At 72.1% G+C, this 56142-nt stretch carries 52 protein-coding genes and 4 pseudogenes (2 of these 56 only partly in view); 31 read left to right on the top strand and 25 right to left on the bottom strand.

Annotation, left to right across the window (positions count from 1 at the left end):
• A protein-coding gene (locus tag Q3Y56_RS13730; RefSeq protein WP_304465602.1) for an amidase crosses the window boundary here: on the top strand, window positions 1–48 show its final stretch. 1362 nt of this gene lie to the left of the window's left edge; only the last 48 of its 1410 coding nucleotides appear in the window; the start codon falls outside the window, past its left edge; its stop codon occupies window positions 46–48.
• A gap of 117 nt (window positions 49–165) precedes the next feature.
• A complete protein-coding gene (locus Q3Y56_RS13725; protein WP_304465601.1) occupies window positions 166–711 on the top strand; it encodes a gluconokinase in 546 nt (181 codons plus the stop codon).
• Between the two features lie 21 nt (window positions 712–732).
• Here the strand turns inward: Q3Y56_RS13725 and Q3Y56_RS13720 are convergent, their stop codons facing one another.
• Both Q3Y56_RS13720 and Q3Y56_RS13715 read right to left on the bottom strand, forming a co-directional pair.
• The gene (locus Q3Y56_RS13720; RefSeq protein WP_304462208.1) at window positions 733–2130 is read right to left on the bottom strand and encodes an FG-GAP repeat protein; all 1398 of its coding nucleotides are present in this window, start codon (window positions 2128–2130) and stop codon (window positions 733–735) included.
• 42 nt (window positions 2131–2172) lie between these two features.
• Complete coding sequence (locus Q3Y56_RS13715) at window positions 2173–3783, bottom strand: FAD-dependent monooxygenase (RefSeq protein WP_304462207.1); 1611 nt, start codon at window positions 3781–3783, stop codon at window positions 2173–2175.
• Between the two features lie 98 nt (window positions 3784–3881).
• Between Q3Y56_RS13715 and Q3Y56_RS13710 the strand changes: the two genes are divergently transcribed.
• Window positions 3882–4538: a TetR/AcrR family transcriptional regulator C-terminal domain-containing protein gene (locus Q3Y56_RS13710; protein ID WP_304462206.1), complete on the top strand. Its 657-nt coding sequence runs from the start codon at window positions 3882–3884 to the stop codon at window positions 4536–4538.
• Window positions 4539–4540: 2 nt separating this feature from the next.
• Here the strand turns inward: Q3Y56_RS13710 and Q3Y56_RS13705 are convergent.
• The 3 genes and pseudogenes from Q3Y56_RS13705 to Q3Y56_RS13695 form a co-directional block, all read right to left on the bottom strand.
• Window positions 4541–5590, bottom strand: a pseudogene (locus Q3Y56_RS13705) (acyltransferase family protein); the annotation flags it as partial.
• A 115-nt stretch (window positions 5591–5705) separates the two neighbouring features.
• Window positions 5706–7109, bottom strand: coding sequence for a polysialyltransferase family glycosyltransferase (locus Q3Y56_RS13700; protein WP_304462205.1), 1404 nt, complete (start codon window positions 7107–7109; stop codon window positions 5706–5708).
• The gene (locus Q3Y56_RS13695; RefSeq protein ID WP_304462204.1) at window positions 7109–8086 is read right to left on the bottom strand and encodes a glycosyltransferase family 2 protein; all 978 of its coding nucleotides are present in this window, start codon (window positions 8084–8086) and stop codon (window positions 7109–7111) included. The genes Q3Y56_RS13700 and Q3Y56_RS13695 overlap by 1 nt, the downstream gene beginning before the upstream one ends.
• Before the next feature lie 223 nt (window positions 8087–8309).
• Here Q3Y56_RS13695 and Q3Y56_RS13690 point away from each other — a divergent pair, with 223 nt between their 5' ends.
• The 12 genes and pseudogenes from Q3Y56_RS13690 (at window position 8310) to Q3Y56_RS13635 (ending at window position 22887) form a co-directional block, all read left to right on the top strand.
• Window positions 8310–9644, top strand: coding sequence for a DUF6716 putative glycosyltransferase (locus Q3Y56_RS13690; RefSeq protein ID WP_304465600.1), 1335 nt, complete (start codon window positions 8310–8312; stop codon window positions 9642–9644).
• The gene (locus tag Q3Y56_RS13685) at window positions 9641–10066 is read left to right on the top strand and encodes a hypothetical protein (protein ID WP_304462203.1); all 426 of its coding nucleotides are present in this window, start codon (window positions 9641–9643) and stop codon (window positions 10064–10066) included. Before Q3Y56_RS13690 ends, Q3Y56_RS13685 begins: the two co-directional genes overlap by 4 nt.
• A 29-nt stretch (window positions 10067–10095) precedes the next feature.
• On the top strand, window positions 10096–11514 hold the full coding sequence (locus Q3Y56_RS13680; RefSeq protein ID WP_304462202.1) for an acylneuraminate cytidylyltransferase: 1419 nt from the start codon (window positions 10096–10098) through the stop codon (window positions 11512–11514).
• A gap of 239 nt (window positions 11515–11753) precedes the next feature.
• On the top strand, window positions 11754–12680 hold the full coding sequence (locus Q3Y56_RS13675; RefSeq protein WP_304462201.1) for an N-acetylneuraminate synthase family protein: 927 nt from the start codon (window positions 11754–11756) through the stop codon (window positions 12678–12680).
• 141 nt (window positions 12681–12821) lie between these two features.
• Window positions 12822–14096 carry a hypothetical protein gene (locus Q3Y56_RS13670; RefSeq protein ID WP_304465599.1) on the top strand — a complete coding sequence of 425 codons (1275 nt, stop codon included), beginning with the start codon at window positions 12822–12824 and terminating at the stop codon, window positions 14094–14096.
• Window positions 14097–14437: 341 nt separating this feature from the next.
• Window positions 14438–15645 (top strand): annotated as a pseudogene (locus Q3Y56_RS13665) (amidohydrolase).
• Between the two features lie 205 nt (window positions 15646–15850).
• Window positions 15851–16891 (top strand): BMP family protein, encoded by a 1041-nt coding sequence (locus Q3Y56_RS13660; RefSeq protein WP_304462200.1) that lies wholly within the window; start codon window positions 15851–15853, stop codon window positions 16889–16891.
• A gap of 154 nt (window positions 16892–17045) precedes the next feature.
• Window positions 17046–18668, top strand: coding sequence for an ABC transporter ATP-binding protein (locus Q3Y56_RS13655; protein ID WP_304465598.1), 1623 nt, complete (start codon window positions 17046–17048; stop codon window positions 18666–18668).
• A 47-nt stretch (window positions 18669–18715) separates the two neighbouring features.
• Window positions 18716–19825 carry an ABC transporter permease gene (locus tag Q3Y56_RS13650; protein WP_304465597.1) on the top strand — a complete coding sequence of 370 codons (1110 nt, stop codon included), beginning with the start codon at window positions 18716–18718 and terminating at the stop codon, window positions 19823–19825.
• The gene (locus Q3Y56_RS13645) at window positions 19822–21111 is read left to right on the top strand and encodes an ABC transporter permease (protein WP_304462199.1); all 1290 of its coding nucleotides are present in this window, start codon (window positions 19822–19824) and stop codon (window positions 21109–21111) included. The genes Q3Y56_RS13650 and Q3Y56_RS13645 overlap by 4 nt, the downstream gene beginning before the upstream one ends.
• A gap of 5 nt (window positions 21112–21116) precedes the next feature.
• Window positions 21117–21512 carry a cytidine deaminase gene (locus Q3Y56_RS13640; RefSeq protein WP_304465596.1) on the top strand — a complete coding sequence of 132 codons (396 nt, stop codon included), beginning with the start codon at window positions 21117–21119 and terminating at the stop codon, window positions 21510–21512.
• 97 nt (window positions 21513–21609) lie between these two features.
• Window positions 21610–22887: a thymidine phosphorylase gene (locus Q3Y56_RS13635; protein WP_304462198.1), complete on the top strand. Its 1278-nt coding sequence runs from the start codon at window positions 21610–21612 to the stop codon at window positions 22885–22887.
• Window positions 22888–22903: 16 nt separating this feature from the next.
• On the opposite strand, the gene Q3Y56_RS13630 is transcribed toward Q3Y56_RS13635, so the two are convergent.
• Window positions 22904–24397, bottom strand: coding sequence for an alpha/beta hydrolase (locus Q3Y56_RS13630; protein ID WP_304462197.1), 1494 nt, complete (start codon window positions 24395–24397; stop codon window positions 22904–22906).
• Between the two features lie 133 nt (window positions 24398–24530).
• On the opposite strand from Q3Y56_RS13630, the gene Q3Y56_RS13625 reads away from it, so the two are divergent.
• A complete protein-coding gene (locus Q3Y56_RS13625) occupies window positions 24531–25259 on the top strand; it encodes a transporter substrate-binding domain-containing protein (RefSeq protein ID WP_304462196.1) in 729 nt (242 codons plus the stop codon).
• 138 nt (window positions 25260–25397) lie between these two features.
• Here Q3Y56_RS13625 and Q3Y56_RS13620 read toward each other — a convergent pair whose 3' ends face one another.
• A complete protein-coding gene (locus Q3Y56_RS13620; RefSeq protein WP_304462195.1) occupies window positions 25398–26039 on the bottom strand; it encodes a helix-turn-helix domain-containing protein in 642 nt (213 codons plus the stop codon).
• A gap of 105 nt (window positions 26040–26144) precedes the next feature.
• Here Q3Y56_RS13620 and Q3Y56_RS13615 point away from each other — a divergent pair, with 105 nt between their 5' ends.
• Both Q3Y56_RS13615 and Q3Y56_RS13610 read left to right on the top strand, forming a co-directional pair.
• Complete coding sequence (locus tag Q3Y56_RS13615) at window positions 26145–27359, top strand: pyridoxal phosphate-dependent aminotransferase (protein WP_304462194.1); 1215 nt, start codon at window positions 26145–26147, stop codon at window positions 27357–27359.
• A complete protein-coding gene (locus Q3Y56_RS13610; RefSeq protein WP_304462193.1) occupies window positions 27356–27802 on the top strand; it encodes a GNAT family N-acetyltransferase in 447 nt (148 codons plus the stop codon). The genes Q3Y56_RS13615 and Q3Y56_RS13610 overlap by 4 nt, the downstream gene beginning before the upstream one ends.
• Before the next feature lie 94 nt (window positions 27803–27896).
• On the opposite strand, the gene Q3Y56_RS13605 is transcribed toward Q3Y56_RS13610, so the two are convergent.
• Window positions 27897–29198, bottom strand: a complete 1302-nt coding sequence (locus Q3Y56_RS13605) for an MFS transporter (protein WP_304462192.1) — start codon at window positions 29196–29198, stop codon at window positions 27897–27899.
• A 36-nt stretch (window positions 29199–29234) separates the two neighbouring features.
• Here Q3Y56_RS13605 and Q3Y56_RS13600 point away from each other — a divergent pair, with 36 nt between their 5' ends.
• Window positions 29235–30245, top strand: coding sequence for a LysR family transcriptional regulator (locus Q3Y56_RS13600; protein ID WP_304462191.1), 1011 nt, complete (start codon window positions 29235–29237; stop codon window positions 30243–30245).
• A gap of 27 nt (window positions 30246–30272) precedes the next feature.
• Here Q3Y56_RS13600 and Q3Y56_RS13595 read toward each other — a convergent pair whose 3' ends face one another.
• Window positions 30273–31034, bottom strand: a complete 762-nt coding sequence (locus Q3Y56_RS13595) for a S9 family peptidase (RefSeq protein ID WP_304462190.1) — start codon at window positions 31032–31034, stop codon at window positions 30273–30275.
• A gap of 103 nt (window positions 31035–31137) precedes the next feature.
• Between Q3Y56_RS13595 and Q3Y56_RS13590 the strand changes: the two genes are divergently transcribed.
• The 3 genes from Q3Y56_RS13590 (at window position 31138) to Q3Y56_RS13580 (ending at window position 33775) form a co-directional block, all read left to right on the top strand.
• Window positions 31138–32316 (top strand): adenosine deaminase, encoded by a 1179-nt coding sequence (locus Q3Y56_RS13590; protein WP_304462189.1) that lies wholly within the window; start codon window positions 31138–31140, stop codon window positions 32314–32316.
• A gap of 123 nt (window positions 32317–32439) precedes the next feature.
• Window positions 32440–32775 carry a hypothetical protein gene (locus Q3Y56_RS13585; protein ID WP_304462188.1) on the top strand — a complete coding sequence of 112 codons (336 nt, stop codon included), beginning with the start codon at window positions 32440–32442 and terminating at the stop codon, window positions 32773–32775.
• Window positions 32776–32926: 151 nt separating this feature from the next.
• Window positions 32927–33775: a hypothetical protein gene (locus Q3Y56_RS13580; protein ID WP_304462187.1), complete on the top strand. Its 849-nt coding sequence runs from the start codon at window positions 32927–32929 to the stop codon at window positions 33773–33775.
• Between the two features lie 79 nt (window positions 33776–33854).
• Here the strand turns inward: Q3Y56_RS13580 and Q3Y56_RS13575 are convergent.
• The 4 genes and pseudogenes from Q3Y56_RS13575 to afsQ1 form a co-directional block, all read right to left on the bottom strand.
• Window positions 33855–34319, bottom strand: a pseudogene (locus Q3Y56_RS13575) (VanZ family protein); the annotation flags it as partial.
• Between the two features lie 88 nt (window positions 34320–34407).
• Window positions 34408–35022, bottom strand: coding sequence for a hypothetical protein (locus Q3Y56_RS13570; RefSeq protein WP_304462186.1), 615 nt, complete (start codon window positions 35020–35022; stop codon window positions 34408–34410).
• Window positions 35019–36494, bottom strand: a complete 1476-nt coding sequence (locus tag Q3Y56_RS13565; protein ID WP_304465595.1) for a HAMP domain-containing sensor histidine kinase — start codon at window positions 36492–36494, stop codon at window positions 35019–35021. The genes Q3Y56_RS13570 and Q3Y56_RS13565 overlap by 4 nt, the downstream gene beginning before the upstream one ends.
• 136 nt (window positions 36495–36630) lie before the next feature.
• Window positions 36631–37308: a two-component system response regulator AfsQ1 gene (gene afsQ1, locus Q3Y56_RS13560; RefSeq protein WP_304462185.1), complete on the bottom strand. Its 678-nt coding sequence runs from the start codon at window positions 37306–37308 to the stop codon at window positions 36631–36633.
• Window positions 37309–37525: 217 nt separating this feature from the next.
• Between afsQ1 and Q3Y56_RS13555 the strand changes: the two genes are divergently transcribed.
• Window positions 37526–38290 (top strand): SigE family RNA polymerase sigma factor, encoded by a 765-nt coding sequence (locus Q3Y56_RS13555; protein WP_304462184.1) that lies wholly within the window; start codon window positions 37526–37528, stop codon window positions 38288–38290.
• Window positions 38291–38436: 146 nt separating this feature from the next.
• Here the strand turns inward: Q3Y56_RS13555 and Q3Y56_RS13550 are convergent, their stop codons facing one another.
• Window positions 38437–39066: an ATP-binding protein gene (locus Q3Y56_RS13550; protein ID WP_304462183.1), complete on the bottom strand. Its 630-nt coding sequence runs from the start codon at window positions 39064–39066 to the stop codon at window positions 38437–38439.
• 126 nt (window positions 39067–39192) lie between these two features.
• Here Q3Y56_RS13550 and Q3Y56_RS13545 point away from each other — a divergent pair, with 126 nt between their 5' ends.
• The gene (locus tag Q3Y56_RS13545) at window positions 39193–39627 is read left to right on the top strand and encodes a hypothetical protein (protein WP_304462182.1); all 435 of its coding nucleotides are present in this window, start codon (window positions 39193–39195) and stop codon (window positions 39625–39627) included.
• 264 nt (window positions 39628–39891) lie between these two features.
• On the opposite strand, the gene Q3Y56_RS13540 is transcribed toward Q3Y56_RS13545, so the two are convergent.
• The 6 genes from Q3Y56_RS13540 to Q3Y56_RS13515 form a co-directional block, all read right to left on the bottom strand.
• Window positions 39892–40764: an aldehyde dehydrogenase family protein gene (locus Q3Y56_RS13540; protein WP_304462181.1), complete on the bottom strand. Its 873-nt coding sequence runs from the start codon at window positions 40762–40764 to the stop codon at window positions 39892–39894.
• Complete coding sequence (locus tag Q3Y56_RS13535) at window positions 40757–42190, bottom strand: aldehyde dehydrogenase family protein (RefSeq protein WP_304462180.1); 1434 nt, start codon at window positions 42188–42190, stop codon at window positions 40757–40759. Before Q3Y56_RS13535 ends, Q3Y56_RS13540 begins: the two co-directional genes overlap by 8 nt.
• 7 nt (window positions 42191–42197) lie before the next feature.
• Entirely contained in the window at window positions 42198–43193 is a 996-nt protein-coding gene (gene deoC, locus Q3Y56_RS13530; protein ID WP_304465594.1) for a deoxyribose-phosphate aldolase, read from the bottom strand.
• A 484-nt stretch (window positions 43194–43677) separates the two neighbouring features.
• On the bottom strand, window positions 43678–44094 hold the full coding sequence (locus Q3Y56_RS13525) for a DNA-binding protein (RefSeq protein ID WP_304462179.1): 417 nt from the start codon (window positions 44092–44094) through the stop codon (window positions 43678–43680).
• Window positions 44070–44432 carry an acyl-CoA carboxylase epsilon subunit gene (locus Q3Y56_RS13520; protein ID WP_304462178.1) on the bottom strand — a complete coding sequence of 121 codons (363 nt, stop codon included), beginning with the start codon at window positions 44430–44432 and terminating at the stop codon, window positions 44070–44072. The genes Q3Y56_RS13525 and Q3Y56_RS13520 overlap by 25 nt, the downstream gene beginning before the upstream one ends.
• A 108-nt stretch (window positions 44433–44540) precedes the next feature.
• Window positions 44541–44894, bottom strand: coding sequence for a hypothetical protein (locus Q3Y56_RS13515; protein ID WP_304462177.1), 354 nt, complete (start codon window positions 44892–44894; stop codon window positions 44541–44543).
• Window positions 44895–45016: 122 nt separating this feature from the next.
• On the opposite strand from Q3Y56_RS13515, the gene Q3Y56_RS13510 reads away from it, so the two are divergent.
• From Q3Y56_RS13510 to Q3Y56_RS13495, 4 genes and pseudogenes are all read left to right on the top strand, one after another.
• Window positions 45017–45829 (top strand): helix-turn-helix transcriptional regulator, encoded by an 813-nt coding sequence (locus Q3Y56_RS13510; RefSeq protein WP_304462176.1) that lies wholly within the window; start codon window positions 45017–45019, stop codon window positions 45827–45829.
• On the top strand, window positions 45826–46071 hold the full coding sequence (locus tag Q3Y56_RS13505) for a DUF397 domain-containing protein (RefSeq protein ID WP_304462175.1): 246 nt from the start codon (window positions 45826–45828) through the stop codon (window positions 46069–46071). The genes Q3Y56_RS13510 and Q3Y56_RS13505 overlap by 4 nt, the downstream gene beginning before the upstream one ends.
• A 254-nt stretch (window positions 46072–46325) precedes the next feature.
• The gene (locus Q3Y56_RS13500) at window positions 46326–47177 is read left to right on the top strand and encodes a GntR family transcriptional regulator (RefSeq protein ID WP_304462174.1); all 852 of its coding nucleotides are present in this window, start codon (window positions 46326–46328) and stop codon (window positions 47175–47177) included.
• A gap of 17 nt (window positions 47178–47194) precedes the next feature.
• A pseudogene (locus Q3Y56_RS13495) lies at window positions 47195–47509 on the top strand (helix-turn-helix domain-containing protein); the annotation flags it as partial.
• 76 nt (window positions 47510–47585) lie between these two features.
• Here Q3Y56_RS13495 and Q3Y56_RS13490 read toward each other — a convergent pair.
• A complete protein-coding gene (locus Q3Y56_RS13490) occupies window positions 47586–48278 on the bottom strand; it encodes a triacylglycerol lipase (protein ID WP_304462173.1) in 693 nt (230 codons plus the stop codon).
• A 273-nt stretch (window positions 48279–48551) separates the two neighbouring features.
• Between Q3Y56_RS13490 and Q3Y56_RS13485 the strand changes: the two genes are divergently transcribed.
• Together Q3Y56_RS13485 and Q3Y56_RS13480 are read left to right on the top strand one after the other, a co-directional pair.
• The gene (locus Q3Y56_RS13485) at window positions 48552–48779 is read left to right on the top strand and encodes a hypothetical protein (RefSeq protein WP_304462172.1); all 228 of its coding nucleotides are present in this window, start codon (window positions 48552–48554) and stop codon (window positions 48777–48779) included.
• 90 nt (window positions 48780–48869) lie between these two features.
• A complete protein-coding gene (locus Q3Y56_RS13480) occupies window positions 48870–49535 on the top strand; it encodes a PH domain-containing protein (protein WP_304462171.1) in 666 nt (221 codons plus the stop codon).
• Window positions 49536–49631: 96 nt separating this feature from the next.
• On the opposite strand, the gene Q3Y56_RS13475 is transcribed toward Q3Y56_RS13480, so the two are convergent.
• The 4 genes from Q3Y56_RS13475 to Q3Y56_RS13460 all read right to left on the bottom strand — a co-directional run bounded on the left by Q3Y56_RS13475 (window position 49632) and on the right by Q3Y56_RS13460 (window position 54589).
• On the bottom strand, window positions 49632–50834 hold the full coding sequence (locus tag Q3Y56_RS13475; RefSeq protein ID WP_304465593.1) for a hypothetical protein: 1203 nt from the start codon (window positions 50832–50834) through the stop codon (window positions 49632–49634).
• Window positions 50835–51208: 374 nt separating this feature from the next.
• Window positions 51209–52903: a phospho-sugar mutase gene (locus Q3Y56_RS13470; RefSeq protein WP_304462170.1), complete on the bottom strand. Its 1695-nt coding sequence runs from the start codon at window positions 52901–52903 to the stop codon at window positions 51209–51211.
• A gap of 217 nt (window positions 52904–53120) precedes the next feature.
• Window positions 53121–53942 carry a purine-nucleoside phosphorylase gene (locus tag Q3Y56_RS13465; protein ID WP_304462169.1) on the bottom strand — a complete coding sequence of 274 codons (822 nt, stop codon included), beginning with the start codon at window positions 53940–53942 and terminating at the stop codon, window positions 53121–53123.
• A gap of 209 nt (window positions 53943–54151) precedes the next feature.
• Complete coding sequence (locus tag Q3Y56_RS13460) at window positions 54152–54589, bottom strand: gamma-glutamylcyclotransferase (protein ID WP_304462168.1); 438 nt, start codon at window positions 54587–54589, stop codon at window positions 54152–54154.
• 153 nt (window positions 54590–54742) lie between these two features.
• On the opposite strand from Q3Y56_RS13460, the gene Q3Y56_RS13455 reads away from it, so the two are divergent.
• Window positions 54743–56142, top strand: partial view of an NAD(P)H-quinone dehydrogenase gene (locus Q3Y56_RS13455; protein ID WP_304462167.1) — the 5' portion only. Its footprint extends 49 nt past the window's final position; only the first 1400 of its 1449 coding nucleotides appear in the window; it begins with the start codon at window positions 54743–54745; its stop codon lies beyond the right edge, outside the window.

Genomic DNA, 56142 nt, shown 5'->3' with positions numbered 1-56142 from the left:
CACGAGCGGTGGCCGCCGACGGTGACGGCGGGGACGGCCGCGGGGTGATGGGGCCATGCGCCCCGCGGCGCGCGTACTGTGCGTGCCATGGACGCAGCCGACATCGCGGAAGCCCGGGCCCGTGAGGCCGCCCCGACCGGACCGGCGATGGCCCATGAGGACGTCATGGCGCAGCTGGAGGCCGAGGACCGCAGGGCTGCGGGCATCCCAGGGCATCCCCCGAAGCTCGTCGTGGTCATGGGCGTGTCCGGCACGGGCAAGTCCACGGTCGGCGCGCTGCTGGCGGCCGCGCTCGGTGTCCCGTACGCCGAGGCCGACGACTTCCACTCCCCGGCCGGCATCGCCAAGATGACCGCCGGCGTTCCGCTCGACGACGCCGACCGCGCGCCCTGGCTCGACGCCATCGGCGACTGGGCCCGTCGGCACCTGGCCGGCGGCGGAGTGGTCAGCTGCTCCGCGCTCAAGCGCGTCTACCGGGACCGACTGCGCGCGGCGGCCCCCGGCCTGTTCTTCCTCCACCTCACCGGCGACCCCGCGCTGATCGCCGAGCGGATGGCGGCCCGTCAGGGCCACTTCATGACCGGCAGGCTGCTGGACTCGCAGCTCGCCACCCTCGAACCGCTCCAGCCCGACGAGAGCGGCACCGCGCTGGACGTCACCGCCCGGCCCGCCGCCCTCATCGAGCAGGCGCTCGCCGTGCTCTCCGGGTGAGCGCGGCCGCCACCGGCGGCCTCAGTCGGGCAGGTAGCCGCCGAACTGCACGGAGATGTGCCGGTCGCCGAGGGAGCCGGGAGCGTAGATCACCGTGGAGTTCTGCCCGTCCGGACCGGTGGAACGGCCGGGAATCGACCAGGCGATCCCCTCCCAGCCGTAGACGCTGGGGTCGCCGATGGCGATGTCGGCCTTGCCGTCCCGGTTGGTGTCCATCACCCGCACGGATTCGCCGAACGTGTCGCCGGAGCGGTTCGGTACGCCCCCGGCGCCCTGGGCGATCCAGCGGGCCCCCTGGCCCGTCAGCCCCCGGGGCGAGCCCTTGAGGAAGGCGGCGCCGCCGGTGTTGTCCTCTTCCGCCGCGCCGACGACCAGGTCGGCGTGGCCGTCACCGTTCACATCGCCCGCCGATACGTCGGAGCCGAAGCGGTCGTCCGCCTCCGCCCCGCCGGGAACGCCGCTGGTGTTCTGGGTGAAGGTGACGGCCCGCCGGGTGGGGCTGATGCCCTGCGGGCTGCCGTAGGCGACCGTCACCCGGCCTGCGGCACGGATCCGGCCGAGGTCGGCCCACCCGTCGGATACGGCGATGTCGCCGTATCCGTCCTTGTCGAAGTCGCCGATGGCCGCCTCCCGCCCGCCTGCCATGGTCGTGCGCGAGGTGGCGAAGCCCCTGTCCGTGCCGAGGAGGACCTCGGTCCTGCCCTCGCCCACCAGGACCAGGTCCGCCGCGGCGGTCCTGTTGACCTTCCCGGCCACCAGCTTCCGGGCTTCGTGGGCGAGCCGCTTGGCGAGCACGGCCTTCGGCTTTCCGTCGCGGGTGAACGGCCCCTTGTACAGGCGCACGGTCCGGTCCTGGAGTACGGCCAGGTCGCACGTCCCGTCGCCGGTGAAGTCGGCGGCGGCCATCTGCTGTCCGAAGTAGCCGTCCAGCGCCGGTGCCTTGTCCGGGATGTTCGCGCCGCCGCGCAGACCGAGGTTGCCTCCCCACAGGATGGTGACCGTCCCCCGGTCCCGGGTCCCTCCCACGTCCTCGTATGGGGCGCTCACGGCCAGGTCGGCATAGCCGTCGGAGTCGAGGTCGCCGCTGGTGAACGTCTGGCCGAACTGGTCCTCTTCCTCGGCGGTTCCGGGCACGCCGGGACTCTCCTGGCCGATGGGCAGGGGGTTGTTGCCCGGGCCCTGGGCCGATCCGTAGGCGACGCCGACATGGCCGGCGGTCGACCGGCCGCCATGGATGCCGAACGGCGTACCGAACGCCAGATCGCGGTAGCCGTCGCCGTTGAAGTCATCGGCGTACCGGGCGGCGGCGGTGTGCGCAGTGGCCTGGGCGGCCTGGGCGGCCTGGGCGTGGAGAGGCGCGAGCAGCGTCGCCGCGAGGGCGGTGGCCGCGGCGGCACCCAGCGTGTGTCTGTGTCTCATGCGATGCGGTCGCTCCTTGCTGATCGTGAAGCTGACCTCCGGTCAGACCTCCGCCGAGCGCCGAGGGTTGTACGCGTCGGTCGCCCCTGCTCCTGCCCGGTCCAGGACCCCGTAGCGCCTGAGGTGGTCGGCCAGGGCGCGCGTCCCGTCCGGGGTGGCCGGTGCGGCCAGTGCCACGTACCCGTCGGGGCGGATCAGGAACAGGCCGCGCTCGGCGTAGCCGCCGCGTATGTGGCCCGCCGTGTCCAGCAGGTCGGGGGCCGGGCCGCCGACCGCGTACGTCCGCAGCAGATCCCCCTCGTACGGCGGCGGTTCGCAGCCGCCCAGCGCCAGCAGCGTGAAATGAGGGCCGCGGAAGGCGTCGAACAGGCGGTGCGGGGTGAGGTCCGGCAGGGCGCACGGGGCGTCGGGGGCGCGGTCGCCCGCGCGCAGCGCGCCCTGCGGGAGCGCGTGCCGCAGCTCCGCCGCGAGCGGTCCGCCCCGGTAGGACAGCCCCAACTGGTGGACCTCGGCGGTGCGCTGCTGCCCCTCCGCGTCGCCCGCCATGGCCGCCCGGTGGATGCGGGTGCTGATCCCCAGCACCCCGGCGGCGACCGGCAGCCGCTCCTCCTCGTAGGAGTCCAGCAGTGCGGGGTCGGCCCCGTGGCGCAGCACGTGGGCGAGCTTCCAGCCCAGGTTGTACGCGTCCTGCACGCTGGTGTTCAGGCCCTGGCCGCCCGCCGGGGAGTGCACATGCGCCGCGTCCCCGACGAGGAAGACCCGGCCCTCGCGGAACCGGTCCGCCATCGCCGCACGCGTCCGGAAGGTGGAGGCCCACAGGACCTCGCGGACGTCGGCTGCGGTCAGCGGGGTGCGGTCCGCGACCAGTCGGCGTACGGCCTCGGGTGAGGTGTCGGGTACGGCGTCGGTGTCTTCGTAGCCCGCGACCACCTGGAAGTGGTCGGTTCCGGCGAGCGGGCACAGCGCGATGCCGCCGCCCGGGGCCTGCTGCCACACGTGCCAGTGGTCGGCGTCGATCCCGTCGATCCGGACGTCGGCGACCAGCATGGGGCGCGGGTCGACGGTCTCCCCGGTCATGCCGATGCCCAGGGCGGCGCGGACGGTGCTCCGGCCGCCGTCGGCCGCCACGAGGTAGCGGGCGCCTACGGTCGTGGTCGACCCGTCCGCGTGCCGCAGTCGGGCCTCGACCCCGTCCGCGTGCCGCAGTCGGGCCTCGACCCCGTCCGCGTCCTGCGCGAAGCCGGTCAGCTCGGTGCCGAACCGGACGCCGCCGCCCAGCTCCAGCAGCCGCTCGTAGAGGATGCGCGAGGTGCGCCACTGCGGGAGCATCCACACCTCGTGGTACGGGGCGCCCGGCGTCGGCTCGACGCTGTCGATCATCTGGAACGCGCCCAGCCGCCGGTCGCCGTCCCAGTCCATCATCGGCGGGTACGGGCCCCCCGCCGCCCGCACCGCCCCGATGACGCCGAGGTCGTCGAAGACCTCCTGGGTGCGCGGCTGGAGCCCCTTGCCCCGCGAGCCGGGGAACAGCTCGGCGCCGCGCTCGACCACCAGGGCCCGTATGCCGCGCCGGGCCAGATCGACGGCGAGGGTGAGTCCCGCGGGCCCGGCGCCGACGACCAGTACCTCGATCGATGCTTCTTCGGCCGGCATCCCCGCCTCCTTAACGCTGTTAAGTTCCATGCCGACGAGGGTGCGCTTAACGCCGTTAAGTTGTCAAGCGTGCTGCGTGGAGCAGGGACAATGACCCCATGGCGACGACGCGACTGGACCGCGCCCTGGTGGTGGACACCGCGCTGCGGCTGCTCAACGAGGTGGGGCTGGACGGGCTCACCCTGCGCCGCATCGCCAAGGAGCTGAACGTCCAGGCGCCCGCGCTCTACTGGCACTTCAAGAACAAGGGCGAACTGCTGGACGAGATGGCCACCGCCGTCTACCGCGAGATGACCCGCACCCCCATGGCCCCCGCCGCCACCTGGCAGGAACAGCTCGCCCGGACCCAGCGCGGCCTGCGCGACGCCCTGCTGCGGTATCGCGACGGCGCCAAGGTCTTCGGCGGCACCCGGTTCACCGACACCGGCCACGCCGCCGCGATGGAGACCCACCTGCGCGTCCTGGTCGACGCGGGCTTCACCCCGAGCGCCGCCGCGCGCGCGTCCTTCATCGCGTACACCTTCACCCTCGGCTTCGTGACCGAGGAGCAGGCGGTCCGGTCCGCGCCCGGCGAACGCGTCACCCCCGGGTACGACGTCGACCAGCGGGCGGAACGCATCGGCGCGGACTACCCGCTGGCCGCGGCGGCGGGCGCGGACCTGTTCCTGGACTACGAGGAGCGCTTCGAGGAGGGGCTGCGCGCGATCATCGCGGGCATCGAGGCGACCCTGCTGCCGTCGGCCCGGCGGGCCTGAGCTCAGCGTGCCGGCGCGAGCGCCCGTTTCAGCAGGGGGGTGAGCCGCTGCTCGACGAACCGGTACAGCAGCCACGCCAGCAGCAGCATCAGCGCGATGGTCAGCGCGAACGTCGCGTACGACGGGATGCCCAGATGGCGGTGGAGGGCCTCGACCGCCACCCAGCCCAGGTGCTCGTGGACCAGGTAGAACGGGTACGTCAGCGCGCCCGCGACCGACAGCCAGCGCCAGTTCGCCCACTGGAGCCTGCCGCACGCGACCAGGGCCACCGCCAGGTAGCCGAACGCCACCACGGCGATGATGCCGAGCTGGCTGCGGTGGGAGAAGGAGCCCGCGCCGGAGGGGTGCCAGAGCCCGGCGACCGCGTAGTGCTGGCCGACCAGGAAGCTCAGGCCCACGATGCCCCAGGCCAGCGCGTCGTGGCCGAAGCGGTGGATCAGGTACAGGCCGATGCCGCCGATGAAGTACGGGGCGTACTCGGGCATCAGGACGGTCTGAAGAAACGATTCGTCGGTGGCGTCCGCCAGGGCCGCGGCCAGGGTCCACACGGCGCAGAACAGCACCACCCGGTGGCGGCTGGCGCCCGGCAGCACCACGAAGAGCGCGAAGAGCGCGTAGAAGCGGAGTTCCGCCCAGAGGGTCCAGCAGACCCCGAGCACCCGGTCCGCGCCCAGCGGCTGCTGAATCATCGTGAGGTTCAGGAGCGTGTCGCTCGCGGAGACCGTCTTGTACGTGACCCAGGGGAGCGCGAAGACGGCGGTGACCAGGAGGATCGCCGCCCAGTAGGCGGGGAGGAGGCGGGAGACGCGGGAGGCGAAGAAGCCGCGCAGCGGCCGCCCCCACCCGCTCATGCAGATCACGAAGCCGCTGATGACGAAGAAGATCTGGACGCCCAGGCAGCCGTACGCGAAGTAGCCGGAGGCGGTGGGGAACTGGTCGCGCGGCGAGCTGCCCCACGCGTGGGAGATCTCGCCGCCGCGGCCGCCGTAGTGGTAGGCGGCGACCATGAGGGCGGCGAGCAGGCGCAGCCCGTCCAGGGCGCGGAGCCGGGCGGCGGGCCGGGCAGGGGCGCGCTCTTGGAGCCGCGCGCCCCCTGCCGTATCTCCGTCTGTTCCGGCGTTTCGGTCACTCCCGGGCGGGGTGTCGGGAGTGTGTTGCTGGGAGCTGTCACTGGGTGGTCTTCTTCTTGATCTTGCGCTGGACGGCGCGGGCGCGGCGGGCGACGCGGCGGACCGTCTCGTTGCGGGAGACGAACGACAGCTGGGAGGGGACCGCGCCCGGCAGGGCCAGCGCGGTCAGCCGGCGCCGCTTGAAGTAGCGCCAGGTGTTCGCGTCGAGGCGCCTGCTGAGATAGCGCTCGGCGGCGGGCCGCAGGGTCGGGTAGATCTGCGCCTGCATCGCGAAGCCGACCGCCGTGACCAGGCCGGTCAGGTCCGCCTCGCGCGCCGTGCGCTCGCCGTCCGTGGGCGTCCAGCCGGTGACCGCCGCGCGGTCCTCCAGGTCCGGCAGCAGCGCGTCGACGATCGTGACGGGCACCCGGTTGCTGTTCTGATACGGGGTCAGCCGCTCCAGCAGCACCTCGGTGCCGATCCGGGCGGCGGGCAGGCCGTAGAACGCGGTCGCGGTGAGCAGCGCGGTGGAGAAGCAGCCGACCACCAGCGTCGGGCGCAGCCGCTGGTAGAGCACCTCGGCCAGGACCGGCGCGTCCAGCACGGTCAGCTCGGCGCCCAGCTCCCCGGCCTCCTTCTCCAGCATCCGCGACCAGCGGGCGGGGGCGGTGGGGTGCGGCTTGAAGACGATGTTGCGGTGGCCGAGCGCGTACGCGCCGCGCAGCATGCGGACGTGCAGCCGCTCCTCTTCCTCGGGGGTGAGGATGTCCAGCGCGGACAGGTACTGGCCCAGCAGCAGGACCGGCCGCTCGGCCGCCGCGCCCAGCGCGTCCAGCTCCGGCGTCTGCGGGGCCGCGTGGGACAGTTCGGCGAGCGTCTTGGCGAAGGCGTCGGTGGGGATGATCTCCGCCTCGACGCCGAACTCGGTGAGCAGCAGCGGCTTGAGCCCCGGCACCAGGTCCAGATGGAGCAGCCGCCGGATACGGGTGCCGACCAGCGGGTCGAGCTTGTTGCGGGTCGGGCCGTAGCTCATCAGCCCGTCGGCGTAGACGTCGAGCGGGGAGTCGGGGAAGAGCTTGGCGAGGGAGAGCGCCGGGGCCACCTGGATGGACTCCACGGCCAGTTCGACCGTGTCGTCGCCCAGCCCCCACAGCAGCCGCAGGTGCCGCTCCCACAGCGGGACGTCGTTGGCGCGCGGCGACCAGCCGCCCGGGTGGAACGGGCGGATCGTTTCGTTCCACGACAGCAGCCCGTCGAACCGGTCCCGCAGCCGATCGAAGCCCGGCATCTCGTCCAGCGCCGGAGTGGTCTCCGGCGTCGCGGCGTTGTTGCTGATCAGCAGCAGTCTGCGGTCGGCCGGCTCGAAGAGGTCCGCGTCCAGCGCGGCGGCCAGGGTGGCGGCGCCGTAGAGGGTGGAGGCGAAGAAGATCTGGGTGCGCTTGCGTGCGCCGCGCGCGGGCATCAGGCCGCCACCTCTCCGGCCACGGGCCTGCGGCGGAGCCGCCTGAGCCGTGCGGCACGCTCGTAGTCCATGGAGTTCAGCGCGTCTTTCAGTATGTCCTGCGGCATGCGCTTCATCGCCGCCGCGCTCATGGTGCGCAGCTTGCGGGCGACCGCGGGTTCGAATCTTTCGATATTGCCCAGATGGTGCGAGATGATGGCGCAATATGTTCGGACGGCTTTCGGAAGGAGTTTATCCGCCTCCTGATCCCGGGCGGTTTCCTCGATAACCTGATCGAATGCGCGGATGAAGTCGAGTTGCCGTACGTCGCCGATCTGGGTGAGCGAAGAGGCGACGCCGCGCCGGTAGAACACGCCCAGCAGCCCGACCACCGCGAAGCTGCGCGCCTCGCGGTGCAGCCGCCAGATCCACGGCCGGTCCTCGGCGGTGCGCAGGCCGTGCGTGAAATGCAGCAGGCCGTCGTCCGCCAGCCGGCGGTGGTACATGCCCGCCCAGGCGTAGGCGTAGTCGACGGACGTCGAGCGGTCGGCGGGGAGGATGGCGTCGCGCGGGTTCATCACCACGCCGCGGCGGCCCACCGGCACCCGGTGGATCGTGCGCGCGCGGGCGGTGCACTGGACGTGGTCCGTACGGACGAAGTCCACGCCCAAGTCCTCGATCACCTCGAGGAGTTGCTCGTAGTAGCCCGGCGCGAGCCAGTCGTCGCCGTCGAGGAACGTGAGGTACTCGCCGCTCGCCGCGTCCAGTCCGGTGTTGCGCGCGGTGGCGAGCCCGCCGTTCCTCTCGTGCCGCACCAGGACCGCCCCCGGCAGCTCGCGCTCGGCGCGCTCCAGGATCTCCGGCGTTTCGTCGGCCGAGCAGTCGTCCACGAGAATGAATTCGAAGTCGTCGCGTGCGTTCGCACGCAGACTTCGCAGGGTGTCAGGGGCATAGGTCTGCACGTTGTAGAACGGCACGATGACGGAGAGCTTAACCACTCGGGTGACGGTAGGTCGCCGTCTGGCATTCGTCTTGACCTGTGGTGTACCTGAAGGTGAACGAAGAACGTCAGAATGGTTAACCCGACGCTCCGGCCTGCCGCTTCGCCAAGCGTCGACGTGCTGTTAACCGTTTGTTGCACCTGCGTTGGGCGGAGAATCGGAATCGCTTCCTACCGTCGGCGACGTGCCCACTCGTACGAATTCCCCCTTGCGCGCAGCAGTGCTCGCCGACTCCGACACCCGGTGGAAGTGGGGCGCGCTCACCGCGCACCGCCTGGTTTCGTCGGATGATCAGGACGACACCCGGCTGGACGGCTTCCTGCTGCGCGGCCGGGCGACGCCGACGGTGCGTCAGCTCGCCGAGGTGGGAGTGCGGGCGCAGTCGCTGCGCGAGGTCACGGGCGCGGAGTTCGTACAGGCCGTCAGCCGTTCGTCGTACGACGTGATCGTACTGTCGTGCGTCGGCGGGGCCGTGCAGGCGATGCTGCACGGACTGGCGCGGGCCTGGCAGGCACCCGCCGCGGATGCCGCGGCGGCCCGCCGCCCCGTCGTCGTCACCGGCTACGTCGGCGTCGTCTACGAGAAGCTCGCCGACGGCCTGCTGCTGCGGCACGGCGCCGATGTCGTGCTGGCGAACTCCGCCTACGACGCCGACCGGTTCCGCGCGGTCTACCGCGGCGTCGGCGCCGACCCCGGCAGCGTCGTGGAGTGCGCCCTGCCCTTCCTCGGCGGCGCACCGTACGCCCCGGAGGCGCGCAAGAGCCGTACGTATCCGGGCGGCACCGTCGTCTTCGCCGTCCAGCCGTCCGTCCCCGACAACCGCGCCGACCGTACGTACCTGCTGCGCCGCGCCGTGGAACACGCCCGCAAGCACCCCGACCGCGAGGTGCTGATGAAGCTGCGCAGCAGGCCCGGCGAGCACACCACGCACATCGAGGAACTGCCGTACCAGAAGCTGGCGGCCAGGATCGAGGGCGGCGCCCCGCCCAACTTCCGCCTCTCCTACGGCAACATGGGCGAGGTCCTGGACACCGCCGACCTGCTGGTGACGGTCAGTTCGACCGCGGCCCTGGAGTCGCTGCACCGCGGCATCCCGACCGCCGTCCTCACCGACCTGGGCATCCGCGAGGTGCTCGGCAACCACCACTTCCTGGGCTCCGGCTGCCTGGCCTCCTGGGACGAGCTCGACGCGGGCCACCTGCCGAAGCCCGACCCGGAGTGGGTCGCCCGGCAGGGCGTGTGCGCCGGTGGGAGCTACGGGACCGCCTTCGACGCGGCGCGCGAGCGGGTCGCCGAGCTGGCCGCCGCCGCCGAGCTGCCGCCGCCGGCCCCGTACTACACGCCGACCACCGCGCCCGGCTATCTGCCGCGCATCCTCGGCCGGTACGGCTTCCAGCCCGACGGCACCCCGCGGCCCGGCGCGCCCACCGGGGACGCCGCGCCCAGCGGACTGCGGCGCGTCGTCCGCAACACGATGCGGGAGGCGGCGCGCGGCGCGTACCGCCACGGCGTGCAGCGCGTGGCGCCCGTCATCCGCCGGATGGGGGAGCTGTGACCGGCCGCGGCGCCGGGTGGCGCGGACATCCCGGGCAGCCGGGCGGGTACGGGCCGTACGAGTGGCTGGGGCAGCTCGGCCAGTTCGCCCAGCCCGCTCAGCCCGGCCAGCGCGCTGAGCCCCGGCCCGCCCGGCCCGACCAGTCCGCCCAGCGCGTTGAGCTCGCCCAGCCCCGACGCGCCTGGCGGCTCCGCCAGCCGCGACAGCCCTCGCACTCCCCGCAGCCCTGGCGGCAGGGCGCGCGCGGCGCGTACCGCCACGGCGTGCGGCGCGTGGCACTCATCATCCGCCGCCTGGGCGGCGCCGCGAGCAGCCGTCACACCCAGCAGGAAGGCGCGCGCGGCGGACACCGCCCAGGCGAACACCGCCCCGGCGTTCCGCGTGTCGCCCCCGTCACCGGCCGTACCGGGGAGGCGCTGTGAGCCGCCCCGACGGCCTCGAAGGAGCCGCAATGCCGACCGTCCCCGAGCGGCGCGTCGTCGCCGTGATCCCCGCCCGCGGCGGATCCAAGGGCGTGCCCGCCAAGAACCTCGCCTCCGTGGGGGGTGTGCCGCTGGTCGCCCGCGCCGTCCGCGAGTGCCGCGCGAGCCGCCTGGTGACGGACGTGATCGTCTCGACCGACGACGCGGGGATCGCCGCCGCCGCGCGGGGCGCGGGCGCCGAGGTCATCCAGCGCCCCACCGACATCGCGGGCGACACGGCCACCAGCGAGGCCGCCGTCCTGCACGCGCTGGACGCGTTCGAGAGCAGGCACCGGACCACCGCCGAGGTCGTGCTGCTGGTGCAGTGCACCAGCCCGTTCATCGTCCGGGAGGACGTGGACGGCGTCGCGGCGGCGGTGCTGGAGGACGGGGCCGACAGCGCGCTGACCGTGGCCCCCTTCCACGGCTTCGTCTGGCGCGACGCGGCGGACGACGGCGGCTTCGCCGCGTACGGCACGACGGCGTACCCGGTGACGCCCGCGCCGGGCACGGCTTCCGGCGGTGTCCCGAGCGCGCGGTCGACGGCTCCGGCGGGAGCCGTACCGGCGGCGGCGCGGCGCGCCGGGGCCGGCTCGACGGGCGTCGCGGACGGATCCGCCGGGGCGGCACAGAACACCGGCACCGGTGCCACCGGCGCGGCCACCGGCCCCGTCGGCACCGGCGAGGACGCCATCGGCGCCTCCCCGGCCTCCGCCGTCGCCGGGCCCCCCGTCGTGCCCCCTGCCGCCGAAGGCGGCTACGGCGTCAACCACGACAAGTCCTTCCGCCCCCGCCGCCAGGACCGCCCCCAGGACCTGCTGGAGACCGGCGCCGCGTACGCCATGCGCGTCGACGGCTTCCGTACCGAGAAGCACCGCTTCTTCGGCCGTACCGCCCTGGTGCGCACCGACGCCGCCCGCGTGCTGGAGATCGACGATCCGCACGACCTGGCGCGCGCCCGCGCCCTCGCACCGCTGCTGGACGCCCCGCGCCCCGGCAGCCTCCCCACCCGCGACGACATCGACGCGGTGGTCATCGACTTCGACGGCACCCAGACCGACGACAGGGTGCTGATCGACTCCGACGGACGGGAACTGGTCGCCGTGCACCGCGGCGACGGACTCGGCATCGCCGCGCTGCGCCGCGCGGGGCTGGCGCTGCTGATCCTGTCCACGGAGCAGAACCCGGTCGTCGCCGCGCGTGCGCGCAAGCTCGGCATCCCCGTGCTGCACGGCATCGACCGCAAGGATCTCGCACTGAAGCAGTGGTGCGAGGAGCAGGGCATCGCCCCGAGCGCGTGCTCTATGTCGGAAACGACGTCAACGACTTGTCGTGCTTCGACGTGGTCGGTTGGCCGGTGGCGGTGGCCACGGCGCACGACGTGGTGCGCGGTGCCGCCCGAGCGGTGACCTCCACACCAGGAGGGCACGGGGCGATCCGCGAGATCGCCGCGTGGCTCCTCGGAAAGGACCTGTCCTGACCCGACGTCAGGGGCCCTGACCCGACGTCCGGGGCGCCTTCACCGTCACCCCCTCAAGTAACGGCGCGCACCTCAGAACCGCGCACACACCAGGCGCCGCAGCGCAGCCCAATCGACTCTGTTCCGCCCCGGCCGCACCAACGGCCGGGACCTCCCGAAAGGTTTCACGTGAGCTCCAACATCCGCCTCCGCACCCTCGGCCAGAAGATCGCCGGCCCCGGCCGGCCCGTCTACGTCACCGGTGAGATCGGCATCAACCACAACGGCGACCTGGAGAACGCGTTCAAGCTGATCGACGTGGCCGCCGACGCCGGCTGCGACGCGGTCAAGTTCCAGAAGCGCACCCCGGAGATCTGCACCCCGCGCGACCAGTGGGACATCGAGCGCGACACGCCGTGGGGCCGGATGACGTACATCGACTACCGCCACCGGGTGGAGTTCGGCGAGGACGAGTACCGCGCCATCGACGAGCACTGCAAGAAGCGCGGCATCGACTGGTTCGCCTCCCCGTGGGACACCGAGGCCGTCGCCTTCCTGGAGAAGTTCGACCTCCCGGCCCACAAGGTCGCCTCCGCCTCGCTGACCGACGACGAGCTGCTGCGCGCGCTGCGCGCCACCGGCCGCACGATCATCCTGTCGACCGGCATGTCCACCCCGAAGCAGATCCGCCACGCGGTGGAGGTGCTCGGCAGCGAGAACATCCTGCTGTGCCACGCCACCTCGACGTACCCGGCCAAGGCCGAGGAACTGAACCTGCGCGTGATCAACACCCTGCAGGCCGAGTACCCGAACGTGCCGATCGGCTACTCCGGCCACGAGACCGGTCTGCAGACCACGCTGGCCGCCGTCGCCCTCGGCGCCGTCTTCGTCGAGCGCCACATCACCCTGGACCGCGCGATGTGGGGCTCGGACCAGGCCGCGTCCGTCGAGCCGCAGGGCCTGCAGCGCCTGGTCCGCGACATCCGCGTCGTGGAGGAGTCGTTGGGGGATGGTGTGAAGAAGGTCTACGAGAGCGAGCTCGGCCCGATGAAGAAGCTGCGCCGCGTCGCGGGCGTCGTCGCCCAGGCGGGCGACCGCGAGCCGGCCGCGGTCTGACGGGACGACACGGCACTGGACACAACGGGACCGGAACTGGACAGGACTGACAGGTCACTGGTGGAGACGACACCGGCCGGGCCGCCGAGCGGCCCAGCGTCCCCGGACGCGGCGCGTACCCCTGCGCGCCGCGTTCGGCCCCTGCCGCGCGACGCGGCACGTCGGCCCGAGACCCTCGCCTTCGTGGAGAGTCCGGTCCAGTTGCTGAACGTCCTGGAGTGGGCCTACACGGACGCCCTGCGGGCGGCGGACCCGGACCCGCCGCCCGCGCCGGGGCCGGCCCCCGCCGGGCCCGGGGCCGCCCCGGCCCCGGGGGCCACCCCGGACCCCGGGGCGGTCCCGGGCCAGGGGCCCGAACAGCCTCCCGCGGACGGCGCGGACGACACGGGCGGCGGGGATGGCGGGGACGCCACCGCCACCGGCACCAGCGGTGCCCCCGTGCTCGGCGCGGCCGTCTCGAGCCTCACCATCGTCGTGCTCTCCCCGCACGACCCCATGACCCGCGGCCAGCTCCGCCGGATGGCGGAACTCGCCCGCGACGAGGGCGTCACCGTGCGCTGGGAGGAGGCGCGCGGCGGGGCGGGCGCGCCGTTCCGTACCGTCGGCGGGCTCTCCGGCCCGTTGCGGCGCGCCGACCGGATCGTCATCGGCGATCCGTTCTCCCGCTACGTGCAGCTCCTGCTGACCCTCACCCGCGCCCGCGACCTGGTCGTCGTCGACGACGGCACGGCCACGATGGAGTTCATCTCCCAGCTGGCGCGCGGCGAGCGCCTCGTGCGCTGGCACCGGCGCGGCAGCGGCCGAGGGGCGCGTGACGTCGTCTTCGCGCCCGTATCCGCTACAGCGCGCCGTCGGCTCACCCCCGGCGGGGACCGCCGGGTCGAGGTGTTCAGTTCGATGCCCGTCGAGCCGCCGCCGGGCGTCACCGTCACCCCGAACTCCTTCGCCTGGACCCGCGCCCGGTTCGGCCCGCCGCGCCTCACCCAGGGCACCGACCTGGTCGGTACGTCCCTGGTCGAGACCGGTGTGGTGGACCTGGACCGCTATCTGGAGGCGGTCGCCGAGCTCGCCAGGACGCACGGCGCCACCCGCTATTTCGCGCACCGCCGTGAGAGCGCGGACAAGCTGCACCGGGTGAGCGCGGAGATCGGGCTGGAGGTCGTACGGCCCGATCTGCCCCTGGAGCTGATCGCCCGCCGCGGCCCCATAGGGCGCACGATCCTCAGCTTCCCGTCGACGGTGGTCCACACGCTGCCGCTCGCGCTCGCGGGCACCGGCGTGCGGGTGGCGGTCTGCGACGTGGATCCGGCCTGGCTGACGCGCGACGCCTCACCGCGCGCCCAGGGCTTCCTCTCCGGTGTCACCGGTACGGCCCGCGACGTGCACCGCCTGAAGTCGGCACCGTCCACGCCCTGACCGTCCGGATCCTGAGGTCCGTCCACGCCCTGAGTCGTCCACGCGTCCACACTCTGAGAAGTCGCCCAGCTCACCTCAGCCCCCGAAAAAGACGCGGTATACCCCTGACAAGGCAGATCATGCGCGAACAGGCCGGGTTTCCGTCCCCTATGGGGCTGAAATTTCATTGATCGCACCCCAGGCGCCGCGTGGATCGGCATACGCTTCATCGGGTGAACCACGTGATGTCCCCTGCGACGAGTCCCGAGGCCGTCACCGCCGTCGAAGCCGCCGCCGCTGTCGCCACGGTCGACGCCGCGGCCGCCGCTGACGCCGTGACCGCCGTCGCCTCCGCCGACGCCGTGACCCCCGTCGACGCGGAGCCTGCCGGCACGCTTTCCGAGGCGCTGCGGGAGGAACTCATCGCGTTCCGCCGTGAGTTGCACCGGTACCCGGAGCTGGGCAACTGCGAGTTCCGTACCACCGCGGCGATCAAGGCCCGGCTGGAGCAGGCCGGGCTCAGCCCCCGGGTGCTGCCCACCGGCACCGGACTGGTTTGCGACGTCGGCCCCACGGAAGGCCCCGCCGCCGCGCGGCCCATGCTGGCGCTGCGCGCGGACATCGACGGGCTGCCCATCCCGGACACCAAGGACGTGCCGTACCGCTCGACCGTCCCGGACCGGGCGCACGCCTGCGGCCACGACGTGCACACCACCGTCGTCCTCGGCGCCGGTCTGGTCCTGGCCGAAATGCATCGCGCGGGACGGCTCCCGCATCCCGTACGGCTGCTGTTCCAGCCCGCCGAGGAGGTGCTGCCCGGCGGCGCGGCCGAGGTGGTCGAGGCGGGCGTGCTGGACGGCGTCGGCCGGATCCTGGCGGTGCACTGCGACCCCAAGGTGGACGTGGGCCGGATCGGGCTGCGGACGGGGGCGATCACCTCGGCCTGCGACCGGCTGGAGGTCGCGCTGAACGGGGCGGGCGGACACACCGCGCGCCCGCACCTGACCACCGACCTGGTGACCGCCGCCGCCAAGGTGGCCACCGAGGTGCCCGCGCTGCTCGCCCGGCGCGTCGACGCCCGCTCGGGGCTCGCGGTGACCTGGGGGCGGCTGGCGACCGGCCACATCTGCAACGTCATCCCCGAGCGCGCCGAGCTCTCCGGGACGGTCCGCTGCCTGGACCTGCCGGCCTGGCGGGAGGCCCCGGACCTGGTGCACGCCGCGATCGACGAGATCGCCTCCCTGCACGGCGCCAAGTCCGAGATCACCTACGTCCGCGGCGTGCCGCCGGTGGTGAACGAGCCGTCCTCCACCGAGCTGCTGCGCCGGGCGATGGTGCTGCGCCATGGGGGGATTCCGTGGAGGACACGGAGCAGAGCCTTGGTGGCGAGGACTTCTCCTGGTATCTGGAACATGTGCCCGGCGCGATGGCCCGCCTCGGGGTCCGGCGGCCGGGTGACACCACGCGGCGCGACCTGCACCGCGGGGACTTCGATGTGGACGAGGGGGCCATCCAGGTCGGTGTGGAGCTCTTCACGGCCGCGGCGATGCTCGACCGTCACGTTCCGTAGCAGGAATGGTCGCTTCCGGTGGCCGAAAATCGGTCCGGACACCCACTTTTACATGATCGACACTTTCTGTAGACGTGGCGGCCAAGCCAGGTTCGCGACGATCCGATAACGGCTTCGAAGCACCCCTTTATCTGACATCTACGCGCGTTACGATGCGGCGAAACCAGCGCCAAAGGAGGCGCTTTCGAGCCGAAGGGGACCCCTCGTGCGCCGGGTATCCACGATCACCGTCGCGGGCATCGCCACCGCGACTCTCGCTTTCTCGCTCACCGCCTGTGGCAGCAGCTCCGAAGAGGGCGGCAAGGACAAGGGCATCGGCCTCGCCTATGACGTCGGCGGCCGCGGCGACCACTCGTTCAACGACTCCGCCGCCAAGGGCTTCGACAAGGCCAAGAAGGAATTCAAGGTCGCGGGCAAGGACCTCACGGCCAAGGAGACCGACACCGACGCCGACCGCTACCAGAAGCTCAAGGACCTGGCGGCGGCCGGTTACAACCCGGTGATCGCCGTCGGGTTCAAGTACAACGCCGCGGTGACCAAGATCTCCAAGGAAGACGCGTTCAAGGACACCGACTTCGCGATCATCGACTCCGTCGTCGATGCCCCGAACGTCACCAGCCTGGTCTTCACCGAGAACGAGAGCTCGTACCTGGCGGGTGTCGCCGCCGCGCTGAAGTCCAAGACCGACAAGGTCGGCTTCATCGGCGGTGACTCCAGCGCGCCGCTGCTGAAGAAGTTCGCCGGCGGCTTCGCGCAGGGCGTCAAGGACACCAAGCCCAAGGCGACCGTGGACGTCCAGTGGGTCGCACCGAACGCGTCCGGCTTCGGCCAGCCCGACCGCGGCAAGGACATCGCCGACGGCATGCTCTCCAACAACATCGACGTGATCTACTCGGCGGCCGGCGGCTCCGGCGCCGGCGCCATCGAGGCGACCGGCAAGAAGAAGGGCACCTGGTCCATCGGCGTCGACAGCGACCAGTACCTGGACCCGAGCCTGTCCGCCTACAAGCACTCGATCCTCACCTCGGCCGTGAAGAACGTCGACGTCGCCGTCTACGACTTCATCAAGAGCGTCCTCAAGGACAAGAAGCCGCTCGAGGGCGCCCAGCGGTTCTCGCTGAAGACCGACGGCGTGGGCCTGTCCTACTCCGGCGGCTTCCTCGACGACATCAAGCCGAAGCTGGAAGACGCCAAGAAGAAGATCATCGACGGCAAGATCAAGGTGGTCGACACCTACAAGGGCTGATCCCGGCCCGCCGAGCACGGCCCGATCACCGGCCGCAGCTCACCACAGCGTGTTCGATGGACCTGGGGGATGACGCACCGTCCGCCAGGTCCATCGCGCGCCGCGCCCCCTAACGCGATCTTTCCGCCGCTGTCCCACCCCACAGGAGTGCGCCATCAAAGCCGCCAAGCCCGTCCCGGGCGAGCCACCTGCCGACGTCTCGGGAGACGTCGCCGTAGAGCTCCACGGAATCACCAAGCGGTTCCCCGGAGTCGTCGCCAACCACGACATCAACCTCACCGTGCGCCGCGGGACCGTCCACGCCCTCTGCGGCGAGAACGGCGCGGGCAAGTCGACCCTGATGAAGATCCTCTACGGGATGCAGCGTCCCGACGAGGGCACCATCGCGATCGACGGCACCCAGGTGGAGCTGCACTCCCCGGCGGACGCCATCGCCCGCGGCGTCGGCATGGTGCACCAGCACTTCATGCTGGCCGACAACCTCACCGTGCTGGAGAACGTCGTCCTCGGCGCGGAGAAGCTGTACGGCATCGGGTCCGGCGCCCGCGCCAAGATCAAGGAGCTCTCCGACGCGTACGGCCTCGGGGTGCGCCCCGACGCCCTCGTGGAGGACCTCGGCGTCGCCGACCGGCAGCGCGTGGAGATCCTCAAGGTCCTCTACCGCGGCGCCCGCACCCTGATCCTCGACGAGCCGACCGCCGTGCTCGTCCCGCAGGAGGTCGACGCGCTCTTCGACAACCTGCGCGAGCTGAAGTCCGAGGGCCTGACCGTCATCTTCATCTCCCACAAGCTGGGCGAGGTGCTGTCGGTCGCCGACGACATCACCGTCATCCGGCGCGGCACCACCGTGGCGTCGGTCGTCCCCGCCGAGACCACCCCCAAGCAGCTCGCCGAGCTGATGGTCGGCAGCGAGCTGCCCTCGCCGGAGGCCCGCGAGTCCACCGTCACCGACGTCCCCATGCTCACCGTCGACGGGCTGCACCTGATGGCGCAGGACGTGGACGGGGTGGAGCGCGCGGTCCTGGACCGGATCAGCTTCACCATCCACAAGGGCGAGGTGCTGGGCATCGCCGGCGTCGAGGGCAACGGCCAGGCCGAGCTCGTCGAGGCCATCATGGGCATGCGCGACGCCGACCACGGCACCGTCACCCTCGACGGCGCCGACATCAGCCACGCGCCCACCCGCAAGCGGCGGGAGGACGGCATCGGGTACATCCCCGAGGACCGCCACCGGCACGGCCTGCTGCTGGAGGCCCCGCTGTGGGAGAACCGCATCCTGGGGCACGTCACCGAGAAGCCCAACAGCAAGGGCGGCCTGCTGGACCCGGCCGCCGCCCGGCGCGACACCGAGCGGATCGTGCGCGACTACGACGTCCGTACGCCCGGCATCGAGGTCACCGCGGCCTCGCTGTCCGGTGGCAACCAGCAGAAGCTGATCTTCGGCCGGGAGATGAGCCACCAGCCCAAGCTGCTGATCGCCGCCCACCCGACCCGCGGCGTGGACGTCGGCGCGCAGGCCCAGATCTGGGACCAGATCCGCGAGGCCCGCCACGAGGGACTCGCCGTCCTGCTCATCTCCGCGGACCTGGACGAGCTGATCGGCCTGTCCGACACCCTGCGCGTGATGTACCGCGGCCGGCTCGTCGCCGACGCCGACCCCGCCACGATCACCCCGGAGGAGCTGGGCTCGGCCATGACCGGCGCCGCGTCCGGCCATCTGGAGCACCACGAGACCCCCACCGACGAAGGTCAGGGCGCCGGGGGAGAGGACCGATGAAGACCACCGAGAAGACGCAGGCCCCGACGGGCTCCTCGCAGTCGATCCTGCGCAGGATCGACAAGGAGCGCGTGGTCCTGGCGATCGCGGCGCCGCTGCTGGCCCTGGTCGCGGCGTTCCTGCTGACCGCACTGGTGCTGGCGGCGACCGGCAAGGAGCCGTTCAACGCGTTCAGCATCATGTTCGAGTACGGCTCCAAGTCCGACAGCCAGGTCTACATCCTCAACAAGGGCACGGGGTACTTCCTCGCGGGCCTCGCGGTGGCCGTCGGCTTCCGGATGAACCTGTTCAACATCGGCGTGGACGGCCAGTACCGGCTCGCCGCGTTCCTCGCGGCCGTCGTCGGCGGCGCCCTGTCGCTGCCCGGGTTCGTCCAGATCCCGCTGATCATCCTCGTCGCGATGCTGGTCGGCGCGATGTGGGCCTCCATCGCCGGCCTGCTCAAGGTCTACCGCGGCGTCAGCGAGGTGATCAGCACGATCATGCTGAACTTCCTGGCGACCACGCTGATCGGCTACCTGCTGGTCGACGGCCGCCTCGCGGTCCTCGACAAGGAGTCCGGCGTCGTCTCCACCGAGCCGCTGCCGGAGTCCAGCCACTTCTTCACCATCCCGGCGGGCCCCGGCCTCGACCCGATCTGGGGCTTCATCGTCGTGGCGGCCCTGGCGGGCCTGGGCTACTGGTTCCTGCTGGCCCGTACCCGCTTCGGCTTCGACCTGCGCGCGGTGGGCCGCTCCGAGTCCGCCGCCCGCGCCAGCGGCGTCGACGTCAAGCGCATGATCATCACCAGCATGGTGCTCTCCGGCGCGGTGGCCGGCCTGGTCGGCATGCCGACCGTGCTGAACGACACCCACCAGTTCACCGCCGACTTCCCCACCGGCGTCGGCTTCACCGGCATCGCCATCGCGCTGCTCGGCCGCAACAACCCCGTCGGCATCGCGCTGGCCGCCGCGCTGTGGACCTTCCTGGAGCGCGGCGCGGGCAAGCTCGAGTTCGAGGGCTACGACAAGGAGATCGTCGGCGTGATGCAGGGCGTGATCGTCCTGTGCGTCGTCATCGCCTACGAACTGGTGCGCCGCTTCGCGCTCAAGCGCCAGCAGCAGCGCGTCGGCGCGGAACTCGCCGCCCAGGCCAAGAAGAAGGAGGTGGCAGCATGAGTGCCACGGCTACCACTCCCAAGTCCGCCACCTCGGTACGGCCCGAGGCGCCGCGCCGGCTGACGTTCGCCAAGGTGCTGCTGCTCGTCGCGGGCGCCCTGGTCCTGCTGTCGGTGGTGAGCGCACTGGTCTCGGCCAAGGACCAGAACGCGTTCTACAGCATCACCTCCTCCGGGCAGGTCGCCGCCGCTCTGTCCATGGCGGTCCCGATCGGACTCGCGGGCCTCGGCGGCCTGTGGGCCGAGCGGGCCGGCGTGGTCAACATCGGCCTCGAAGGCATGATGATCCTCGGCACCTTCTTCGGTGCCTGGGCGGGCTACCAGACCAGCCCCTGGGTCGGCGTCCTGGCGGGCGTCCTCGGCGGCGCGGTCGGCGGCCTGGTGCACGCCATCGCCACCGTCACCTTCGGCGTCGACCACATCATCTCCGGTGTCGCGATCAACATCCTGGCGCTCGGCGCCACCAGCTACCTGGCCAAGCGCTGGTTCGGGCCGCTGGAGGCGGAGGGCGGCAGCCCCAGGCAGTCGCCGAAGGTCGACGACATCCAGGACTTCACGGTGCCGGGCCTGTCCGACTGGCTCGCCGACGTCGAGAAGCACCACTGGTTCTTCGTCTCCGACGTCGCAGGTCTCCTCGGCGGCCTGGTCACCGACATCTCGGCCCTGACGCTCGTCGCCATCGCGCTCTTCGTCGGCACGTTCTTCGTCCTGTGGAAGACCTCGTTCGGCCTGCGGCTGCGGTCCTGCGGTGAGAACCCGACGGCCGCCGAGTCCCTCGGCGTCAACGTGTACCTGTACAAGTACGCGGCCGTGGTCACTTCCGGCGCGCTGGCCGGTCTCGGCGGCGTCTTCCTCGCCATGGTCCGCTCGCACATCTACAACGAGGGCCAGACCGGCGGCCGCGGCTTCATCGGCCTCGCCGCCATGCTCTTCGGCAACTGGCGCCCCGGCGGCCTGGCCATGGGCGCGGGCCTGTTCGGCTACACCGACGCGCTCCAGCTGCGCAACGGCGGCCCGACCGTCCACGCCCTGCTGCTCCTGGCCGCGATCGGCCTCGCGCTCTTCGCCGCCTGGAAGGTCTACCGCAAGGCCATGGTCGCGGCCGCGGTGAACGCCGGCGTCGCCGCGGTGCTGGTCGTCTGGTACGCGTTCACCGACACCGTGCCGAACGAGCTGGTCAGCGCCACCCCGTACCTGGTGACGCTGCTCGTCATGGCCCTGGCCGCGCAACGGCTGCGGATGCCCAAGGCGATCGGCAGGCCCTACCGCAAGGGACAGGGCAAGTGAGCGACATGAGCACCGCCCCCGACTGGGAGGCGCTGCACGCGGAGGCCCGGGACGCGATGTCCCGGGCCTACGCCCCGTACTCCGGCTTCCCGGTGGGCGCCGCGGCCCTCGTCGACGACGGCCGCGTCGTCAGCGGCTGCAACGTGGAGAACGCGGCGTACGGGGTCGCGCTGTGCGCCGAATGCGGTCTGATCTCCGAGCTGTTCGCCACCGGCGGCGGCCGCCTCACCGCGTTCGTCTGCGTCGACCGGCACGGCGCCGTGCTGATGCCGTGCGGCCGCTGCCGCCAACTGCTGTGGGAGCACGGCGGCCCCGAGCTCCTGGTCGACACGGCCTCCGGCATCCGCCCGCTGGCCGAACTGCTGCCGGACGCTTTCGGCCCGAACGACCTCCAGCGTTAGGGTCTACACGCGTCACCCTCCCCGTAAGAACCTTGCGTCGAACGCGCGATCAGAAGGGCTGCGCGTCATACGCGCGATCAGAAAGGCTGCCCGCACCATGGACGCCATCTCCGTCATCCGCGCCAAGCGCGACGGCGGCCGCCTCACCGACGGCCAGATCGACTGGATCATCGACGCCTACACACGCGGCGAGGTCGCGGACGAGCAGATGTCCGCGCTCGCGATGGCGATCTTCCTCAACGGCATGGACCGGGCGGAGATCGCCCGCTGGACCGCCGCGATGATCGCGAGCGGCGAGCGGATGGACTTCTCCTCCCTCCCCCGCCGGACCGCCGACAAACACTCCACCGGCGGCGTGGGCGACAAGATCACCCTCCCGCTGGCCCCGCTCGTCGCCGCCTGCGGCGCGGCCGTTCCCCAGCTCTCCGGCCGGGGCCTCGGCCACACCGGCGGCACCCTCGACAAGCTGGAGTCCATCCGAGGCTGGCGCGCGCTCCTCTCCAACGACGAGATGCTGAACGTCCTCCGGGACGTCGGCGCGGTCATCTGCGCGGCGGGCGACGGCCTCGCCCCGGCCGACAAGAAGCTGTACGCGCTGCGCGATGTCACCGGCACCGTCGAGTCCATCCCGCTGATCGCCTCCTCGATCATGTCCAAGAAGATCGCCGAGGGCACGGGCGCCCTGGTGCTGGACGTGAAGGTCGGCTCCGGCGCCTTCATGAAGGACATCGAGTCGGCCCGCGAGCTGGCGACGACGATGGTGGGCCTCGGCACCGACCACGGCGTCAGGACGGTCGCCCTGCTCACCGACATGTCCACCCCGCTCGGCCTCACCGCCGGCAACGCCCTCGAGGTCCGCGAGTCGGTCGAGGTGCTGGCGGGCGGCGGCCCGGCGGACGTCGTGGACCTGACCGTGGCCCTGGCCCGCGAGATGCTGGCCGCCGCGGGCGTGACGGGCAAGGACCCGGCCGACGCCCTCGCCGACGGCTCCGCGATGGACCACTGGCGCCGCATGATCGCCGCCCAGGGCGGCGACCCGGACGCCCCGCTGCCGGTCGCCCGCGAACAGCACGTGATCACGGCCGACGCGACGGGCGTCCTCACCGCGATGGACGCGTACGCGGTGGGCGTCGCCGCCTGGCGCCTGGGCGCGGGCCGGGCCCGCAAGGAGGACCCGGTGCAGGCGGGCGCGGGCATCGAACTGCACGCGAAGCCGGGCGACACGGTGACCGCAGGCCAGCCCCTGCTGACGCTGCACACCGACACCCCGGAGAAGTACGACTACGCCCTCGCGGCCCTGGACGGCGCCGTCGAGATCGCCGCCCCGGGCACGGAGTTCACCCCGAACCCGATCGTGCTGGACCGCATCGCCTGACACGGCTTCCGATCGCCTAGCGGCAGTAGATGTCGCGGCCGGGCCGTTCCCCCGTCGCCAGATAGCGGGAGACGGTCCGGTCGCCGCACGCGTTGCCGTTGGCCAGGTAGGAGTCGTGGCCACTGGCGTCCACGGTCACCATGGTCGCGCGCCGGCCCAGGGCCTCGCGCAGCTTCAGAGCGCCGCTCAGCGGGCTGCCCGGGTCGCGTTCGTTCTGTATGAGCAGGACGTTGGACGGGCCGCGGTCGGTGATCCGTACGGGAGCCTCCTTCGGCGGGTACGGCCAGGCGGCGCAGAGCATCGCGTTCCTCGGCATCCCGGCGGTCAGCGGATACCTGGCCCGGCTCTCGGCCACGTCCTTCTCGTACGCGGCGGGCGACGTCGGCCACGCGATGTCGTTGCAGATGGTCGCGGAGCCGACCGCCACGGAGTTCTGCAGCACCGACTCGGGCGGCGCCGGGGGCGCGGGCGGCACGGTCCCCTTCCGGGCGGCCAGGATCAGCTTGGCCAGCTCGGGGTAGTCGCCGGGCGCGTAGAGGCTGTTGAGCAGCGTATGGCGCAGCACGTTGCCGTTCAGCTCCGCCGGGTTGGCGCCGGGCCAGGGGATCGGCTCGCGGTCCAGCCGCGCGGCGAGACGCAGGAACAGCGGGCGTACCTCGGCCGCCGTCTCGGCCACCCGGTCCGGGTTGCCGGGCTTCGACGCCCACGCGGCGAAGTCGGGGAAGGTGTCCTCGACGCCGGCCTCGTGCGCGGCGATCCAGGCGCGGGAGACGCGCGTGTGGTCGGGGTTGTCATTGCTGTCCAGCACGACGCGGTCCGTGCGGTGCGGGAAGAGCTGGCCGTAGACGGCGCCGACGTACGTGCCGTACGAGGTGGCCCACGCGGACAGCTTCCGTTCGCCGAGCGCCGCCCGGACGCGGTCGATGTCGCGGGCCTCGTTGGCCGTGCTGATGTGGCGGATCAGCTCACCGCCGTTGCGCGCGCAGGCGTCCGACGTCCGCTGCGCGGCGGCGAAGTTCTCCGTGATGGATCCGTCGGGGGCGGGCCAGGGCCGCAGCCCCGATACGGCGAGGTCGCGGTGCTCAAGGCCGCAGGTGACGGGGGTGGAGCGGCCTAACCCCCGGGGATCGAAACCGACCAGGTCATAGGCGTCCCGCACGTCCTGCGGCAGCTTCTGCCCCTTTCCGGAAGGGGCGTCGAGACCGGACCCGCCGGGTCCGCCCGGGATCAGGAGCAGCACGCCGCGCCGCGCCTCCGGCTTCTCGCTGGGGATACGGGAGACGGCGATGCTGATCTTCTTGCCGCCGGGGTCGGCGTAGTCCATCGGCACCTCGACGGTCGCGCACTCCTGCCGCGGGTCGAGCCCGCGCCCCTCGCACTTCGCCCAGTCGAGGGACGTGGGCGCGTGCGGAGGCCCGACGGTCGACGCCGTGGCGGTGAGCGGTGCGGTGAGGCCGAGGACGGCGGTGGAGGCGGCGAGCAGAGCGGCGTTTCGCTTGGACTTCGTCATACGGACCAGCCTCGCCCGGCTTCCGCGCCCGCGGCATCCTGCCAACTGGCGGATGTGGATGGGGGTTTACCCCCACAAGCCCCCTAGGGCACGCCCCCGAACGGGGCCCGGCAGCGTGTCCTACACTCCGCCCATGGGGATCACGACTGCTGCTGCCGTCGCCGAGGACCTGGCGCCGAACGGCGTACTGCGGGCCTCGATCAATCTGGGGAATCCGGTGCTGGCCCAGGGCACGCCGCAGGCGCCGACCGGCGTGACGGTCGACATCGCGCGTGAGGTCGGCGCGCGGCTGGACGTGCCGGTGGAGCTGGTCTGCTTCGACGCCGCCCGGAAGTCGTACGAGGCCATGGCGGCGGGCCGGGCCGACGTGTGCTTCCTGGCCATCGAGCCCGCACGCGAGGCCGAGGTCGCCTTCACCGCCCCGTACGTCGTGATCGAGGGCGTGTACGCCGTGCCCCACGACTCGGCCCTCACCACGGTCGCCGACGTCGACCGCGCGGGCGTGCGGATCGGCGTGAAGCGCGGCTCGGCGTACGACCTCTACCTCTCCCGCACGCTCCGGCACGCGACCGTCGTGCGCGGCGAGGAAGGAGTCGGCGCGTTCCGCGCCGAGGGCCTGGAGGTCGCGGCCGGCATCAGGCAGCCGATGACGGAGTTCGCCGCGGCGCATCCCGAAGTCCGGCTGATCGAGGGCCGGTTCATGCAGATCCGGCAGGCGGTGGGCACGACCAGGACCCGGCGGCCCGAGACCGTCTGCTTCCTCCGCGACCTGGTCGAGGAGCTGAAGGCCGCCGGATTCGTCGCCGACTCCCTGCGCCGCGCGAACCAGCCCGACACCCTGGTCGCCCCACCCGCCGCCTGATCAGCGCGGCGCGGCCCTCCTGACGGAGAGGGCGCGCCCTGTGCGGTGTGCCGGCACGCGCCAGGGCGGCGGCGCGTACCGTCACGCGCCAGGGCGGCGGCGCGTGCCGTCACACGCCGGGGCGGCGGCTGCGTGCCGTCACGCGCCATCGCCCCGCAGCGTGTCCGCCACAGCTCCTTCGCCGGATACCCGGACCGCTCCGGAAGCCACCGCCTCCGCCACCGTCATCGCGTCCCGCGCCAGCTCCGCGCACACCTCGCCGTCCAACGCCAGTGCGGCGTCCGCGCGTTCGGCGGGCCCGTCCCCGTACGTCGGCTCCGTGTCCGCGGCGAAGCGGAGGTGGAAGACGCCCTCGGGCAGCCGCACCTCCACCACCCCCGCCCGCGTCGCCAGCGGCGCCCGCAGCCGCAGCATCAGCGGCACCGCGAACCAGTGCGCCCGGACCGCGTCCGTCGGGCGGCGTTCGGCGAGACCGTCCGCGCCCCAGTCGGCCAGGGCGCTCAGGACCGGCAGCAGGGCGCGGCCGCGTGGGGTGAGTTCGTAGACCGAGGCCGACGCGGGCGGGGAGAGCCGGCGGCGGGTGAGGATGCCGTCGCGCTCCAGGTCCTTGAGGCGCGAGGCGAGCATGTCCGTGCTGACGCCCGGCAGATCGGCGTGCAGGTCGGTGTATCTGCGGGGTCCCGCCAGCAGTTCCCGCGCGATCAGCAGCGTCCACCGGTCACCGACGGTGTCGAGGGCCCGCGCGATCGCGCAGTACTGGGCATAGCTTCGGCGTGGCATGCGCCCCAGTCTAGACATGTGGTTGGACTTTCCAAGTGGCGACTTGGTAGAACCAAGTAGGTCGTCGTCATCGGGCGACGTGCGGGAGGACGGGAGAGCCAGCGCATGGAGTTCCGGCAGTCGAGCAAGCTCAGCGAGGTCTGCTACGAGATCCGCGGGCCGGTGATCGAGCACGCCGACGCCCTGGAGGAGGCCGGGCACAGCGTGCTGCGCCTGAACACCGGCAACCCCGCGCTCTTCGGGTTCGAGGCCCCGGAGGAGATCCTCCAGGACATGATCCGGATGCTGCCGCGGGCGCACGGCTACACCGACTCGCGCGGCATCCTCCCCGCCCGCCGCGCCGTGGCCCAGCACTACCAGCAGCGCGGCCTGGCCGACGTCGGCGTCGACGACGTCTTCCTGGGCAACGGAGTCTCCGAGCTGGTCTCCATGGCCGTGCAGGCGCTGGTGGAGGACGGCGACGAGATCCTCATCCCGGCGCCCGACTTCCCGCTGTGGACCGCGGTCACCACGCTCGCGGGCGGCAAGCCCGTGCACTACGTGTGCGACGAGTCCGCCGACTGGTACCCCGACCTCGACGACATGGCGTCGAAGATCACCGACCGGACCAAGGCCGTCGTGATCATCAACCCCAACAACCCCACCGGGGCGGTCTATCCGCGCGAGATCCTCGACGGGATCCTCGACCTCGCCCGCCGCCACCACCTGATGGTCTTCTCCGACGAGATCTACGACAAGATCCTCTACGACGGCGCGGTCCACCACCACACCGCCGTCCTCGCCCCGGACCTGGTCTGCCTGACGTTCAGCGGCCTGTCGAAGGCGTACCGGGTCGCCGGATTCCGCTCCGGCTGGGTCGTGGTCAGCGGCCCGAAGCAGCACGCCCGCAACTACCTGGAGGGCCTGACGATGCTCGCCTCCATGCGGCTGTGCGCCAACGCCCCGGCGCAGTACGCCATCCAGGCCGCGCTCGGCGGGCGGCAGAGCATCGAGGACCTGGTCCTGCCGGGCGGCCGGCTGCACGAACAGCGCGACCGGGCCTGGGAGAAGCTCAACGAGATCCCGGGCGTCTCGTGCGTGAAGCCCCGGGGCGCGCTGTACGCGTTCCCGCGGCTCGACCCGAAGGTGTACCCGATCCACGACGACGAGAAGTTCGTCCTGGACCTGCTGCTGCGCGAGAAGATCCAGGTGGTCCAGGGCACCGGCTTCAACTGGCCCCGCCCCGACCACTTCCGCATCCTCACGCTGCCCTACGCCGACGACCTGGAGGCGGGCATCGGCCGCATCGGCCGTTTCCTGAGCGGATATCGTCAGTCATGACCATCAACTGGCCTGTTGTGGCCGTCAGTCTGCCCGGACCGTACGAGATCTCGACCGAGCGGGACCGGCTCGACCTCGCCCAGGTGCACCAGTGGCTGTCCACCGACACCTACTGGGCCACCGGCCGCAGCCTGGAGACCGTCGAACGCGCCATGGAGACCTCCCTGAACCTCGGCGTCTACGACGCCGAGGGCACCCAGGTCGGCTATGCGCGCGTCGTCACCGACCTGGCCACCTTCGGTTGGCTGTGCGATGTCTACGTCTCCCGCGGCCACCGAGGGAACGGCATCGGCGGCGCCCTGGCGGCGGCGGCCCGCGACTGCCTGGCCCCGTACGGGCTCCGGCGGATCCTGCTCTCCACGGATGGCGCCCAGCCGATCTACGCGAAGGCGGGCTTCACGCCGCTGCCCGAGACCCCGGAGTACATGCAGTTCGCGTACTGACACCACGGGCGCGTCCGTGCGACATGGCGACGGCCCGCCCCCCACCGATGCGGGGAGCGGGCCGCGGCCGTACCGGCGCCGGGCGCCCGCGCGGTCAGCGGGCCGCCGCCGGGGCGCGCCGCGCCACGAGCGCCTTGCGCGTCGCGTACAGCGTGATGCCCGCCGCGCCGACCATCGCCGACAGCCCCAGCACCACGGTGCCCTCCCAGCCGGCCGCGTTGAAGGCGACGGCGCCCAGCGCCCCGCCCGCGCTGCTGCCCAGGTAGTACGCGGTCTGGTAGAGCGCCGACGCCTGGGCGCGGCCCGTGGTGGCCGCCCGGCTCACCGACGACGACGCCACCGCGTGGCCCGCGAAGAAGCCCGCGGTGATCAGGACGAGGCCGAGCAGCACCGCGCCCAGCGAGTCGGTCAGCGTCAGCAGCAGACCGGTGGCCGTGGTGCCCACCGCCAGGTACAGCGCGCCGCGCCGCCCCAGCCGGCCGACCAGCTGCCCGGCCGCCGCCGAGGACGCCGTACCCACCAGGTAGACCAGGAAGACGGAGCCGACCACGCCCTGCGGCAGGTGGAACGGCTCGCCCGCCAGCCGGTAGCCGATCACCGTGTACACCGCACCGAACACGGTCATGAACAGCGCGCCGATCGCGTACAGCCGGCACAGCAGCGGATCCGACAGGTGCCCGGCGACGGTACGGGCCACCGCGCGCGGGCTCAGCGGACTCGGCCGGAAGTGCCGCGCCTTGGGGATCAGCAGCCGGAAGACCACGACCGAGGCCACGGCCAGGGCGGCCACCGCGCCCAGCGCCGCCCGCCAGCCCCACGCCTGCGCCACCCAGCCGGTGACGATCCGGCCCGACATGCCGCCGATGCTGTTGCCCGCGACAAAGAGGCCGATCGCGCCGATCAGCGCCTTCGGGCGCACCTCCTCCGCCAGGTACGCCATCGCCGCGGCCGGCAGTCCGGCCAGCGCCACGCCCTGCACCGCGCGCAGCCCGATCAGCCAGCCGAGGTCGGGCGCGAACGGGATCAGCAGCGACATCAGCGCCGCGCCGCACAGCGAGGCGGTCATCATCGCCCGGCGGCCGAACCGGTCGGACAGCACGCTCAGCGGCAGCACCGCCAGCGCGAGCGCGCCCGTCGCGGCGGAGACGGTCCAGCTGGCCTGGTCCGGCGACACCCCGAGGTCGGCGGAGATCGCGGGCAGCAGGGCCTGGGTGCTGTACAGCAGCGCGAAGGTGGCGACTCCGGCGGCGAAGAGGGCGAAGCTCATCCGGCGGTAGCCGGGGCCGCCCGGGCGCAGCCGCTCGTCGGAGCCGGCGGCGGAGTCGGTGGAAAGGGACGGCGAGGGAGAGGCGCCCACACGGATGACGGTGGACGCCCCGGTATCAGCAGGAGGCATGCCACGAATGTATGTACGGTCCGTCTCATGCGTCCAATGCACAGAACGTCCATAATCGATGCTGTGCAGCATGAGCAGAGGTCAGCGCGGTCGGTGTCACGCGTCCGCAACGAAAAAGACACCGCGGTGACAGTCGACGCCGAGCACGGATCGTGGGCGGCCGAGCTGGCGCCGCGCCTGGCGCAGTTCGCCGCCGTCGCCCGCCACGAGCACGTCACGCGCGCCGCGCAGGAACTCGGCGTACCGCAGTCCACCCTCAGCCGCGCCATGGCCCGGCTCGAACAGGACCTGGGCGTCGCGCTGTTCGCCCGGCGCGGCCGCGCGGTCGCGCTCACCCCGGCGGGCCGCACCTTCCTGCTCTCCACCGAGCGCGCGCTGGCGGAGGTGGAGCGCGCCGCCGAATCGGTGCGGGCCGACGCCGACCCGGCGGGCGGCAAGGTCGCCTTCGGCTTCCTGCACACCCTCGGCACCGAGACCGTACCCGGACTGATCCGCGCCTTCCGCGTCGAGCACCCCCGCGTCCGCTTCCAACTCGTCCAGAACTACGGCGAGGCGATGATCGACCGGCTGCGCGCCGGGGAGCTGGACCTGTGCCTGACCTCGCCGGTCCCGGACGCCCCCGACCTGGTCGCCCGCCGGCTGGACGAGCAGCGGCTGCGGCTGGTCGTCCCCGACGACCACCGGCTCGCCCGGCGCAAGCGCGTGCGGCTGGCCGAGGCGTCGGCCGAACTGTTCGTCACCCTGGAGCCGGGCTTCGGGCTGCGCCGGATCACCGACGCGCTGTGCGCGGAGGCCGGGTTCACCCCGCGGGTCGCCTTCGAGGGCGAGGAGGCGGAGACCCTGCGCGGCCTGGTCGCCGCCGGTCTCGGCGTCGCCCTCCTGCCGCCCCCGGCGGTGCCGCGGCCGGGCGTCGCCGAGCTCACCGTCACCGCGCCGCGCGCGGTCCGGGAGATCGGCGTGGCGTGGCTGGAGGGCCACCCGGACACGCCCCCGGTGGCCGCGTTCAAGCGCTTTCTGCTGGCCCAACGGGGCCGCCTGCTGGCCTGACCGACGGTCCTCCGGTCCGCCGACCGGTCAGCGGTTCGTACGGCCGAAGCCCGCCGCCAGGGGCATCCGCAGGCCCAGCGGCGGCGGCGCCGCCAGCGCGTCGGTGAGCGGGCGCGAGAAGCCGTGCCCGAAGAGGGAGCCGAGGGCGAAGTCGGTGGACAGGGCCAGCACTTCCCGCATCCGCGCCCCGAAGGAGTGGTCCTCGGTGTGCACCTCGAACCGACACACGTCCCGGTTGGCCTTCTTCGCCCGCTCCGCGAACCGGTAGGACAGGTCGGGGGTGGTCCGTTCGTCGTCCGTGCCGTGCACGATGAGCACCTGCCGGCCGACCAGCTGCTTGACCGGGTCGGGGTCCAGGACCGCCTCCCGCTCGGGGATCCACGGCGCCAGCGCCAACACGGAGGCGACGGCCGGGTGTCCCGCGGCGCGCAGCGCGGCGCGGGCGCCGATGCCGCGGCCCGCCAGGCACACCGGAATGTCGCCGTAGCGCCGTACGACCTCGTCGGCCGCCCAGCCCGCGTCCACCACCGGGTGCGCCGCCGAACCGTTCCAGCCCTGGTAGCGGTAGCGGACGACATGGGCGGTCAGCCCGTCGGCGGCGCCCGCCCTGACGAGCTCGCGCGCCAGCGGGCGCGCGCTCATCGCGGCCAGCCAGGAGCCCCGCCGGGTCCCCTCGGCGGCCCCGCCCGGCAGCACCAGCACCACGCCGTGCGTGGTGCGGCCACCGGCCGCCGCGCCCATCGGACGTCCCAGTCGGGCTTCCCGTTCCGGCAACGTTTGCTGACCCATGGCGACACGATGGCAGACACACGGGTGTACTCCACCCCGCGTTGTGGTCACTGTTGCGTATCGTTCACGAGCGATCTACGCGCGTAGGGGCTATGGTGCGGAGATGACGAGCGAGAACATCGAACTCCCCACGGAACGCCCCACCCCGGAACAGATCCGCCGCGCCCCCAAGGTGCTGCTCCACGACCACCTCGACGGCGGGCTCCGCCCCGGCACGATCGTCGACCTGGCTCGCGCGGTCGGCTACGACGCCCTGCCGGAGACCGACCCGGAGAAGCTCGGCGTCTGGTTCCGCGAGGCCGCCGACTCCGGATCGCTGGAGCGCTACCTCGAGACCTTCTCGCACACCTGCGCCGTCATGCAGACCCGTGAAGCCCTGGTGCGGGTCGCCGCCGAGTGTGCCGAGGACCTCGCCGCGGACGGGGTCGTCTACGCCGAGGTGCGATACGCCCCCGAGCAGCACCTGGAGGCCGGCCTGACCCTGGAGCAGGTGGTCGAGGCGGTCAACGAGGGCTTCCGCGAGGGCGAGCGGCGGGCCAAGGCGAACGGCCACCGCATCCGGGTGGGCGCGCTGCTCACCGCCATGCGGCACGCCGCCCGCGCCCTGGAGATCGCCGAACTGGCCAACCGCTACCGCGACCTGGGCGTCGTCGGCTTCGACATCGCGGGCGCCGAGGCGGGCTTCCCACCCACCCGCCACCTGGACGCGTTCGAGTACCTCAAGCGGGAGAACAACCACTTCACCATCCACGCGGGCGAGGCGTTCGGCCTGCCGTCCATCTGGCAGGCGCTCCAGTGGTGCGGCGCCGACCGGCTCGGCCACGGCGTCCGCATCATCGACGACATCGAGGTCGCCGAGGACGGCACGGTCCGGCTGGGCCGGCTGGCGAACTACGTCCGCGACAAGCGCATCCCGCTGGAGATGTGCCCCACCTCCAACCTCCAGACGGGCGCGGCCACTTCGTACGCCGAACACCCCATCGGCCTGCTGCGCCGGCTGCACTTCCGGATCACGGTGAATACCGACAACCGGCTGATGAGCGGCACGAGCATGAGCCAGGAATTCGAGCACCTGGTCTCGACGTTCGCCTACACGCTCGACGACATGCAGTGGTTCACCGTCAATGCGATGAAATCCGCATTCATTCCATTCGGCGAACGTCTGGCCATGATCAATGACGTCATCAAGCCCGGATATGCCGAGCTGAAGTCCGAATGGCTGTTCCGGCAGACGGCCGCGGCATCCCCGATGACCAGCGGATCTGCCCCTGAGCAGGGCTGATTGCCGTTAAAAAGAAAAAACGGCCGGGAGGAAACTCCCGGCCGTTTCGATGTTTGCGACGGGGACAAAAGCCTGGCAATTTGTGCGATGCCGCTCAAGATCCCTATCAAGGACAGAATTCATATGAAGCAGGGAACCATCAAGAGCCTCGGTGTGCTTGCGCTCGGTGCCGCGGCGGTCGCCGCCGGGTCCGGTTCGGCCTCCGCGCTCGGCGCCGGTGACGTCACCCGGCCCGCGACCGGAGCGCTCTCGCCCGCCGCCACCAACCAGGCCGTCGGCACGGTGATGCAGAAGGCGGCCCCCGGCCCGCTGATGGACAAGGCGTCGGGCCCGCTCCAGCAGTCGCAGGCGCAGGTGAACCGGGGACTGCTGGGCGGTCTCGCGCCCAGCCTCAACAAGGTCGTGTCGGTCACCGGCTTCAATCTCCCGGCCGGACCCGGCGGCCCCCTCGGGCTTTGAGCAGCCCCGGACACGGTGACCACGTGGTGGGTCCCACACCCGCGACCGGGTGTGCGGCCCACCTGCCATATGTCAACATCGCAGGTCGGTACGGCGCGCGGCGCGGTCCGGCGCGGTACGGCGACGATCGACAGGGTGAACAGAGTTGTTCATGGACACGGACAAGCGGATGAGCGGGCCGCGCAGAGCGGCCCTGGCGGCACTGGTGACCCTGTCGGCCCTCGGGCTCACCACCGCCTGCGGCGGCTCTGACGGGGACGACGCCAAGGGCCGGTCCCCACTGGAGCCGTACGCCCTGGTCACGAAGGACCTCACCGGCTACACGGTCACCGCCGGCAAGGCCGACAACTGGTCCAGCGGGCAGCCGGAGGCCGACAGGCCCGAGTGCCGGCCGCTCGCCCACGCCACCGGCGACAAGCCGAGCCCGGACGCGAAGGACACCGTCGCCCGCGGCGTCAACAAGACCGCCGACCCTGCGAAGGGCGTCTCGGTCAGCCTCAGCTCGTACTCCGCCAAGCGCGCCAAGAGCCTCATCGGCGACATCGAGGCGGCCCTCGCCGACTGCCGTTCGGGCTTCGAGGCCACCCTCAAGAAGGCCACGACCCGGTACACCAAGGTCCATGCGGAGAAGGCGCCGTCCTTTGGTGACGACGCGGTCGCCTACAGCATGGCGGCCACGTCCCAGGGCGACAAGATCGTGATGAACTTCGTGGCAGTGCGCTCGGACCGGACCGTCGCCCTGTTCGCGGGCTTCGACCTCAGGGACTACGGCAAGGGCTTCAAGGTGCCCGAGCACGTCGTCGAACGGCAGCTCGCGAAGCTGGAGAAGCTCAGGAAGCCCGCGCAGCCGGGGAAGTCCGGGAGCCCGGGGAAGTCCGGGACGCCGGAGAAGTCCGGGAGCCCGGAGAAGAAGCCCGAGCCGCCGAAGAAGTCCGAGGCCCCGGAGAAGAAGCCGGAGAGGCCGGAGACGCCGGAGAAGAAGCCGGAGAAGTCGGAGTAGCCGCGGCTCCGCCGCGGACCCCGGACGCCGAACTCCCCCGGACAGAGCCTGGGGGAGTTCGACGGCGCGTGTGCTCGGCTCGGCGGCGGAGCCGGGCCCGTACGGCCGGGACCACCGTCAGGTGCGCCACCGCCACCCCGACCGTGTTGAGCAGCACCGCGTCCGCGTTGATCATCTGGCCGGTGGTCCAGCTCCGCGCCAACTCCAGCGCCAGCGACGTCATCGCGCCGGTGAACACGGTGCGCGCCATCGAGGTGACCGTACCGGCGTCCGCCCGGCCCCCGGCCAGCGGCAGCAGCACGCCCAGCGGGGTCAGCAGCAGCAGTGCGCCGCCGATGCTGCGGGTCGCCTGCCACGGCCCGAGCGCCAGGTCGGCGCGGATCGAGGCCAGCGGCTCCAGCGTCGATGCCGACACCCACGGCGCGGTGAGCGGGCGCAGGGTCAGCCAGCACACGAACGCGAGGTGCGCGAGGAGGAGGGCGAACCCCGCGGCGCGGAAGCGCAATGCGGCCGTACGGCCGGAACCATGACCCTGCACGCCCATCCAGACGCGCGCCGCGGGGCCCTCGGTTCCGTATCCAGCACGCTGGTCAGAACCCGGTTACCGACGGGTCCGCCCGCGGAGCGCGGGCTCAGCCGACCGGCATGCCGGAGACGAACGCCTTCTCCGGGTGGTCCCGCAGGTGCGCGCTGCACTCGTAGCGCTGCACCGGTTCCTCGCGGTCGGGCCCGCTCAGCAGCACCTCGTGCTGCCCGCCGGACGCCGCCGAGCCCGCGAACGTGCACACCACCTGCGCCAGCGCCGCCGCCGGCAGGTCGGCGGGCGGCAGGCTCAGCCGCAGGGTGCGGGCCGGGTCGCCCTCGGCGGGCCCCGACACCTCGAGGTCCTCCCGCACCTGGGTGTCGAACCCCGCCTCCGCCTCCGCTGCCGACGGCTGCTCCTGGAGCTGTTCGAGCAGGTCGCGGGCGGCCCGCAGGGGCTCGTCGGCCGCGTACGCGTCGGCGTTGCGGGAGCTGCGCTGCACGGTGTGCAGCTGCGAGGCGCACACCAGGAACACCGTCACGGGGACGGCCCCCGCCTGGTGCGTGGAGCGGTCCTCGGCCGGGGTCTCGCACGACACCCGGGAGGGTGCCGCCCCGGCGTCGACGGGCACCGACGTCCCGCGGATGCCGCACCCGGCGAGCAGCAGGGCCAGCGCCCCCAGCGCCATGCCGGTCGCGGCAGGTCGCCGCCGCCGAAGGCTCATCGCGGGTCCTCCTTGCCGTCGTCGTCGCCCGCGTCCCCGGGGTCGGTGTCCCCGTTGCCGACGGCCGGTGAGGAGCCGCGCGGCAGCCGCAGGGTGAAGACCGCGCCGCCGTCGGGCGAGTTCGCGGCCGTGATCTCACCGCCGTGGATGTGCGCGTTCTCCAGGGCGATCGACAGCCCGAGCCCGCTGCCCTCCGAGCGGGGCCGGGACGCGCTCGCCTTGTAGAAGCGGTCGAAGACGTGCGGCAGCACGTCCTCCGGGATGCCGGGGCCGTGGTCCCGCACCTTGATCAGCAGCTCGTCCTCCCCGGTGCGCACCGAGACCCGTACCGGCGAGCCGCCGTGCTTGAGCGCGTTCCCGATGAGGTTGGCGAGGATGACGTCCAGCCGCCGCGGGTCCAGCCGGGCCATGATCCCGCGTTCGGCGTCCAGTTCCACCGCGTCCAGCCAGGCCCGCGCGTCGATGCAGGCCGTGACCTGGTCCGCCACGTCGACGTCGTCCAGCACCAGCCGGGCGGTGCCCGCGTCGAAGCGGGTCACCTCCATCAGGTTCTCCACCAGGTCGTTCAGCCGCCGGGTCTCGCTGACCACCAGCTGCACCGCGGGGGCGATCATCGGGTCGAGCGCGTCGGCCTCCTCCTCCAGCACCTCCGTGACGGCGGTGATGGCGGTCAGCGGGGTGCGCAGCTCGTGCGACATGTCGGCGACGAAGCGGCGGCTGGACGCCTCCCGCGCGCTCAGCTCCTCGACCCGCTTCTCCAGCCGCTCCGCGGTCCGGTTGAATATCCGGGACAGATTGGCCAGCTCGTCGGAGCCGGAGACCTCCAGCCGGGTCTCCAGCTTGCCGTCGCCCCACCGCTGGGCGGCCTCGGCCAGCCGGTGCACCGGCCGCAGCACCGTGGCCGCGGCTGCCTGCGCCAGCAGCGCGGAGCCGATCAGCGCCAGCGCGGTGGCGATCCCCAGCGACCAGGCCAGCGAGTTCAGGTCCTGCCGTTCGGGCTCCAGCGACTTGAGCATGTACGCGGTCGGGCCGCCGCCGATCACCTTGGCGCCGGCCACCAGGTACGGCGTGTCGTCCTTGGTGATCCGCTGCCAGTACAGGTGGTACGGGGCGCTGTTGGCGCCGTCGACCGCGCGCTTCTCGTTCACCGCGGTCCGCAGCGTCTTGGGCACCACGTCCAGCGTGAACAGCTCCGGGGCGGAGGCCGCCGGGCAGGTCCCGGGCCCCTGCGTCGGGGAGAGCAGCAGGACGTGGTACTTCTGCGTGTTGTCGGCCATGCGGTGCGCGGCGCCCTGGAGGTCCGGGCACGAGGGCACCCGCGGCAGCGCCCCGGTGGTGTCCTTCAGCGACTTGTGGAACTCGTCCAGCGCCGCGTCCTGGGTACGGGTCAGCACGGCGTCGCGGTTGAGCCAGTACGCGATGCCGGAGGCGGACACCGCGGCGACCAGCGCCACCAGCGCGAAGACGAGCATCAGCCGCAGCCGCAGACTCAGCCAGCGCAGCAGGCCCGCCGCCCAGCCGCGGGTGCGGCCGGGTTCTTCGTTCTCGGCGCTCAACGGTTGCCTTCCCCGCCCAGGTGGCGGGCCGCCGCGCCGGCCGGGTTCGTCGTCATTGCGGGGTGTCCAGCCGGTAGCCGACGCCGCGCACCGTACGGATCAGTGTCGGCGAGGACGGCACGTCCTCCACCTTGGCGCGCAGCCGCTGGACGCAGGCGTCCACCAGCCGGGAGTCGCCCAGATAGTCGTGCTCCCACACCAGCCGCAACAGCTGCTGCCGGGACAGGGCCTGCCCGGGGCGGCGGCTGAGCTCCAGGAGGAGTCGCAGCTCGGTCGGCGTGAGCTGGAGGTCCTCCCCGTTCTTGGTGACGGTCATCGCGGAGCGGTCGATCACCAGGCTGCCGAACGCCGCGGAGTCGTTGGCCTCCCGCTCGCCGCGGCGCAGCACGGCGCGGATCCGGGCGTCCAGCACCCGGCCCTGCACCGGCTTGACCACATAGTCGTCGGCGCCCGACTCCAGGCCCACCACGACGTCGATGTCGTCGCTGCGCGCGGTGAGCAGGATGATCGGCAGCTGGTCGGTGCGCCGGATGCGGCGGCACACCTCGAAGCCGTCGATGCCGGGCAGCATCACATCCAGCACGATCAGGTCCGGCCGCTGTTCGCGCAGCAGCTGCAGACCATCCTCGCCCGTCGCCGCCGTGGCCACACGGTGGCCCTGGCGGGTCAGGGAGAGCTCGAGGGCCGTGCGGATGGCGTCGTCGTCCTCGATCAGCAACAGGAAAGGCACGTTGGTCATTCTGGACTACAGGGGGGCTCCAGTTCGACCTGCCCCGAGCTCCTCCGGTGTGCCCCCACGCCGTCCACACACCACCTCCGCCTGTGACAGCCCTGTGACAGACGGAGGACACCGCCATGAAACTGGCCCGGCAAAGTTTTCTGCACCGGGAGGACGACGGCCCGGAAGCCAGCGGAAACAAGCAGGCTCCACCGACGGGGGGCGCGAGATGAGCACACTGCACAGCACGAAAACCAGCGCAGTCATTCGCACGCGCCGCCACGACGCCGGTCGGAGCACGGAGAAGTCCGGTGTCGTGAGCGGGCGGGGGTGCGCTCGCGGCACCGGACGTCAGCGGCCGCCGTACATGGTGGCCATTGACGGGAGCCTGGCGGGGGCCAAGGGGGGCAACGGGGGAAGCTCGTACGGGGAGGTATCGGGGGAGCGGCACGCCGCGACGTGCACGGGGGACGCCGAAGCGGCGTTCACCGCGTACGTCCAGGAGCGCCGCGCCTCCCTGTACGCCACCGCCTACCACCTGACCGGTGACCGGTTCGAGGCCGAGGACCTGCTGCAGAGCGCGCTGTTCTCGACGTACCGGGCCTGGCACCGGATCAGCGACAAGGCGGCGGTCGGCGGCTACCTGCGGCGCACGATGACCAACCTGCACATCAGTGCCTGGCGTCGGCGCAAGCTCAACGAGTACCCGACCGAGGAACTGCCGGAGACCGTCGGGGACCAGGACGCGATGCGCGGCACCGAGCTGCGCGCCGTGCTCTGGCAGGCCCTGGCCCGGCTGCCCGAGACGCAGCGCACGATGCTCGTCCTGCGCTACTACGAGGGCCGGACAGACCCGGAGATCGCGGACATTCTCAACATCAGTGTCGGAACGGTCAAAAGCAGCATCTGGCGCTCGCTGCGCCGGCTGCGCGAGGACGACGTCCTCAGCTTCGGCCGGGACGAGGAAGAGTCCTTCGGCGAACTGGTCGCCTGACCGGGGAGCGAAGGTACGGGGGAAAACGGGGGATACGGGGGAACACGGGGGAGAGCACGGGGGATAGTGGGGCCGGACAGCCGGGGAGTCTGTCCGGCCCTGCTTCTTTGCGGGTTCGGGGGTGAAGCCCCCGGAAAAAAGAGAGCTCAGCCGCGGACCGGCTCGCGGCGCTGCCCCGCGGCCGCCGACGCGATCCGCCCCATCGCCTCCGCCTTGCCGCACGCGTAGGCGCCGAGCGCCGTCTGCCGGGCCACCACGCCGCGTTCGGCGCGCAGCAGCCGCCAGCCGCGGCGCAGCAGATACGGCACCGACTTGCGGCCCTCCCGCAGGTCGCGCAGGAGCCTTCGCCGGAACGTGGTGGACGGCCGACCGCACAGGCACAGCGCGTCGGCCAGCACGCCCAGTTCCCGGCACGCCTCGATGATGTCCGCGGCGAAGATGCCCTCCGCGATGAACAGCGGGGTGCGGCCGATGTCGAGGAAGTCCTCGCCGACCCGCCCGTTGGCGGCGATGGAGTAGACCGGCACCTTCGCCCGTGCCGTGCTGCACAGCTCCGAGATGGCCGCCAGCGCGCCGTCCGCGTCCCACGAAAGCGGCGAGTCCCAGTCGGCGCCCCCGCCGCCCGGCAGCTGCGGCAGCGTGGGGTCGTCGCCGTCCTTGTAGAAGTCGTCGAGGTTCAGGACGGGCAGCCCCGTACGGGCGGCGAGCGACGACTTGCCGGAGCCGGACGGACCGGACAGCAGGATGACGCGGGCGGGAACGGGATGGGAGGTCACGGGACACCAGTGTGCGGCATTAGTCCGCCTGGGGGACCCTCCGGGTCCTGAGAGTGTCGGTTCCCGCCTCGCTCAACTACGCTGCGCAGTCGATCCATTACGTAAACGACCTACTGGCAGGTGGCCATGGCCTCTTCCGCACGTCACACACGCACTCCGCAGCGTCTCCGCTCGCGCGCCCTGTTCAGGGCCACACTGGCCGTCTCGGCCGCCGGTGCGGCCCTGGTCGGGAGCGGCGCGTCGGAGGCCGCGGCCACGTCCGGCTCGACGCCCGACGCGGTCAACGTCACCTCCGCGGTGCCGCTGCTCAACTCGAAGATGGTCAAGGGTCGGGGCATCACCGCGCCGGCCCCGCTGATCAACGCCCTCGGCACGCTGAAGAACCTGCAGGCCAACCCGTGGGCCAGGACGCCTGTCGACCCGCTGAACAACTCGGTCGAGACGAAGATCGCCGACTTCAAGCCGGCGGGCACCAAGTCGGTCACCGCGCCGCTGTCGAGCGGCGCCAAGATCGGTGAGATCCCGGCGACCCGCCCGGCGACCGACGCGCTGCCGGGCTGACTCCGCCTGGAGGTACGGCGCGTTGCCGGGTTGACCTCGCCCGCACGTACGGCGCGGATGACGGCGTACCCGGCGGGCGTATACGACGGCGGCTCCCGCCCGGCGTGAGCCGGTGCGGGAGCCGCCGCTCGGTACCTCGGCCCCGCGCCAGGGTCGGACGGGACCCGGCGTGCGCCCGGATCGGACGGAACCCGGCGTTGGGGGCACCCCCGGACGAAGTCCGGGGGAAGGACGAGGACCGCCTGTGCCCGGTCGGAACCGGGGTCAGATCCCGATCGGGTGCCAGACCGTCTTGGTCTCCAGGAAGGCCAGCATCCGGTCGGTGCCCGGGGCCGCCGACCAGTCCACAGCCTGTGGACGGAGCACGCGCTTGAGGTTGTCCGCGGCCGCCGTCTCCAGCGCCGTGGCCAGCTCGCCGTGCAGCTCCCCGTACGCGCCGGCCAGGTCGATCGCGTTGACGTCCTGGTGCGCGGCCAGCGGCCCCGACAGCTCCGCGGTCCGGCCGGACAGGATGTTGACCACGCCGCCGGGCACGTCGGAGGTCGCGAGCACCTCACCCAGGGAGAGGGCGGGCAGCGGGGACTTCTCGCTGGTCACCACGACGGCCGTGTTGCCGGTGACGATCACCGGGGCCAGGACGGAGACCAGGCCGAGGAAGGAGGACTCCTGCGGGGCCAGGACCGCCACCACGCCGGTCGGCTCGGGCGTGGAGAGGTTGAAGTACGGCCCGGCCACCGGGTTCGCGGAGCCCGCGATCTGGGCGACCTTGTCGGACCAGCCCGCGTACCAGACCCAGCGGTCGATGGCCGCGTCGACCTGCGCGGCCGCCTTCGACTTCGACAGCCCCTCGGCGTCCGCGACCTCCGCGGTGAACTGCTCGCGGCGGCCCTCCAGCATCTCCGCGACGCGGTAGAGGATCTGGCCGCGGTTGTAGGCGGTGGCGGCCGACCAGCCGCCGAACGCCTTGCGGGCCGCGACGACCGCGTCCCGGGCGTCCTTGCGCGACGACAGCGGGGCGTTCGCCAGCCACCTGTCCTTGGAGTCGGTCACCGCGTACACCCGCCCGCTCTCGGACCGGGGGAACTTGCCCCCGACGAACAGCTTGTAGGTCTTGAGAACGTTCAGCCGCTCAGACATTGAGGTAGGCCTCCAGACCGTGACGGCCGCCCTCGCGGCCGAAGCCCGACTCCTTGTAGCCGCCGAACGGCGAGGCCGGGTCGAACTTGTTGAACGTGTTGGCCCACACCACACCGGCCCGGAGCTGGTCCGCCATCCACAGGATGCGCGAGCCCTTCTCCGTCCAGATGCCCGCCGACAGGCCGTACGGCGTGTTGTTGGCCTTCTCCACGGCCTCGGCCGGGGTACGGAAGGTCAGCACCGACAGCACCGGGCCGAAGATCTCCTCGCGTGCGATGCGGTGCGCCTGGGTGACGCCGGTGAACAGCGTCGGCGCGAACCAGTACCCGGTGTCCGGCAGTTCGCAGGCCGGGGCCCAGCGCTCGGCGCCCTCCGCCTCGCCCGCCTCGGCCAGCGACCGGATCCGCGCCAGCTGCTCCGCGGAATTGATCGCCCCGATGTCCGTGTTCTTGTCCAGGGGGTCACCGATACGGAGCGTCGACATCCGCCGCTTGAGCGCCTCCATCAGCTCGTCGGCGACCGACTCCTGCACCAGCAGCCGGGAGCCCGCGCAGCAGACGTGGCCCTGGTTGAAGAAGATGCCGCTGACGATGCCCTCGACGGCCTGGTCGATGGGGGCGTCGTCGAAGACGATGTTCGCGGCCTTGCCGCCCAGTTCGAGGGTGAGCTTCTTGTGCGTGCCCGCGACGGTCCGCGCGATGGCCTTGCCGACCTCGGTGGAGCCGGTGAAGGCGACCTTGTCGATGCCCGGGTGCGCGACCAGCTCGGCGCCGGTCGCACCGTCGCCGGTGACGATGTTGACGACGCCCTTGGGCAGCCCGGCCTGGCGGCAGATGTCGGCGAAGAACAGCGCGGAGAGCGGCGTGGTCTCGGCAGGCTTCAGCACGACCGTATTACCGCAGGCCAGCGCCGGGGCGACCTTCCACGCCAGCATCAGCAGCGGGAAGTTCCACGGGATGACCTGCCCGGCCACGCCCAGCGGCTTCGGGTCGGCCCCGTAGCCCGCGTGCTCCAGCTTGTCGGCCCAGCCCGCGTAGTAGAAGAAGTGCGCGGCGACGGTCGGCAGGTCGAAGTCGCGCGACTCGCGGATCGGCTTGCCGTTGTCCAGCGACTCCAGCACCGCCAGCTCGCGCGAGCGCTCCTGGATGATCCGGGCGATCCGGAACAGGTACTTGGCCCGCTCGGAGCCCGGCAGCGCGGACCACTTCTCGAAGGCCTTGCGGGCGGCCTTGACCGCGCGGTCCACGTCCTCGGCGCTGCCCTGTGCGACCTGCGACAGCACCTCCTCGGAGGCGGGGGAGACGGTCTTGAAGACCTTGCCGTCGGCCGCCTCGGCGAACTCGCCGTCGATGAAGAGCCCGTACGCCGGAGCGATGTCGACGACCTCGCGCGACTCGGGCGCCGGTGCGTAACTGAATGCGTTCATGATCGGATCAGTCCACCGTCACGTAGTCGGGACCGGAGTAGCGGCCGGTGCTCAGCTTCTGGCGCTGCATGAGCAGGTCGTTGAGGAGGCTGGAGGCGCCGAAGCGGAACCAGTCCGGGGTCATCCAGAGGTCCCCGGCGGTCTCGTTGACCATCACCAGGTACTTGATGGCGTCCTTGGTGGTACGGATACCGCCCGCGGGCTTCACGCCGACCTGCACCCCGGTCAAGGCGTGGAAGTCGCGCACGGCCTCCAGCATCAGCAGGGTGACGGGCGGGGTGGCGTTGACGGCCACCTTGCCGGTCGAGGTCTTGATGAAGTCGGCGCCCGCGAGCATCGACAGCCACGAGACGCGGCGGACGTTGTCGTAGGTCTGGAGCTCGCCGGTCTCGAAGATCACCTTCAGGTGCGCGGCCGACCCGTCCGGGCGGCGGCACGCCTCCTTCACGGCCTTGATCTCCTCGAAGACGGACATGTACCGCCCGGAGAGGAAGGCCCCCCGGTCGATCACCATGTCGATCTCGTCGGCGCCCGCCGCGACGGCGTCACGCGTGTCGGCCAGCTTGACCGGCAGCGCGGCGCGCCCCGCCGGGAAGGCGGTCGCGACGGAGGCCACATGGACACCGGACCCGGCGAGGGCCTCCTTGGCGGTGGCCACCATGTCGGGGTAGACGCAGATCGCGGCCACCTTGGGGACCGTGCGGTCGGTGGGGTCGGGATGGACGCCCTTGGCGCACAGCGCCCGGACCTTGCCGGGGGTGTCCGCGCCTTCCAGGGTCGTCAGGTCGATCATGGTGATGGCGAGGTCGATGGCGTACGCCTTCGCCGTGGTCTTGATCGAGCGGGTGCCGAGAGTCGCGGCCCGGGCCTGGAGGCCGACCGCGTCGACGCCAGGCAGGCCGTGCAGGAAGCGGCGCAGCGTGGCGTCGGAGGCGGTCACGTCCGCCATCGACGACAGTCGCTCCGCGGCGTCTTTGCCGTATGCGGGAACTGTGGTGGGCATGGTCACCAGGTGAGCATATCTACGCGCGTAGCTTCCTGTCATCCCCTTGACGGGGGTCCGCGGGATGTGGCGGCGGTCACGCCCCGGCGGCGCTCGCGGCGACTCCGTGCCGACGCTGCCCCTGCTCACCCGCTTGGCCACGGCTCTGAACGCATCGCTGACCATCGGCCTGGAGGGTGTCGCTGCGGCATTCGTCTTCACCGCACACGACAGCGATCAGTCCGGAGGGGCTTCACTGAGCGGGCAATCTCCGGCTCCCTGACTCGGTGGGGTGTTCGTCCGTGTGGCGGACAGGTCGGCCGGTCCGTCGAACAGTCCCCAGTCGCGTACGCGGGGGTCCTCGCCGAGCGGTGCAGGAGGGATGGTCAAGTCCCCGGCGCGCCATTCCTGGGTGAGTGCCTCCGGTGTGCGGCCGAGCACGCCGGCGAGGTCTCGCAGGAGGGCGACCGGCGGCGAGTCGCTCTCGGCCCGCCCTGAGTCGTGGTCAGGTGGTGACGATTTCGACGACATCGCCGCAGAGCTTCTCCATGTCGTCCGCGTCTGACGTAAGGATCATGCGGCGGCCCGAGAAGCTCAGGACTGTCGCCGCTACCACAGCGTCAATCGCGTACTTGTGGCCATGTAACCCCGTGGCCGCGAGCAGCGCCATGGCGTGGCGGATGATCTTCTCCGTCGGGTAGACGATCTCAAGGCCCGAGACCGTCCAGTCGAACCTCTTCCTGTTGATCTTCTCGTGGTGGACCTCGATCAAGGTCATCCCGCTGACAGCCACGCGCATGCGGCGACGCTTCGCAAGATCGACTCGTGTGGCGACGGTGCGTTCATTTAGGGCAAGCTTCGACAGCCCTTCGCTGTCCAGGACGAGCGCGTCCTCTGTCAGCTTGCCAGCGGAGCGTGCCACTCTTCGTCGTTCCCCTTGTTCCCGGCCTCCTGGGAGGCACGCCACTTCTCGTCGGCTCGCTGGAACGCCGCATCGAACGCGGCGACCTCCTCGGCCGTGGGCTCCCCGTGTACCACTCTGGACTCGGCGATGATCTCGCTGAGACGACGCTCGCGCGCGTGCTCCGCCACGGCTTGCTCAATGGCGTAAGCCAGTTCACCGACGGTTAGGCTGGTGCCCTTGGGGCGTTCCAGCCATGCCTGGATCACATCGAGAGTGCCCTGGTGCAAGGGGAGTGTCACCTCGACGATTGGGCCTTCGCCGGGTGCGCTGGCGGGCTCCGGGTGCTCGGCGCTCATTGGGGCCTCCCCTGTTGAACGAGACGGGGTGGAGGGGGCGCGTAATCGACGCCCCGTGTTCACACAGTATCGGCGAAGACGCGATCGTGCGGGGAATCGCGCGTGGCGTCATCGGCTGTCCAAGAGCCGGGTCTCCAGGCGGGCGCCGCGGCTGTGGGCGATGCGGACGGCGTCGCGGAGGGCCTCCGAGAGGCGTACGGAGACGTAGCGGAACTCGCGGTGCGGGATGCAGGGGTCGTCCAGCATCTTGCGGGTGTGCAGCAGCAGCTCCTCGCCGATGCGGAGCTGGATCTCCTCCACGGTGTCGGCCATGTCCGAGACGAAGCCGTCGGCGCCGTCGGGCGCGGGGGCGACGTAACAGGGTTTGCCCTCGGGTGAGTTCCAGGGCAGCAAGCGGAGGCCGGGCCTCAACTGATCCTGGATCGAGGGCGGGTTGATTGGCTGATCGGGCTTCCTTGACATGGGTCCCAGCGTGTCGCGTTAGGTCTAGCCTGGTCACAGGATCGGCGTGATCGTGCGACGCTGCGTGACGGTCGTGCGATCGGTGTGCCGTGATACGACCGGCGTCAGCGAGGGGGCGTGCCGTGACCCGTAAGAAGACCCCACCCGTCAGCCTGAAGATCTTCGGGGCCCAGCACAGGATGCTGCGCGAGCGGCTGAACTGGACCATGAAGGACCTGGAGAAACGGATTCCGTACTCGGAATCGATGATCGCGATGGTGGAGCGCGGCGAGCGACCACCGAAGCCGCCGTATGTGGTGGCGGTGGATGCGGCGTTGGGTGCGATGGGGTTGCTCATCGAGGCCGCGAAGCAGATCGGGGAGCGGCCTGAGTGGGCGCAGGAGTACGCCGACCTCCAGCAGGAGGCGCTGGCGCTGCTCGTCTATTGCACGCACTTTCTGCACGGACTGTTGCAGACCGAGGAGTACGCGCGTGCCGTATTCCGGTCGCAGGTTCCCTGCCTGGAGGACGACGAGATCGAACGCGCCGTGCAGCGCCGGATGGAGAGCCAGAAGCTGCTGCACCGCAGCAAGCCCGCGCCGCGGCTGGCCTTCGTGCTGGAGGAGGCCGTGTTGCTGAAGCGGACAGGCGGCCGGTCGGTGTGGGAGGGGCAGTTGCGGCACCTGCTGAAACTCGCCCAACTGCCCCACCTTCACCTCCAGGTCATGCCGAACTCCCGCGAGACCAACGCGGGAACGGACGGGCCGTTCGTCCTGCTGGAGACCCCGGAGCACCGCACCATGGGCTACGTCGCGGGCCAGCGAGGCAGCTTCTTCGTCTCGGAGCCGGAGGACGTCAGCGTCCTCAGCCACCGGTATGGCACGATCCGATCGCAGGCCCTCGACCCCGAGGCGTCAGCGGCACTGATCGAACGCATTCTGGCGGGAGAGCGATGAGAACCGAACTCGCGTGGTTCAAGTCCAGTTACAGCGGCGGTGAGGACGAAGCCTGCGTCGAAGTCGCCGTCGAGTGGCGCAAGTCCAGTTACAGCGGCGGTGAGGGCGAAGCCTGCGTCGAGGTCGCCGCCTGTCCCGGTGTCGTGCACGTCCGCGACTCCAAGGACCGCTCCGGCCCCACCCTCACCTTCACTCCGGAGGAGTGGGCCGCCTTCGTGGAGTTCGCCGCGCAGCAGTCGTAACAGCAGCAGCGCCGCAGGTCGCACCGGGGCCCGGTCAGCCGGGTTCCGGTGGGCCGGGTGGTCTTTTAAAGGCTCTGGTAGAGGAACTTCCTCCCCACCCCACCCAACCCGTCACCCGTACAGGTGAGTTGGGCTTGACGCGAGCCGCGCTCGCGCTCCACGCTCGGCAGCAACAACCGCACACAGCATTCGGCCCCCGCCGGGACGGCAATCCCGGACGAGGGCCTGACCGATCAGGAAGTAGGCCCTTCCCGATGGCTATCGCGCAGCCTAGCGCGCCCAGCGCGCCCTGCGGTGGCGTCGTCCACGTACGCCACCGCCATACCGAGAACTTCACCATCCTCGCCAACCGCCTTGCCCAGCGCAGCGGTAGCGCGGTCACCGTCGGCGTCGCCGCGTACATCCTGTCGCTGCCCGACGGGGCGTCCATCACCGCCAAAGCCTTATGCGCCCACTTCACCGAAGGCGACATCGTCATCCGCCGCGCGCTGCGCGAACTGGAGGCGGAGGGGTGGCTGGAGCGGCGGGTCGAGCGGGGTGAGCGCGGGACGCTGGTCACGCGGACGTTCGTGTACGACCAGCCGGGCTCGGGCACCCGTGCGCGGGCGGCGGTCCGGGCCGCCGTCGCCGCCGTACCGCCGCCACGACGTGAACCTGAGTCCCGGTCCGTACCCCGGCCCGTACCCCAGTGGGGGGCTGAGTCTGCGCCCCAGCCCCGGCCCGCGCCCGAGCCGGTCGCCGCTCCCAGCCCGCAGGCCGTCGGCGTACTCGCCGCTCTGCGGCGGCGGGACGCGCGGTTGGCGTTGTCCGGGCGGGACATCGCCCGGCTGGCGCCCGCCGTAGACGCGTGGTTCGCACGTGGCGCCTGGCCGGGCGAGATCGTCGAGGCGCTGACGACCGCGCTGCCGGACCGGCTGACCGCCCGCCCGGCCGGGCTCATCGGCCACCGGCTGCGCGAGCTGCTGCCGCCGCAGCCCGTACCGGACGTCGGCCCGCGCTCCAAGCCGTCCGCGCCGCCTGTCGTGCCGCTACAGAACTGCGATGGCTGTGATCGGGCTTTTCGTGCGGCCGCGCCGGGGCGCTGCCGGGACTGCCGGGGTGGCTGAGTCGGACGAGGAGGGCAGTGAACCACTCGCAGTGGAAGATCCGCAGGACGAAGAAGCTCCTGGGTGAGGCAGTCGAGGAGTCCCCGGCCTACGTCGAGGCAGGATATGGATTCGCACTCGGCCAGGCGGTCTACGATCGGCGTACGGAACTCGGCCTGTCGCAGACCGAGCTGGCCCGGCGCGCCGAGATGACTCAGTCGCAGATCTCCAACATCGAGGGCGGCGACTCCGTGCCGACCCTGCCTCTGCTCACACGCTTGGCCAAGGCCCTGGACGCATCACTGACCATCGGCCTGGACGGTGATGGTGCGGCATTCGTCTTCACCGCACACGACAGCCATCCGTCCGGAGACATGTCACCGGGCGGGCGATCCTCGCAAGGGGATGCTCGGCGCCGTGGCCACCGCGTCAGGAACGGAACAGCGCGACCACCTCGGCCTGGACCGCTGGGTCCCTGAGGGTGCCGGTGTGGTCCGGGCAGTTCCTGGTCCAGTGGTTGGCGGCGCCGTCCAGGCGGGCCGAGGTGATGGGGATGACCACGGTGTCGCAGCGCGACGCCCACGTGGCGTACTTGGTCGTCTCGCCCGGGGTTTCGTCGTCCGCGTTGAGCTGTGTCAGGAACGCCGACGTCGGTGCCATCTGCGGGCAGGCCGGATCGGTGGTGACCGCTCCGCACAGATAGGCCGTGACGGTGCCGTGGTTGACGCCCGCGATGCTGGCGAAGTGGGCGATCTTGCCGGTGCCGCCCAGGTTCTTGAGGTAGTAGCGGGCGCTGAGGCTGCCCATCGAGTAGCCGATCAGGTCGGCCTTGGGCCGGCCGGTGTCGGCCAGGGCGGTGTTCACGAGTGTGGCCACCTGCCGTGCGGTGGTCTCGTTGGTCTGGGTGTCGGGGTAGTCGAGCGCGTAGAGGTCGCCGGGGCGGTAACCGGCGTCGAGGAAGGTCTGGCGGATCGTCGCCATGTCGTTGGCCGAGCCCTGGTAGCCGTGGACGAACACGACGGGGTTGCGGGGCGCGGCGGCCGAGGCGGGGGGCGGGGTGGTGAGCAGGCCCGTGGCCGTCGTGCACGCCAGGGTCAGGAGGAGGGGGAGGGTGCGGCTCATGGTCGTGCTCCTTGCGGCGGTGCCGATGTGTGCCGGCGGCGGTCTTTTCAGGGGCCGGCGGCGGGTCTTCTCAGGGGGCCGGTGGGGGTGGCCCTTTCAGGGTCCGTTTGGGGGCGGGGCGCGCGGGAGGGCGCTGGACAGGCGCCTTTGAGGCCGTATGAGTGCAATGGGGGCGTGGGGCGGTACGTGGCTTCTGTCCCGGGGGATCTCTTTCCCCGGCTTCCCCTTCTCGCCCCCGTACCGGGTTGAATTCACCCCGCAGAGAGGAACGCGATGAGTGATCTGTACGCGGCGGATCCGCTGTCGGTGTTCTTGAACGCCCTGTCCTCGCGGAACCGGCAGTGGGTGAGTCAGCAGTCCAGGGAGAGACAGCTGGAACTGGCCAACGAGTGGCAGAGCGCGAACACGCAAGGGATGCAGCCCATCGCGATCGCCATGGGCAGTCCGGATCAGCTTGAACAGGATGCCAACGAGCTGGTGGACCGGGCCCGCGAGGACTGATCGGCCGCACGCGGGCGACCGCGCGGCGCGGGCGCAGTCGATGCCGTACTGCAACGTCCGCACCGTGGGGTGTCGGGCAGAATCGGGCCCATGACGAGCCCGGACGACGATCACTCCTCCTCCGCTCCCCGCCGGCCCGAGCCGCCCGAGGAGACGCCGTACGCCGACCGCGTCTTCCGCTCCTCCGGCGGGATCGCGGGCGGTGTGCTGCTGCTCGCGCTCGGGGCGTGGCTCGGCGGGGACGCGCTGCTCCGGGGGGAGGGGCGCACGCCGTGGCTGGCGCTGGCCGGGCTGCTGTGCCTGGTGCCGCTGGTGGTGGCGTTCACGCTGCGGCCCGCCGTGTTCGCGGGCGCCGACCGGCTCCGGGTGCGGAATCCTTTCCGTACGATCACGCTGCCCTGGGCCTCGGTCGAGGGCGTACGGGCCGGGTACAGCAGCGAGGTGCTGGCGGGCGGTGCCACGTACCAGCTCTGGGCCGTCCCCGTCTCGATCCGCCAGCGCAAGCGGGCCGCCCGGCAGCAGTCGCGGGCGGCGGCCGAGGACCCGTTCGGGCGCACCTCCGCGCACACGCGAGGCGGGGACCCCGAGCTGCGGGCCCCTGCGGACCAGATCATCGACGACCTGCGGGAGCTGGCCGAGGACAACGCCTCGCGGGAGACCGCGCAGGGCGAGCCGGAGGTGCGCTGGGCGTTCGAGGTCATCGCGCCGTCGGTGGCGGGGGCGGTGCTGATGATCGTGCTGTTCCTGGTGGGCTGAGTCCGAGTCAGTGGGCTGAGTCCGAGTCTGAGTCGGCGGCGGCGTACGGGCTCGGCTCCTGGTCCCTCGTGGACCCGTCCTTCGTGGGCCTGTTCGTCATGGCGCGCTGGGCCAGACCAGCACCATGTACGCGCCGAAGTACGCCGACGACAGCGCCGCTCCGCCCAGCACCAGCACCTTCGTACGGCGGGTGGCCCCCGCGACCGCGACCGCGATGGGCAGCAGGAGCGGGAAGGCCGGCAGCAGAAACCGGGCCCGCGGGAAGTACACGCCGCCGCTGCCCAGCACGATCAGCAGCAGCACCCCGGTGAACACCAGCAGCGGCAGCGGCTGGCGGTCGGCCACGCACACGGCGTAGAGGACCACGGCGGCCATGAGTGTCACCGAGACCACGACCAGGAACAGTTCGGGGCGGGACTGGTAGACGAGATTGCTGCGCATGTCCCGCAGGGTGCGTATGCCCCAGTCGAGTTCGTTGGTCCAGGTCTTCTGGACCGCGAAGTAGCCGTCCCAGCGGCCGAGCCGGTGGCCCACCCACGCGAGGTAGCCGAGCCAGCCGAGGGGGGCGAGGGCCGCGCCCAGAACGATGCGGAGGCGGGTCCCGCCGGTGTCGTACGGCCAGCCCCCCGGCCGGACGCCCGGCCGGTCCGGGGCCCCTGGCCGGTCCGGTGCCCGTGGCCGGTCCGGCGCCGCGCCCGGATCCGCGTGCCGCCGCGCCCACAGCGCCGCTGCCGCGCTGACCAGCACCGCCGCCGCCACCGCCACGCCCGTGGGCCGGGTGAGCCCGGCCAGCAGTGACAGCGACCCGGCCCATATCCACCGGCCGGTCAGCACCGCCCACAGCGACCACGCCGTCAGCGCGGTGAACAGGGACTCGGTGTAGCCCATCGACTGGACGAGGGCGACCGGCGTCGCGCCCCACAGCACGGCGAGGAGTATCCCCACCCGGCGCCCGTGCACCCGGTCGCCGACCGCGAATATCCCCCATGCCGCCACCACCGACGCGGCGAGGGACAGCAGGAGCCCGATCGTGGCGCGGGAGCCGGGCGTGACGCCGGCGACGGCCTTGACCAGCACCGGGTAGAGCGGGAAGAACGCCAGGTCGCAGCTGTCGCGGGCGCCGGTCAGGGCGCGGTCGTAGCCGTGGTCGGCTATCCCCAGGTACCACCGGGAGTCCCACTGGTGCGCGAGCTGCGGCCACAGCCCGTGGCCCTTGGCGTGCGCCCAGCGCGCGAGGACGACGATGCCCAACAGCCGTACGGCCGCGTAACCGAGCAGCGCGGGCCCGGCCCGGCGCAGCTCGCGGTGGAACCGCCGGAGCGTCCCGGCGGCCGGTGCGGGGCCGGGTGGCGCAGCGGCGGGAACGCCCTGCGCGGCCGAGGTCTCAGGGGATGCGTAGGGGAGCACGGCAGCAACTCCTGTGGCGGGGGCCTGGAGGTCCAGCGTGCGGGGCGACGGAAGCCGCCGCGCCGGGGAGTTGCTGCACGTGCAGTACGAGGTGCACTCTTCCGTGGGCGTGGCCGGGCCGCCGCCGTGCGGCGTGTGCGGTGGCCGTGCGGCGTGTGCGGTGAGCTTCGCTCGGCCCTCACGGCATCGGGGCTCCGCTCCGGACCCGTCGGTCCGGAGCGGAGCCCCGATGGCTGTGCCTGTGCCGGTGGGTTACCGGCCGCCGGTCAGATGCCCGCGGCCGCCGCCAGGTCGGTCTTGAGCGCGGCCAGGACGCGGTCGGCCGTCGTACGGGCCGACTCCAGGGCCTCGGCCGAGGGGGCGTCGACCACGACCTCCAGGTAGCACTTCAGCTTCGGCTCGGTGCCGCTCGGGCGGACCACGACGCGGGCGGACCGCACGCCGTCCGCACCCGTACTCGTACCGGAGAGCCGGTAGCGCAGGCCGTCCGTCGGCGGCAGCGTCTCCGTACCCTGCGTCAGGTCGTCGGCGGAGGCGACCGCGAGCCCGGCCAGCTCGGTCGGCGGCTGCTCGCGCAGGCGCGCCATCGCGGCCCCGATCAGCGACAGGTCCTCGACCCGGACGGAGAGCTGGTCGGTCGCGTGCAGGCCGTGCTCCAGCGCGATCTCGTCCAGCAGGTCGGTCAGCGTCCGGCCCTCCGCCTTGAGCGTGGCGGCCAGCTCGGCCACGAGCAGCGCGGCGGTGACGCCGTCCTTGTCGCGGACCCCGGCCGGGTCGACGCAGTAGCCGAGCGCCTCCTCGTAGGCGTAGGCGAGCCCGTCGACGCGCGCCAGCCACTTGAAACCGGTCAGCGTCTCCTCGTACGGCGCGCCGGCGGCGGCCGCGATCCGGGACAGCAGCGAGGACGAGACGATCGTCGTCGCGAACGTGCCGCGGGCCCCCTTGCGGGCCAGATGCGTGGCCAGCAGCGCGCCGACCTCGTCGCCGCGCAGCATCCGCCAGCCGGACTCGCCCGCCGGGTCCGGGACCGCCACGGCGCAGCGGTCGGCGTCCGGGTCGTTGGCGATGACGATGTCCGGACCGTCACCCGCGTCCGCCGCCGCGCGCGCCGTGGCGAACGCCAGGTCCATGGCGCCCGGCTCCTCCGGGTTGGGGAAGGCGACGGTGGGGAAGTCCGGGTCCGGGTCGGCCTGCTCGGCCACCACGGTCGGCGCGGGGAAGCCGGCCCGTTCGAACGCGGCCGTCAGGGTGGTCCGGCCGACGCCGTGCATCGGCGTGTAGACGACGGACACCGCGCGCGGCGAGCCGGCCGTGAGGACCGCGTCCGTACGGGCCAGATACGCGGCCAGCGCCTCGTCGCCGAGCGTCTCCCAGCCGTCCGCCGGGCGCGGCACGTCGTCCAGCGAGGCGACGGCCGCGATCTCGGCCGCGATCTCGCCGTCGGCGGGCGGCACGATCTGGGAGCCGTCGCCGAGGTAGACCTTGTAGCCGTTGTCGCGCGGCGGGTTGTGGCTCGCGGTGACCTCGACGCCCGCGACCGCGCCCAGGTGCCGGATGGCGAAGGCGAGGACGGGGGTGGGCAGCGGGCCGGGGAGCAGCGCGGCCCGCAGCCCGGCGCCGGTCATCACGGCGGCGGTGTCGCGGGCGAAGTCGGCGCTCTTGTAGCGGGCGTCGTAGCCGATGACCACGAGGCCGCCGGTGTGGCCCTGGGCGTTCAGGTACGCGGCGAGGCCCGCGGCGGCGCGGATCACGACGGAGCGGTTCATTCGCATGGGGCCCGCGCCCAGCTCACCGCGGAGTCCGGCGGTGCCGAACTGGAGGGTGCCGGAGAACCGGGCGCCGATCTCGTCCACGTCCGCGGCGTCGAGCAGCTTGGCGAGCTCGGCGCGGGTGTCGGGGTCGGGGTCCTCGGCCAGCCAGGCGCGGGCGCGGGCGATGAGTGCGGACTCTGCGGACTCCACGGGTGCTCCTCCGGAGGGTCGGTCGGGTGGTGGTGTCGGGTCGATCATGTCGCGGCGGTGCCGATGGATACGGGCGTACAGGTACCCGGAACCGGGGTTGCCCCTGCGGGGAAGCCCCGACCCACGCACGGACGCGGGCGCCCCGGCCACCGGCCGCGGACGCCCGCGTACACGAGCAATACGGTGCCCCGCCTCATACGGTGCTCCGCCGGGAGGCCTAGAGCCGGTCCAGGATCTGCGCCAGCAGGGTGCCCATCCGGGCAGCGGAGTCGCGGCCGGCCTGGAGAACTTCCTCGTGGTTGAGGGGCTCGCCGGTCATGCCCGCGGCCAGGTTCGTGACCAGCGAGATGCCCAGCACCTCGGCGCCCGCCTCGCGGGCCGCGATGGCCTCCAGCGTCGTGGACATGCCGACCAGGTCCGCACCCAGGGTGCGGGCCATGTGGATCTCCGCCGGGGTCTCGTAGTGCGGGCCGGGGAACTGGAGGTAGACGCCCTCCTCCAGCGACGGGTCGACCTCCTTGCACAGCGTGCGCAGCCGCTGCGAGTACAGGTCGGTGAGGTCGACGAAGTTCGCGCCGACGATCGGCGAGGTGGCGGTCATGTTGATGTGGTCGCTGATCAGCACCGGCTGGCCGGGTCGCATGCCCTCGCGCAGGCCGCCGCAGCCGTTGGTCAGCACGATGGTCTTGCAGCCCGCGGCGGCGGCGCTGCGGACGCCGTGCGCGACGGCGGCCACACCACGGCCCTCGTAGTAGTGGGTGCGGCCGAGGAAGACCAGGACGCGCTTGTCGTTGATCTTGTACGAGCGGATCGTGCCCGCGTGGCCCGCGACGGCCGGCGGCGGGAAGCCCGGCAGTTCGGTGACCGGGAACTCGTGCTCCGGCGTGCCGAGAGCGTCCGTGGCGGGGACCCAACCGGAGCCCATGACGAGGGCCACATCGTGGGTCTCGGCACCGGTGAGCTCACGCAGTCGCGCGGCAGCGGCGTCGGCGGCGGCGTACGGGTCGCCCTGGATGTCCGAAGTAACAGATGCGTTCACGCGGACGAGGGTAACCGCTCATGGCCTACGCGCGTAGACATTCCTTGTCACGGTGTTCGGATCGTTGTGTTCCGACAGGCTTCGGGCCGGTGTGTTCGGATGTTCCGACCGTTGCGTTCCGCGTGTGAAGCCGTTCAGCGGGGCGGGGCAGACCGGCGCAGGTCAGCGCAGGTCAGGGTGAGCCGTGCGGCGGGCCCCGGGGGAGCCGTTCAGCACGGCCGCTTGCGCAGTTCCATCACGTAGTCGTGCGGCGCGCCCGCCGACTCCGCCGCGTCCGCGATCTCCCCGAGGTAGCGGGCCGAGGGCAGCCCGCCCTCGTAGCCGTTGAGGACGTACACCCACGCCGCCTCGTCGCCGTCGAGGGTGTGTACGCGGACCCGCATGCGGCGGTATATGTCGAGGCCCACGCCCTCCCACCGGTCCATGGACTCCTCGTCCATGGGCGCGATGTCGTAGAGCGCGACGAAGACCTGCGACCGGGGGGCCTCCACGATGGTGGCCAGGGCCCCCTCCCAGCCCATCTGCTCGCCGCCGAAGGTCAGCCGCCAGCCGGAGAGCCATCCGGTGCCGCGCAGCGGAGAGTGCGGTGCGCGGCGGGTCATCAGCCGCGCGTCGAGGTTGCCGGCGTACGCGGCGTAGAGCGACATGACTTCGAGGGTACGGGAGTGCGGCGCAATGGCCTCTGAGGTGGCAGTCTCGTAGAGAGATTCATACGACATACGGATGGAATACGGGCGGGTGCGCGCGGGGGAGCCGCTGCCGAGAGCCCCGGGCGGAGTGGTTTTGATGGGTGCGGGACAATGGAACACGTGACTCGGATCGTGATCATCGGTGGCGGACCCGGCGGCTATGAGGCGGCACTGGTGGCCGCCCAGCTCGGCGCGGAGGTGACCGTCGTCGACTGCGACGGTCTGGGCGGGGCGTCGGTGCTGACCGACTGCGTGCCGTCGAAGACGTTGATCGCCACCGCCGAGGTCATGACGACCTTCGACTCTTCGTACGAGGAGTTGGGGATCATCGTCGCCGATGACACCCCGCCGCTGGAGCAGGCGGCCCGCGTCGTCGGCGTCGACCTGGGCAAGGTCAACCGCCGCGTGAAACGCCTCGCGCTCGCCCAGTCGCACGACATCACCGCCTCCGTGACCCGGGCGGGCGCCCGGGTCACGCGCGGCCGCGGCCGGCTCGCCCCCGGCCAGGCGCCGGACGGATCCCGCCAGGTGATCGTGCGGGCCGCCGACGGTACGGAGGAGACGCTCACCGCGGACGCGGTACTGATCGCCACCGGCGCGCACCCGCGGGAGATCCCGGACGCGCTGCCGGACGGCGAGCGGATCCTGAACTGGACGCAGGTCTACGACCTGGACGAGCTGCCCGAAGAGCTGATCGTGGTCGGCTCGGGTGTCACCGGCGCCGAGTTCGCGGGCGCGTACCAGGCGCTCGGCTCCAAGGTGACGCTGGTCTCCAGCCGCGACCGGGTGCTGCCGGGCGAGGACCCGGACGCGGCCGCGGTGCTGGAGGACGTCTTCCGGCGGCGCGGGATGAACGTCATGGCGCGGTCCCGGGCGCAGGCCGCCAAGCGGGTCGGCGACCGGGTGGAGGTGACGCTGGCGGACGGCCGGGTCATCACCGGTACGCACTGCCTGATGGCCGTCGGCTCCATCCCCAACACCGCGGACATCGGCCTGGAGGAGGCGGGCGTCCGGCTGCACGAGTCCGGGCACATCTGGACCGACAAGGTCTCGCGCACCAGCGCGCCCGGCGTGTACGCGGCGGGCGACTGCACCGGCGTCTTCGCGCTGGCGTCGGTGGCGGCGATGCAGGGCCGGATCGCGATGTACCACTTCCTCGGCGACGCGGTCGCGCCGCTGGACCTCAAGACGGTCTCGGCGAACGTGTTCACCGACCCGGAGATCGCCACCGTCGGCTACTCCCAGGCGGACGTGGACGCGGGCAAGATCGACGCCCGGGTGGTGAAGCTGCCGCTGCTGCGCAACCCGCGCGCCAAGATGCAGGGCATCCGGGACGGCTTCGTGAAGATCTTCTGCCGCCCGGGTACGGGGATCGTGGTCGGCGGTGTCGTGGTCGCGCCGCGCGCGAGCGAGCTGATCCACCCCATCTCGATCGCGGTCGACAACAACCTGACCGTCGAGCAGATCGCCAACGCCTTCACGGTCTACCCGTCGCTGTCCGGCTCCATCGC

It is taken from the genome of Streptomyces sp. XD-27 (genome assembly GCF_030553055.1).
In the GTDB taxonomy this organism is placed as follows: domain Bacteria; phylum Actinomycetota; class Actinomycetes; order Streptomycetales; family Streptomycetaceae; genus Streptomyces.
This window is presented reverse-complemented; position numbering and strand designations above follow the sequence as displayed.

Coding starts and splice junctions, on each gene's coding strand:
- Q3Y56_RS13580 (WP_304462187.1), top strand. CDS start 32,927: ATGGACACGGACAAGCGGATGAGCGGGCCGCGCAGAGCGGCCCTGGCG.
- Q3Y56_RS13555 (WP_304462184.1), top strand. CDS start 37,526: ATGAGCACACTGCACAGCACGAAAACCAGCGCAGTCATTCGCACGCGC.
- Q3Y56_RS13505 (WP_304462175.1), top strand. CDS start 45,826: ATGAGAACCGAACTCGCGTGGTTCAAGTCCAGTTACAGCGGCGGTGAG.
- Q3Y56_RS13640 (WP_304465596.1), top strand. CDS start 21,117: ATGAGCACCGCCCCCGACTGGGAGGCGCTGCACGCGGAGGCCCGGGAC.
- Q3Y56_RS13480 (WP_304462171.1), top strand. CDS start 48,870: ATGACGAGCCCGGACGACGATCACTCCTCCTCCGCTCCCCGCCGGCCC.
- Q3Y56_RS13600 (WP_304462191.1), top strand. CDS start 29,235: ATGCACAGAACGTCCATAATCGATGCTGTGCAGCATGAGCAGAGGTCA.
- Q3Y56_RS13515 (WP_304462177.1), bottom strand. CDS start 44,894: ATGTCAAGGAAGCCCGATCAGCCAATCAACCCGCCCTCGATCCAGGAT.
- Q3Y56_RS13565 (WP_304465595.1), bottom strand. CDS start 36,494: ATGCTCGTCTTCGCGCTGGTGGCGCTGGTCGCCGCGGTGTCCGCCTCC.
- Q3Y56_RS13615 (WP_304462194.1), top strand. CDS start 26,145: ATGGAGTTCCGGCAGTCGAGCAAGCTCAGCGAGGTCTGCTACGAGATC.
- Q3Y56_RS13710 (WP_304462206.1), top strand. CDS start 3,882: ATGGCGACGACGCGACTGGACCGCGCCCTGGTGGTGGACACCGCGCTG.
- Q3Y56_RS13570 (WP_304462186.1), bottom strand. CDS start 35,022: ATGAGCCTTCGGCGGCGGCGACCTGCCGCGACCGGCATGGCGCTGGGG.
- Q3Y56_RS13700 (WP_304462205.1), bottom strand. CDS start 7,109: ATGCCCGCGCGCGGCGCACGCAAGCGCACCCAGATCTTCTTCGCCTCC.
- Q3Y56_RS13500 (WP_304462174.1), top strand. CDS start 46,326: ATGGCTATCGCGCAGCCTAGCGCGCCCAGCGCGCCCTGCGGTGGCGTC.
- Q3Y56_RS13590 (WP_304462189.1), top strand. CDS start 31,138: ATGACGAGCGAGAACATCGAACTCCCCACGGAACGCCCCACCCCGGAA.
- Q3Y56_RS13680 (WP_304462202.1), top strand. CDS start 10,096: ATGCCGACCGTCCCCGAGCGGCGCGTCGTCGCCGTGATCCCCGCCCGC.
- Q3Y56_RS13645 (WP_304462199.1), top strand. CDS start 19,822: ATGAGTGCCACGGCTACCACTCCCAAGTCCGCCACCTCGGTACGGCCC.
- Q3Y56_RS13725 (WP_304465601.1), top strand. CDS start 166: ATGGCGCAGCTGGAGGCCGAGGACCGCAGGGCTGCGGGCATCCCAGGG.
- Q3Y56_RS13545 (WP_304462182.1), top strand. CDS start 39,193: ATGGCCTCTTCCGCACGTCACACACGCACTCCGCAGCGTCTCCGCTCG.
- Q3Y56_RS13520 (WP_304462178.1), bottom strand. CDS start 44,432: ATGAGCGCCGAGCACCCGGAGCCCGCCAGCGCACCCGGCGAAGGCCCA.
- Q3Y56_RS13635 (WP_304462198.1), top strand. CDS start 21,610: ATGGACGCCATCTCCGTCATCCGCGCCAAGCGCGACGGCGGCCGCCTC.
- Q3Y56_RS13605 (WP_304462192.1), bottom strand. CDS start 29,198: ATGCCTCCTGCTGATACCGGGGCGTCCACCGTCATCCGTGTGGGCGCC.
- Q3Y56_RS13540 (WP_304462181.1), bottom strand. CDS start 40,764: ATGTCTGAGCGGCTGAACGTTCTCAAGACCTACAAGCTGTTCGTCGGG.
- Q3Y56_RS13585 (WP_304462188.1), top strand. CDS start 32,440: ATGAAGCAGGGAACCATCAAGAGCCTCGGTGTGCTTGCGCTCGGTGCC.
- Q3Y56_RS13490 (WP_304462173.1), bottom strand. CDS start 48,278: ATGAGCCGCACCCTCCCCCTCCTCCTGACCCTGGCGTGCACGACGGCC.
- Q3Y56_RS13610 (WP_304462193.1), top strand. CDS start 27,356: ATGACCATCAACTGGCCTGTTGTGGCCGTCAGTCTGCCCGGACCGTAC.
- Q3Y56_RS13485 (WP_304462172.1), top strand. CDS start 48,552: ATGAGTGATCTGTACGCGGCGGATCCGCTGTCGGTGTTCTTGAACGCC.
- Q3Y56_RS13720 (WP_304462208.1), bottom strand. CDS start 2,130: ATGAGACACAGACACACGCTGGGTGCCGCCGCGGCCACCGCCCTCGCG.
- Q3Y56_RS13460 (WP_304462168.1), bottom strand. CDS start 54,589: ATGTCGCTCTACGCCGCGTACGCCGGCAACCTCGACGCGCGGCTGATG.
- Q3Y56_RS13715 (WP_304462207.1), bottom strand. CDS start 3,783: ATGCCGGCCGAAGAAGCATCGATCGAGGTACTGGTCGTCGGCGCCGGG.
- deoC (WP_304465594.1), bottom strand. CDS start 43,193: ATGCCCACCACAGTTCCCGCATACGGCAAAGACGCCGCGGAGCGACTG.
- Q3Y56_RS13535 (WP_304462180.1), bottom strand. CDS start 42,190: ATGAACGCATTCAGTTACGCACCGGCGCCCGAGTCGCGCGAGGTCGTC.
- Q3Y56_RS13620 (WP_304462195.1), bottom strand. CDS start 26,039: ATGCCACGCCGAAGCTATGCCCAGTACTGCGCGATCGCGCGGGCCCTC.
- Q3Y56_RS13625 (WP_304462196.1), top strand. CDS start 24,531: ATGGGGATCACGACTGCTGCTGCCGTCGCCGAGGACCTGGCGCCGAAC.
- Q3Y56_RS13595 (WP_304462190.1), bottom strand. CDS start 31,034: ATGGGTCAGCAAACGTTGCCGGAACGGGAAGCCCGACTGGGACGTCCG.
- Q3Y56_RS13630 (WP_304462197.1), bottom strand. CDS start 24,397: ATGACGAAGTCCAAGCGAAACGCCGCTCTGCTCGCCGCCTCCACCGCC.